General features: G+C 61.1%; 53 protein-coding genes and 1 pseudogene (2 of these 54 running past the window's edge). 23 read left to right on the forward strand and 31 right to left on the reverse strand.

What is annotated here, in order from left to right; translation table 11 throughout:
* On the reverse strand, positions 1 to 73 hold the start of the coding sequence (locus G9X68_RS09625; RefSeq protein ID WP_168310159.1) for a bifunctional 2',3'-cyclic-nucleotide 2'-phosphodiesterase/3'-nucleotidase. The gene continues 1,916 nt to the left of window position 1, outside the view; the window shows 73 of its 1,989 coding nt (coding positions 1-73); it begins with the start codon at positions 71 to 73; its stop codon lies beyond the left edge, outside the window.
* 178 nt (positions 74 to 251) lie between these two features.
* Here G9X68_RS09625 and G9X68_RS09630 point away from each other — a divergent pair, with 178 nt between their 5' ends.
* Entirely contained in the window at positions 252 to 974 is a 723-nt protein-coding gene (locus tag G9X68_RS09630; RefSeq protein WP_171602226.1) for a hypothetical protein, read from the forward strand.
* Here G9X68_RS09630 and G9X68_RS09635 read toward each other — a convergent pair.
* The 3 genes from G9X68_RS09635 to G9X68_RS09645 all read right to left on the reverse strand — a co-directional run bounded on the left by G9X68_RS09635 (position 944) and on the right by G9X68_RS09645 (position 2,849).
* Positions 944 to 1,348: a PilZ domain-containing protein gene (locus G9X68_RS09635; RefSeq protein ID WP_168310161.1), complete on the reverse strand. Its 405-nt coding sequence runs from the start codon at positions 1,346 to 1,348 to the stop codon at positions 944 to 946. The genes G9X68_RS09630 and G9X68_RS09635 overlap by 31 nt on opposite strands.
* A gap of 84 nt (positions 1,349 to 1,432) precedes the next feature.
* Positions 1,433 to 2,314 carry a DMT family transporter gene (locus G9X68_RS09640; protein ID WP_168310162.1) on the reverse strand — a complete coding sequence of 294 codons (882 nt, stop codon included), beginning with the start codon at positions 2,312 to 2,314 and terminating at the stop codon, positions 1,433 to 1,435.
* A 73-nt stretch (positions 2,315 to 2,387) separates the two neighbouring features.
* Positions 2,388 to 2,849 (reverse strand): Lrp/AsnC family transcriptional regulator, encoded by a 462-nt coding sequence (locus G9X68_RS09645; protein WP_003538804.1) that lies wholly within the window; start codon positions 2,847 to 2,849, stop codon positions 2,388 to 2,390.
* 155 nt (positions 2,850 to 3,004) lie between these two features.
* Here G9X68_RS09645 and ald point away from each other — a divergent pair, with 155 nt between their 5' ends.
* From ald to G9X68_RS09670, 5 genes and pseudogenes are all read left to right on the forward strand, one after another.
* Positions 3,005 to 4,123: an alanine dehydrogenase gene (ald, locus tag G9X68_RS09650; protein ID WP_168316675.1), complete on the forward strand. Its 1,119-nt coding sequence runs from the start codon at positions 3,005 to 3,007 to the stop codon at positions 4,121 to 4,123.
* Positions 4,124 to 4,341: 218 nt separating this feature from the next.
* A complete protein-coding gene (locus tag G9X68_RS09655) occupies positions 4,342 to 5,271 on the forward strand; it encodes a helix-turn-helix domain-containing protein (RefSeq protein WP_244956144.1) in 930 nt (309 codons plus the stop codon).
* 240 nt (positions 5,272 to 5,511) lie between these two features.
* Positions 5,512 to 6,259: pseudogene (locus G9X68_RS09660) on the forward strand (SDR family oxidoreductase).
* A gap of 67 nt (positions 6,260 to 6,326) precedes the next feature.
* Positions 6,327 to 6,875, forward strand: a complete 549-nt coding sequence (locus G9X68_RS09665; RefSeq protein WP_168310165.1) for a flavin reductase family protein — start codon at positions 6,327 to 6,329, stop codon at positions 6,873 to 6,875.
* 61 nt (positions 6,876 to 6,936) lie between these two features.
* Complete coding sequence (locus G9X68_RS09670) at positions 6,937 to 7,221, forward strand: DUF1330 domain-containing protein (RefSeq protein ID WP_028757378.1); 285 nt, start codon at positions 6,937 to 6,939, stop codon at positions 7,219 to 7,221.
* 126 nt (positions 7,222 to 7,347) lie between these two features.
* On the opposite strand, the gene G9X68_RS09675 is transcribed toward G9X68_RS09670, so the two are convergent.
* Positions 7,348 to 7,851, reverse strand: coding sequence for a DUF1203 domain-containing protein (locus G9X68_RS09675; RefSeq protein WP_115156898.1), 504 nt, complete (start codon positions 7,849 to 7,851; stop codon positions 7,348 to 7,350).
* A gap of 78 nt (positions 7,852 to 7,929) precedes the next feature.
* Between G9X68_RS09675 and G9X68_RS09680 the strand changes: the two genes are divergently transcribed.
* A complete protein-coding gene (locus G9X68_RS09680; RefSeq protein ID WP_050565063.1) occupies positions 7,930 to 8,166 on the forward strand; it encodes a hypothetical protein in 237 nt (78 codons plus the stop codon).
* A gap of 30 nt (positions 8,167 to 8,196) precedes the next feature.
* Here the strand turns inward: G9X68_RS09680 and G9X68_RS09685 are convergent, their stop codons facing one another.
* The 4 genes from G9X68_RS09685 to G9X68_RS09700 are packed head-to-tail and all read right to left on the reverse strand — an operon-like array spanning position 8,197 to position 11,432.
* Positions 8,197 to 8,757: a GNAT family N-acetyltransferase gene (locus tag G9X68_RS09685; protein WP_168310167.1), complete on the reverse strand. Its 561-nt coding sequence runs from the start codon at positions 8,755 to 8,757 to the stop codon at positions 8,197 to 8,199.
* Between the two features lie 5 nt (positions 8,758 to 8,762).
* A complete protein-coding gene (gene sseA / locus G9X68_RS09690; RefSeq protein WP_171602227.1) occupies positions 8,763 to 9,632 on the reverse strand; it encodes a 3-mercaptopyruvate sulfurtransferase in 870 nt (289 codons plus the stop codon).
* Between the two features lie 18 nt (positions 9,633 to 9,650).
* Entirely contained in the window at positions 9,651 to 10,388 is a 738-nt protein-coding gene (locus tag G9X68_RS09695; RefSeq protein WP_168310169.1) for an alanyl-tRNA editing protein, read from the reverse strand.
* Positions 10,389 to 10,394: 6 nt separating this feature from the next.
* Entirely contained in the window at positions 10,395 to 11,432 is a 1,038-nt protein-coding gene (locus G9X68_RS09700) for a cysteine synthase A (RefSeq protein WP_168310170.1), read from the reverse strand.
* A 226-nt stretch (positions 11,433 to 11,658) separates the two neighbouring features.
* On the opposite strand from G9X68_RS09700, the gene G9X68_RS09705 reads away from it, so the two are divergent.
* Both G9X68_RS09705 and G9X68_RS09710 read left to right on the forward strand, forming a co-directional pair.
* Positions 11,659 to 12,318 carry a ChrR family anti-sigma-E factor gene (locus G9X68_RS09705; protein WP_171602228.1) on the forward strand — a complete coding sequence of 220 codons (660 nt, stop codon included), beginning with the start codon at positions 11,659 to 11,661 and terminating at the stop codon, positions 12,316 to 12,318.
* 98 nt (positions 12,319 to 12,416) lie between these two features.
* Positions 12,417 to 13,250: an SDR family NAD(P)-dependent oxidoreductase gene (locus tag G9X68_RS09710; RefSeq protein ID WP_168316572.1), complete on the forward strand. Its 834-nt coding sequence runs from the start codon at positions 12,417 to 12,419 to the stop codon at positions 13,248 to 13,250.
* Here G9X68_RS09710 and G9X68_RS09715 read toward each other — a convergent pair whose 3' ends face one another.
* The 5 genes from G9X68_RS09715 to G9X68_RS09735 form a co-directional block, all read right to left on the reverse strand.
* On the reverse strand, positions 13,251 to 14,510 hold the full coding sequence (locus tag G9X68_RS09715; protein ID WP_168310172.1) for an SAM-dependent methyltransferase: 1,260 nt from the start codon (positions 14,508 to 14,510) through the stop codon (positions 13,251 to 13,253).
* 199 nt (positions 14,511 to 14,709) lie between these two features.
* Entirely contained in the window at positions 14,710 to 15,561 is an 852-nt protein-coding gene (locus G9X68_RS09720) for a DUF1365 domain-containing protein (RefSeq protein ID WP_171602229.1), read from the reverse strand.
* Positions 15,558 to 16,892 carry an NAD(P)/FAD-dependent oxidoreductase gene (locus tag G9X68_RS09725; RefSeq protein ID WP_168316574.1) on the reverse strand — a complete coding sequence of 445 codons (1,335 nt, stop codon included), beginning with the start codon at positions 16,890 to 16,892 and terminating at the stop codon, positions 15,558 to 15,560. The genes G9X68_RS09720 and G9X68_RS09725 overlap by 4 nt, the downstream gene beginning before the upstream one ends.
* On the reverse strand, positions 16,889 to 18,334 hold the full coding sequence (locus tag G9X68_RS09730; protein ID WP_168316575.1) for a cryptochrome/photolyase family protein: 1,446 nt from the start codon (positions 18,332 to 18,334) through the stop codon (positions 16,889 to 16,891). The genes G9X68_RS09725 and G9X68_RS09730 overlap by 4 nt, the downstream gene beginning before the upstream one ends.
* A 156-nt stretch (positions 18,335 to 18,490) precedes the next feature.
* Positions 18,491 to 18,817, reverse strand: a complete 327-nt coding sequence (locus G9X68_RS09735) for a hypothetical protein (RefSeq protein WP_171602230.1) — start codon at positions 18,815 to 18,817, stop codon at positions 18,491 to 18,493.
* Between the two features lie 213 nt (positions 18,818 to 19,030).
* Between G9X68_RS09735 and G9X68_RS09740 the strand changes: the two genes are divergently transcribed.
* Both G9X68_RS09740 and G9X68_RS09745 read left to right on the forward strand, forming a co-directional pair.
* Positions 19,031 to 19,348: a hypothetical protein gene (locus tag G9X68_RS09740; RefSeq protein WP_171602231.1), complete on the forward strand. Its 318-nt coding sequence runs from the start codon at positions 19,031 to 19,033 to the stop codon at positions 19,346 to 19,348.
* A 115-nt stretch (positions 19,349 to 19,463) separates the two neighbouring features.
* Positions 19,464 to 20,141 (forward strand): HAD family hydrolase, encoded by a 678-nt coding sequence (locus G9X68_RS09745; protein WP_171602232.1) that lies wholly within the window; start codon positions 19,464 to 19,466, stop codon positions 20,139 to 20,141.
* A gap of 37 nt (positions 20,142 to 20,178) precedes the next feature.
* Here the strand turns inward: G9X68_RS09745 and G9X68_RS09750 are convergent, their stop codons facing one another.
* The 7 genes from G9X68_RS09750 to G9X68_RS09780 all read right to left on the reverse strand — a co-directional run bounded on the left by G9X68_RS09750 (position 20,179) and on the right by G9X68_RS09780 (position 30,402).
* Positions 20,179 to 22,836 (reverse strand): nitrate reductase, encoded by a 2,658-nt coding sequence (locus G9X68_RS09750; protein WP_171602233.1) that lies wholly within the window; start codon positions 22,834 to 22,836, stop codon positions 20,179 to 20,181.
* Entirely contained in the window at positions 22,837 to 23,187 is a 351-nt protein-coding gene (gene nirD / locus G9X68_RS09755; protein ID WP_171602234.1) for a nitrite reductase small subunit NirD, read from the reverse strand.
* 4 nt (positions 23,188 to 23,191) lie between these two features.
* The gene (gene nirB, locus G9X68_RS09760) at positions 23,192 to 25,642 is read right to left on the reverse strand and encodes a nitrite reductase large subunit NirB (protein ID WP_011651608.1); all 2,451 of its coding nucleotides are present in this window, start codon (positions 25,640 to 25,642) and stop codon (positions 23,192 to 23,194) included.
* Between the two features lie 17 nt (positions 25,643 to 25,659).
* Positions 25,660 to 26,928, reverse strand: coding sequence for an MFS transporter (locus G9X68_RS09765; protein WP_171602235.1), 1,269 nt, complete (start codon positions 26,926 to 26,928; stop codon positions 25,660 to 25,662).
* Between the two features lie 481 nt (positions 26,929 to 27,409).
* Entirely contained in the window at positions 27,410 to 28,690 is a 1,281-nt protein-coding gene (locus tag G9X68_RS09770) for an ABC transporter substrate-binding protein (protein ID WP_171602236.1), read from the reverse strand.
* A 34-nt stretch (positions 28,691 to 28,724) separates the two neighbouring features.
* Entirely contained in the window at positions 28,725 to 29,312 is a 588-nt protein-coding gene (locus G9X68_RS09775) for an ANTAR domain-containing response regulator (RefSeq protein ID WP_168310182.1), read from the reverse strand.
* Between the two features lie 85 nt (positions 29,313 to 29,397).
* Positions 29,398 to 30,402, reverse strand: coding sequence for a LacI family DNA-binding transcriptional regulator (locus G9X68_RS09780; RefSeq protein WP_171602237.1), 1,005 nt, complete (start codon positions 30,400 to 30,402; stop codon positions 29,398 to 29,400).
* A gap of 228 nt (positions 30,403 to 30,630) precedes the next feature.
* Here G9X68_RS09780 and G9X68_RS09785 point away from each other — a divergent pair, with 228 nt between their 5' ends.
* The 7 genes from G9X68_RS09785 (at position 30,631) to G9X68_RS09815 (ending at position 39,271) form a co-directional block, all read left to right on the forward strand.
* The gene (locus G9X68_RS09785) at positions 30,631 to 31,770 is read left to right on the forward strand and encodes a sugar ABC transporter substrate-binding protein (protein WP_003538869.1); all 1,140 of its coding nucleotides are present in this window, start codon (positions 30,631 to 30,633) and stop codon (positions 31,768 to 31,770) included.
* Between the two features lie 77 nt (positions 31,771 to 31,847).
* Positions 31,848 to 33,386 carry a sugar ABC transporter ATP-binding protein gene (locus tag G9X68_RS09790; protein WP_171602238.1) on the forward strand — a complete coding sequence of 513 codons (1,539 nt, stop codon included), beginning with the start codon at positions 31,848 to 31,850 and terminating at the stop codon, positions 33,384 to 33,386.
* Positions 33,383 to 34,378, forward strand: coding sequence for an ABC transporter permease (locus tag G9X68_RS09795; RefSeq protein ID WP_017991160.1), 996 nt, complete (start codon positions 33,383 to 33,385; stop codon positions 34,376 to 34,378). The genes G9X68_RS09790 and G9X68_RS09795 overlap by 4 nt, the downstream gene beginning before the upstream one ends.
* A complete protein-coding gene (locus G9X68_RS09800) occupies positions 34,375 to 35,358 on the forward strand; it encodes an ABC transporter permease (protein WP_072638700.1) in 984 nt (327 codons plus the stop codon). Before G9X68_RS09795 ends, G9X68_RS09800 begins: the two co-directional genes overlap by 4 nt.
* A gap of 117 nt (positions 35,359 to 35,475) precedes the next feature.
* Entirely contained in the window at positions 35,476 to 37,308 is a 1,833-nt protein-coding gene (locus tag G9X68_RS09805; RefSeq protein WP_171602239.1) for a TRAP transporter large permease subunit, read from the forward strand.
* A gap of 13 nt (positions 37,309 to 37,321) precedes the next feature.
* Positions 37,322 to 38,320 carry a TRAP transporter substrate-binding protein gene (locus tag G9X68_RS09810; protein ID WP_171602240.1) on the forward strand — a complete coding sequence of 333 codons (999 nt, stop codon included), beginning with the start codon at positions 37,322 to 37,324 and terminating at the stop codon, positions 38,318 to 38,320.
* Between the two features lie 291 nt (positions 38,321 to 38,611).
* Positions 38,612 to 39,271: a peroxiredoxin gene (locus G9X68_RS09815; protein ID WP_138329881.1), complete on the forward strand. Its 660-nt coding sequence runs from the start codon at positions 38,612 to 38,614 to the stop codon at positions 39,269 to 39,271.
* 155 nt (positions 39,272 to 39,426) lie between these two features.
* Here the strand turns inward: G9X68_RS09815 and G9X68_RS09820 are convergent, their stop codons facing one another.
* Positions 39,427 to 40,149, reverse strand: coding sequence for a glutathione binding-like protein (locus tag G9X68_RS09820; RefSeq protein WP_168310189.1), 723 nt, complete (start codon positions 40,147 to 40,149; stop codon positions 39,427 to 39,429).
* 221 nt (positions 40,150 to 40,370) lie between these two features.
* On the opposite strand from G9X68_RS09820, the gene G9X68_RS09825 reads away from it, so the two are divergent.
* Positions 40,371 to 41,327 (forward strand): lytic transglycosylase domain-containing protein, encoded by a 957-nt coding sequence (locus G9X68_RS09825; RefSeq protein ID WP_168310190.1) that lies wholly within the window; start codon positions 40,371 to 40,373, stop codon positions 41,325 to 41,327.
* A 93-nt stretch (positions 41,328 to 41,420) separates the two neighbouring features.
* Positions 41,421 to 42,377, forward strand: a complete 957-nt coding sequence (locus G9X68_RS09830) for an NAD-dependent epimerase/dehydratase family protein (protein ID WP_171602241.1) — start codon at positions 41,421 to 41,423, stop codon at positions 42,375 to 42,377.
* A gap of 20 nt (positions 42,378 to 42,397) precedes the next feature.
* On the opposite strand, the gene G9X68_RS09835 is transcribed toward G9X68_RS09830, so the two are convergent.
* From G9X68_RS09835 to G9X68_RS09860, 6 genes are all read right to left on the reverse strand, one after another.
* Positions 42,398 to 43,663: a glycerate kinase type-2 family protein gene (locus tag G9X68_RS09835; RefSeq protein ID WP_171602242.1), complete on the reverse strand. Its 1,266-nt coding sequence runs from the start codon at positions 43,661 to 43,663 to the stop codon at positions 42,398 to 42,400.
* Between the two features lie 165 nt (positions 43,664 to 43,828).
* Entirely contained in the window at positions 43,829 to 45,226 is a 1,398-nt protein-coding gene (locus G9X68_RS09840) for a dipeptidase (protein ID WP_171602243.1), read from the reverse strand.
* Positions 45,227 to 45,243: 17 nt separating this feature from the next.
* Entirely contained in the window at positions 45,244 to 46,302 is a 1,059-nt protein-coding gene (locus tag G9X68_RS09845) for an ABC transporter ATP-binding protein (RefSeq protein ID WP_171602244.1), read from the reverse strand.
* 7 nt (positions 46,303 to 46,309) lie between these two features.
* Entirely contained in the window at positions 46,310 to 47,098 is a 789-nt protein-coding gene (locus G9X68_RS09850; RefSeq protein WP_168724914.1) for an ABC transporter permease, read from the reverse strand.
* Complete coding sequence (locus tag G9X68_RS09855; protein ID WP_171602245.1) at positions 47,098 to 47,922, reverse strand: ABC transporter permease; 825 nt, start codon at positions 47,920 to 47,922, stop codon at positions 47,098 to 47,100. Before G9X68_RS09855 ends, G9X68_RS09850 begins: the two co-directional genes overlap by 1 nt.
* Before the next feature lie 103 nt (positions 47,923 to 48,025).
* Positions 48,026 to 49,066: an ABC transporter substrate-binding protein gene (locus G9X68_RS09860; protein WP_171602246.1), complete on the reverse strand. Its 1,041-nt coding sequence runs from the start codon at positions 49,064 to 49,066 to the stop codon at positions 48,026 to 48,028.
* Positions 49,067 to 49,290: 224 nt separating this feature from the next.
* Between G9X68_RS09860 and G9X68_RS09865 the strand changes: the two genes are divergently transcribed.
* A complete protein-coding gene (locus tag G9X68_RS09865; RefSeq protein WP_171602247.1) occupies positions 49,291 to 51,216 on the forward strand; it encodes an adenine deaminase in 1,926 nt (641 codons plus the stop codon).
* Positions 51,217 to 51,325: 109 nt separating this feature from the next.
* Positions 51,326 to 51,625 carry a DUF6074 family protein gene (locus G9X68_RS09870; protein ID WP_024320638.1) on the forward strand — a complete coding sequence of 100 codons (300 nt, stop codon included), beginning with the start codon at positions 51,326 to 51,328 and terminating at the stop codon, positions 51,623 to 51,625.
* 46 nt (positions 51,626 to 51,671) lie between these two features.
* Here G9X68_RS09870 and G9X68_RS09875 read toward each other — a convergent pair whose 3' ends face one another.
* On the reverse strand, positions 51,672 to 52,763 hold the full coding sequence (locus tag G9X68_RS09875) for an extracellular catalytic domain type 1 short-chain-length polyhydroxyalkanoate depolymerase (protein ID WP_171602248.1): 1,092 nt from the start codon (positions 52,761 to 52,763) through the stop codon (positions 51,672 to 51,674).
* 213 nt (positions 52,764 to 52,976) lie between these two features.
* Here G9X68_RS09875 and G9X68_RS09880 point away from each other — a divergent pair, with 213 nt between their 5' ends.
* The gene (locus G9X68_RS09880; RefSeq protein WP_018241771.1) at positions 52,977 to 53,384 is read left to right on the forward strand and encodes a low affinity iron permease family protein; all 408 of its coding nucleotides are present in this window, start codon (positions 52,977 to 52,979) and stop codon (positions 53,382 to 53,384) included.
* On the opposite strand, the gene G9X68_RS09885 is transcribed toward G9X68_RS09880, so the two are convergent.
* Positions 53,381 to 53,740 carry a low affinity iron permease family protein gene (locus G9X68_RS09885; RefSeq protein WP_171602249.1) on the reverse strand — a complete coding sequence of 120 codons (360 nt, stop codon included), beginning with the start codon at positions 53,738 to 53,740 and terminating at the stop codon, positions 53,381 to 53,383. The two genes, G9X68_RS09880 and G9X68_RS09885, sit on opposite strands and share 4 nt — an antisense overlap.
* 151 nt (positions 53,741 to 53,891) lie before the next feature.
* On the reverse strand, positions 53,892 to 56,002 hold the 3' portion of the coding sequence (gene katE, locus G9X68_RS09890) for a catalase (RefSeq protein ID WP_171602250.1). Its footprint extends 7 nt past the window's final position; only the last 2,111 of its 2,118 coding nucleotides appear in the window; its start codon lies off the right edge, out of view; the stop codon is at positions 53,892 to 53,894.

The raw sequence follows: 56,002 nt of genomic DNA on the forward strand, positions 1-56,002 counted from the left end.
GGGCGGAAGTGGCGGCAAGGCCGCCGAGCAGGGAACGGCGGCTCATCGCGCCAACATCGAAAATGGAAGACATGGAAATTCTCCTAATAGGGATCATGCATCGTCCGGCCCGTCAGAATTAGGACGATTTGCCGAGGAGTACACCGTGAAAATGACAGAACGGCAAAACAATCCAGCGGGAAAGCGGCATGGTCGTGAAATGCAATTTATGGTACAGTGGCAACAGCTGGAACCATTGGGGAGATGGCATTATGAACAAGGTCGTTATCGCTTTGGTCGGAGGTTTCGGAGGCATCGCACCCAGTCTGGTCGACAAGGCGCAGGCGCTCTACAGCGGCGATGTGGAGAAATGGCTGACGACGACGGCAAACCCTTGGATCTCCGTTGCCTGCGCGCTTGCCGCCATCGTCGTCTTCTTCATTATCGGCGGCGCGATCGCCCTGATCTATCGCGAACAGCAGTTGCAGAAGGCGCTTCTTCTTGGCATCGGCGCACCGGCCCTCATCATGGCCGCCGCACAGGGTAGTGCAGCCAACCCGAGGCCGATCGAAGTCAGTCCGGCCGCCAGCCTGTTCGGCATCGTCGGCGTCGCTTATGCTCAGGATGGCACTCGCTCGCTGCCGCCGCGGGTCGAGTTGAAAGTCAATCCCGGCTGGACGCAGGGCGAATGCCAGACCTGCGATATCAAGTTCCTCGGTGGAGACGGCCAGATCATATCAAGCGAGCCGCTCCCCAGCAGCCAGGCGCCCGGCGCAGTCAACGTGCCGCTCGGCACGGAAACGATCCTGCTGTCTGGCGCCAACGCCAATACCGCCACTGTCGACGTCAGGGACCTCGGCGCCAGGCTGCCGCAGACGCAAGGCCCGGTCACCCTCGACGTCAACGTTAATCGCAGCTACTGGAACGATCTCAGCCGCTCATTCGGCGCCAAGGCCGTGCAGCCTTACGATTTCAGTGTCGACGTTGCCAAATGAGGCATCCGGTCGCTATTGGCGCCGGCTTTGGCCAGTTGGCGTATCGCCAGCACCGGTCGCATCTCCTTATGGAAAAAGCGGAAATAGGACGAAATCTGCGCTCGCGCATTCGAATTCACATCGAACTGGATGCCGACGCGGCCATTATGCTTCCAGCGGATGATGCCTTCGAGCAGCCCGAGGTTTTCGGCCTCGATGCGCACCTTGCTGCCGGAAGCGGCATGGAGCGGCCCCTTCATCTCCAGGGCGGCACCGGTCAGCGATAGGTCGAGGATGCGGGCATCCACCTGGCTGTTCAGGTATTTGACATGGCCGAAAACGCGGCAGTTTTTCCGATCAGTCTTCCGGGCCGTGATTTTCAAGTTGCGGGTCATACTGTCTCCCTTGGTATAGCGAGGGAGCATAGCGCCGGAAAATTGAAATGGTTTTAGGGGCTTGGCTAAAATTGCAGTGAAACATCAATTGGCGGCAGTGGCCCTGCTTCCGACCACATGCTCGCGCCAGACCGTGAAAATGCCGGCGGCAACCACGATGATCGAGCCGATGATCGTGTTGAGACTGAGCGTTTCGTCATAGACCGCCATGCCGATGACCGAGGCGTAGACAAGTGACAGATAGGTCAGCGGCTGGACGGCGGCGGCATCGAGAACATCATAGGCGCGGATTAGGAAATAATGGCTGGAAATGCTGGTGATGCAGACGAGCGCCATCCAGCCCCAGTCACCCGGCGACATCCAGCTCCAGTAGAACGGTCCGATGAGCGTCATCGTGACGCCGCCGACGACGCCTGTATAGAAGAAGCTGGTCATCGACGAATCGTCGCGGCTGACCAGACGGGTGGCGATGACGTAGAAGGCGAAGTTGAAGCAGGAAATGACGGCGAGAAGCAGCTTCACGTCGAAAAGTTCGCCTTCCGGCTTCAGGATCAGCAGCACCCCGAAAAGTCCGGCGCCGATCGCCGCCCACCGCCGCCAGCCGACCCGCTCGCCGAGGATCGGCATCGCCAGCAGCGCGATCAGGATCGGCGTCGCGGAAAAGATCGCCTGTGAACGGGCAAGGCCGATCATCGCAAAGCAGGTGATGGCCAGAACCACCTGGACGGCAAGCAGCACGCCGCGGGTCACCTGCAGGAGAGGGCGTTTGGTGCGGGCCGTCGCCTTGATGCCGCCGCGCATCTTCGAAGCGAGGATGATCGTGAAAAGCGCGAAGGCCCAGTAGCGGATCATCGTCACGAAGATTGGCGGATAGGCCGTCGCCAGATGTTTCGAGATGGCATCCTGCAGGGAGAAAATGGTGATCGCCAGCAGCGCGAAAATATAGCCTTGGGTCTTCGATGTCATGATTTGCCATTGGGTGGGGAAGCGCTTGCGCGCATCGAAAGTCTGGGCAGGCTTTCGGCAAAGATGCAAGGCCTCAAAGGCCGACATTCGGCTTGTCGATGATCTCTCTGAGCGCGAAGCTCGAATTGATCTTGACGACGTGGGGCAGGGCCGACAGCCAGTCGCGGTGGATGCGCTCATAGTCCTCGAGGTCGCGGGCGGCGACCCTGAGGATATAGTCGTATTCGCCCGACATCAGGTAACAGACGAGCACGTTCGGGCAGAGCTTCACCGCTGCCTCGAATTCCGCCAGCGTCTTGGCGAACTGGCCGGAGAGCGAGATATGCACGATGGCGATCATCTTGTAGTCGAGCGCCTTGTGTGAAAGCCGCGCATGATAGCCGCCGATGACGCCGCTTCTTTCCAGGATATCGAGCCGGCGCGAACATGCCGAAGGCGACAATCCGATCCTTTCGGCAAGCTCGGCATTGGTGATGCGGGCGTTTGCCTGCAATGCCCGAAGAATCGCAAGATCGATGGTGTCGAGATCGGCCATTCGAAGAACCTTCGAAGAAAGATAGAGGAAACGCAATAATCGCCGAAAAATCGCGTCTTCGCAAATCGTCTTTGCAAGGACATTTCACTGCCTTGATGGTTGGATTCCTCATCTGAAAAAATCCGCGACGCGGAGATAAAATGAGAGGAACGCGCATGCGTGTCGGTTGCCCGAAGGAAATCAAGAATCATGAATATCGCGTCGGCCTGACGCCGGCTTCGGTGCGCGAATATGTTGCCCACGGCCACGAGGTCTGGGTGGAGACCAAGGCGGGCGTCGGTATCGGCGCTGATGATGCTGCCTATGCGGCGGCCGGTGCCAAGATCGCCGCCTCCGCCAAGGATATCTTCGAAAAGTGCGACATGATCGTCAAGGTGAAGGAGCCGCAGCCCGCCGAATGGGCGCAGCTCCGTGACGGCCAGCTTCTCTATACCTATCTGCATCTGGCGCCGGATCCCGAACAGACCAAGGGTCTCATCGCCTCCGGCGTCACTGCGATCGCCTATGAGACGGTGACCGACGAGCGCGGTGGCCTGCCGTTGCTGGCGCCGATGTCGGAGGTTGCTGGCCGCCTGTCGATCCAGGCAGGAGCGACCGCGCTACAGAAGGCCAATGGTGGCCTCGGCGTCCTGCTCGGCGGTGTGCCCGGCGTGCTGCCCGCCAAGGTCGCGGTCATCGGCGGCGGCGTCGTTGGCATGCATGCGGCCAGGATGGCCGCCGGCCTAGGCGCCGATGTCAGCATCCTCGACAAGTCGCTGCCGCGCCTGCGCCAGCTCGACGATATCTTCGCAGGCCGCATCCATACGCGTTATTCCAGCATCCAGGCGCTGGAGGAGGAAGTCTTCTCGGCCGATCTCATTATCGGCGCCGTGCTGATCCCGGGCGCTGCCGCTCCGAAGCTCGTTACCCGCGAGATGCTGTCCGGCATGAAGAAGGGCTCCGTCATCGTCGACGTCGCCATCGACCAGGGCGGCTGCTTCGAGACCTCGCACGCGACGACCCATTCCGATCCGACCTATGAAGTCGACGGCGTCGTGCATTATTGCGTTGCCAACATGCCGGGCGCCGTGCCGGTCACCTCGGCGCACGCGCTGAACAATGCCACATTGGTTCATGGCCTGGCGCTTGCCGATCGCGGCCTGCGCGCCATCGCCGAAGATAAGCATCTGAGGAACGGCCTCAACGTCCACAAGGGCCGCATCACCAGCAAGCCGGTCGCCGACGCACTGGGTTACGAGGCTTTCGCGCCGGAAAGCGTGCTGAACGTTGCGTAAGCCAGCTTACTCTAGGTGATGCAGCGCTATTTTTGGGCCGGGAGGGCGGTATCCGAGGGGATGCCGCCTTCTTTGTATGACGGCGTAGCTGTAATCGAACCGCGACCGTCGGCGGCGTTGGGGGTATGCTTTTCCTTGTCGCGCAGCGCGACGAGTTGTGTCCTACCGATCAATGTCTATCGCATGCTGATGGGCAGTCGCCTCTAAACGGAGCAGCAATGACGGTTGATAGTCGAGAGGAAATATCGCCGGTCCCGCTTCGAACGTCACCTGCCGGCCTCGAAACATATATTTCTGGCAGAACACTCGTTAGCGGGGATGGACCGGCCTGGACGGATATATTCGTTCAGGTGTTTTCCCGCCTGACGGTGCAACACCCCTTTCTTGTTCCGGCGGTCGCCGAGCCTCTCGTTGTTTGGGTGATCTCAGGTCAGGCATGCGTGGAAGAACGCGATCTGGGTGGGGAGTGGGAGGCCAACACAGTCAGAGTCGGAGACTTTTTTCTGACGCGGTCGCCCACGCCATATGAAATGCGCTGGCGTGCCGAGGGAGACGAACCTTTCCAGGTGATGCATCTCTATCTCTCCGTTCCGTTGTTTGAGCGGGTGGCGGAAGCGGTTCTCGGCAAAGCTGCCAGCGCCATGCGCCTGCGCGACATATCGGGCGGCCGCGACCAACCTCTTTCCAGCATGCTGGAGCTGATCCATGCTGAACTGACGGCCGAGGGGCAGGGAAGTCGGCTCTTTGTGCAGGGATTGGCACAGGCGCTCGCCGTTCATCTTATCCGGCAATACGCAACATTTGATGCGGAGGCACGGCGGTCAAATGCCCTCCCGGGCGCAAAGCTACGGCGGGCCATCGCATTCATGGAAGCCAACCTTCAGGAGCCGTTTGATCTCGCACGTCTGGCGCAAACGGCCGGCATGAGTGCTTTTCACTTCAGCCGCCTCTTCAAGAAGGCCACCGGCCTTTCTCCATCCCATTATTTCATTCGTCAACGCATAGCCAAAGCCCAGCAACTTCTGCAGGAAACCAGTGCCAGTATCATCGAGATCGGCATGTCCGTGGGGTATTCGAGCCCCAGCCATTTTGCTCAGATTTTTCGCCGGGAGGCTGGGGTCTCCCCCAGCGACTATCGTCGCAGCTAAGGCGCGTCGCAATCTTTCAGATTTGCTGCTCGCGCTTTAGGTCTTTGTTTTGCGCATGTCGTTATCGCAAAACCGCTGCACACTTTTGCGCGACATGCATTAAAGTTGCTGATTTGAGCAAGATCCCGACAGGTCTCGCAAGCTCCCGAGAGAGGGATCAGGCCCTCCTCCTTATCTTCCTCCTTGTCGAACACGACCGCCCTTTCAGTTGGAAGGGCGCCAAGGACAAGGAGATAAACCATGACGAATATCAATGGAAAAGTCGCGCTGGTCACCGGCGCCTCGAGTGGCATCGGCGCGGCAACCGCATTGAAGCTCGCCGAGGCCGGCGCAAAGGTGGGTATCGCCGCCCGTCGCACCGACAAGCTTGAAAACCTCAAAAAGGAGATCGTCTCGAAGGGTGGTGAAGCCCTCGTGATCGAAATGGACGTGGTCGATCCAGCCTCCGTCGACGCCGGCGTCAAAAGGCTGGTGGGTGCCTATGGTTCGATCGACATTCTCGTCAACAATGCTGGCCTGATGCCGCTTTCGGATGTCGATCATTTCAAAGTCGACGAATGGCACCGGATGGTCGACGTCAATGTGAAAGGCCTGCTGAACACCACGGCTGCCGTTCTGCCGCAGATGATCAACCAGCATTCGGGCCACATCTTCAACATGTCGTCGATTGCTGGCCGCAAGGTCTTCAAGGGCCTGTCGGTCTATTGCGCCACCAAGCATGCCGTCGCCGCATTCTCCGACGGCCTGCGCATGGAAGTGGGCCAGAAGCACAATATTCGGGTGACCTGCATCCCCGGGCGCCGTGGCAACCGAGCTCTACGATCACATCACGGAGCCTGGCTATATCAAGCAGATGGACGACCTTGCCAAGCAGATGACATTCCTGCAGGGCGCGGACATCGGCGACACCATCGTCTTCGCGGCGCAGGCGCCCGCGCATGTGAATGTCGCGGAACTCTTCGTTCTGCCGGTCGAACAGGGCTGGTAACCACGCCAGAACGTCTTTCAGCTTCCCCGCATACATGCGGGGAAGAGACTCGCGAAGGAGCCGCACGATGAAAGAGATTTCCGCTTCCCAGGCCTATCGCCTGCTCGAACCCGGCCCGATCGTTCTTGTGACGACGAGCCTTGAGGGCACGCAAAATGTGATGACGATGGGTTTTCACATGATGATCCAGCATGCGCCGCCGCTGATCGGTTGCGTCATCGGCCCCTGGGACTTCAGCCACCACACCCTGAAAAAGACCGGCGAATGCGTGATTGCGATTCCAGCTGTCGACCTTGCCGAAACCGTGGTGGACATCGGCAACTGCTCCGGTGAGGCGGTGGATAAGTTCGAGCGGTTCAGCTTGAGGACTCGTCCAGCAAAGGATGTCGCAGCACCCTTGCTGGTGGACTGCCTTGCCAATATCGAATGCCGTGTTGCCGATCCGAGCTTCGTCGATCGATACAATCTCTTCATCCTCGAAGCACAGAGGATCTGGATTGACGAGAGCCGCAAGGAACGACGGACCATGCATCATCGCGGTGACGGCAGCTTCACCGTGGATGGCGGCACACTCGATCTCCGGAAGCGCATGGTCAAGTGGCGGCACTTGCCATAAAGCGCGCCGCTGCACGCAAAAAAACATCCCTAAACTTCACATTGATTGAAAGGATATGAACATGTCCGCCTATCTCGTTGTCGATCTCGATATCCACGACCCCGAAGCCATTGCCGATTACCGCTCCAAGGCCCTGCCTCTGGTAGCAAAGGCCGGCGGCCGCCTCATTGCTCTCGATGACGCGCCGCTCGAACTCGAAGGCTGGCAGGCGACGAATATGCTGATCATCGAGTTTCTCGATATGGATGCCATCCGTGGTCTCTTTGCATCGCCCGAATATGCGCCGCTCGCACACCAACGGCAGGCTGCCGCAGGTTCGCGGATCATTGCCTTGCGTGGCGTTTAATAGGATTCGAGGGCGCGCGATCCCGACAGCATTGGTCAGGGGGAAACCGAAACCGCCTCGCCGATCACTGCAGAAGGAGCGTGCGGGCGAGTTGACGGCTTCCTGTCGCGCTTCGCCCTCCGCCTATCAGGCGCCGGTCTCCGCCAGGGCCGGCGCCTTTACCTTATCGATCCGGCATTGGAAGCAGTTGTTGCGCGCGGAACGCACATGCACATAGGCGATATCAGATCGTCCCAGCAGCTCTTTGCCATAGGCCGGAATATCGCCGATCTCAGTCACCGCGCCGGTACCGTAGACGATGCGGTCGTTCTCGCTGTAGCCGCGGACGATGAAGTCACGGCTCGTCGTCAGCATCGGCGGCATGATCTCTTCGGCGGCATAGCGTGCGCAAGGCTGCTTGTGCAGGAAGACAGGGCCGGTTTCGGCATAGGGCTGCAGCTCGGGGAAGGGCCGGTAGGCAAAGACCAGCAACGCCTGGCCCGCATCGATATTCTGAAGGCAATGGCGGCAGGGATGGCCGGGACCATCGGAGACGATCGTCTCGGGCAGCCTGTCATAGGCGTCGCGGCCGCCGTTCCAGAGGCGTTCGGCGTCGGTCGTCGGCATGGCAACAAAACGAATGGCGGTCATGGCAGATCTCCTTTGTGATTGCCATGAAATGCACCTGGACGAGCGGGCAAGCCACCCGATTCTTGCCTGCGTCTGCATATGAGATCGCCGGAGAGTGAAAAGCGGAGTATCTTCTGGGCGTACGTTGTAAGGCGAAAGGAGAAGGCCTTGGCCGACATCGATCTGGCGCTGCTGGCGCAACAGAATGCAGAAATACTGGAAGAGCTCAGGGCTCTGCGGCGGGAAGTGGCGGAACTGAAGGAACAGTCGGGCCGCACGCTCGATTTCGAACGCCGAAACGACCCGCGCCGCCCGAACAGCCTGACGCAGCGTTAGCCACCTCCGCTCACGTCGGGAAAGAAGCCGTCAGCTTTTCCGCGCAATCTCCAGAAGCTCCTTGTCGCTGAGCGGCCGGACGATGCCGGTGCCGGTCGAAACGGGGGAGAAGCCGTACATCTGGTAGAGCTGCAGCGCACGCGGATGGTCGAGATTGTTGGTGGTGGTGGTGACCCGCTTCGGATTGAGCGACCAGATGGCATAGAGCGCTTGCAGCAGGAACCATTTGCCGATGCCGAGACCGAGCGCATGTTCGATCAGGCCAAAATGGCTGAGCTCGATCATATCCTCGTCTTGGCAGAAATATTCGTAGAAGCCGGCGGGCGCGCCGTTCACGTAGAGAACGCTGATATTGTTGCGCTTGTCGTTTAGCGTCTCGGCAAGCTGCTCGTCACTCATGCGCAACCGATCCACCCATTGCCAGCGCGCACCCACCTGCCGGTAGAGATAGCGGTAGAAGGGCAATGGGATCTCGGGAGCGCGCATGATCGCCGTCTGGATATTGACAGGCACCGGCATGCTTGCCTTTGGCGGCGCCGTCATTTCGAGCCGAGTGATGTGAGCTTTCAGCGAAGCGGGTGCCTTTCCCATGGCGATCAGACTTTGACCGGCGTCGGCGGACCGGTGACGATGGGTGTATCGTCACGGCTGCCCCATTCGCTCCAAGAGCCGTCATAAAGCTTGTTGTCGTGATGACCGAGCGATTCCAGCGCCAGCGTGATGATCGCGGCGGTGATTCCCGAGCCGCAGGAGGTGACGACAGGCTTTGAAAGATCAATGCCGGCATCCACGATCGTCTGCCTGAGTTCGGGCAGCGACTTGAAACGGCCCTGGCTGGCAAAGACGCCGGAAGGCAGGCTGCGGGCGCCCGGCATATGGCCGGAACGCATGCCGGCGCGCGGCTCGGGCTCGACGGCGGCAAAGCGGCCGGCGCTGCGGGCATCGGCAATCTGCATCGCACTGCTGGAGACGATGTCGCGCATCGTCTCGAGCGTCACCACGCGGCTGTCGTCGAAATTCGGCGTGAAGGTCGCCGGCGCAGGATTGGGCGCTTCGGTTTCAAGCGGACGGCCCTCGGCCTTCCAGCCGTCGAGACCGCCATCGAGCACGAAGACATTTTTCGCGCCCATCACCCGGAACAGCCACCAGACGCGCGGCGAGGCGAACAGGCCGATGCCGTCATAGACGACGATCCGATCATTCTCGCTGATGCCGAGCCGGCCGACTTCGGCGGCGAAATAATCGGGCGATGGAATCGTGTGCGGCAGCGATGTCGAATGGTCGGCGATCTTGTCCTGGTCGAAACGGATGGCGTCTGGAATATGGCCGGCCGCATATTCGGCATCAGCATCGCGCTTCTGCGCCGGCAGATAGAAGGAGGCGTCCAGCACCCGCAGGTCAGCTTTCCCGAGCTCGGACTGCAGCCAGTCGGCCGAAACGACGAAACGGCTCTTGGTCTCACTCATGATGGTCTCCCTTGATGGTCAGGCTTCGTCGCCGGGCGTGCCGAAGCGGATGCGGAAGCGCCGGTTCTCTTTGCCCTTCTTCTCGATTTTGGCGATATGGATCCGGCCGACTTCCTGAGTCTCGGAGACATGTGTGCCGCCGCAGGGTTGGCTGTCAATCGAGGAGTTCTCGCCGATGCAGACGAGGCTGACGCGCCCGAGCCCCATCGGCGGGCGGACGTTCTTCGATTTGACGATATCGGGATTGGCCGTAAGCTCCTCGTCGGTGATCCATTGCAGAGTGACAGGATGGTTCTGCTCGACCAGTTCCATCAGCTTGGCCGTCACCTCGTCCTTGTCGATCGTCTCGATCATGTCGAAGTCGACGCGGCTTTCTTCCTCGCCGACGGCAGCCCCGGTGATCGGATAGGAGCAGACGACGGAAAGCAGGTGGCAGGCCGTGTGCATGCGCATCAACCTGTAGCGGCGCGGCCAGTCGACATGCAGCACCAGCGTCTCGCCGACCACGGGCCGCGGCGCACCTTCGAGCGGCACGTGGATGATGACATCCTTGCTCGGACCATGTTTCGTCTGGCCGAGCGCGATCTTGCTGCCGTCAGCGCGCTCGAACTCTCCGGTGTCGCCGGGCTGGCCGCCTGATGTCGCGTAGAAGCAGGTCTGGTCAAGTTCGATGCCCCCGTCTTCGTGAACGGCGGTGACGACCGCCTCGCACGTCGAGAGATAGAAGTCGTCACGATAAAGGGCATTGACAGGCATGGCGTCTCACACCGGCTCGTAGGGAACGTGGATATCGGGCGACTTGGCCATCCAGCCCGGAACGGGCAGTCCCTTCGACGTCAGGAAATCCGGGTTGAAAAGTTTTGACTGATAGCGGTTGCCGTAATCGCAGAGGATCGTCACCACCGTGTGACCAGGTCCGAGATCCCGGGCGAGGTTGACCGCGCCGGCAATGTTGATCGCTGTCGAGCCGCCGAGGCAGAGGCCCTCGTTCTCGACGAGGTCGAAGAGATAGGGAAGCGCTTCGGCATCGGGGATCCGATAGGCATAGTCAGGCGTGAAGCCCTCGAGATTGGCGGTGATGCGGCCCTGGCCGATGCCCTCGGTGATCGAGGATCCCTCGGATTTCAGCGCGCCGTTCTGGTAGAATTCATAGAGTGCGGCGCCATCGGGATCGGCGATGCCGATCTTGACGTCTGGCTTGAAAGCCTTGAGGCCGGCGGCGACACCTGCCAGCGTGCCGCCGGAGCCGACGGAGCAGATAAAGCCGTCGACCTTGCCGTCGGTGTCTTTCCAGATTTCTTTTGCCGTCGTTTCGACATGCGCCTGGCGGTTGGCGACGTTGTCGAACTGGTTTGCCCAGATCGCCCCGTTCGGCTCGGTCTTCGCCAGCTGCTCTGCCAGCCGCCCTGATACCTTCACGTAGTTGTTCGGGTTCTTGTAGGGAACGGCGGGAACTTCGACGAGTTCGGCGCCGAGCAGCTTCAGGGCGTCCTTCTTTTCCTGGCTCTGCGTTTCCGGGATGACGATGACGGTGCGATAACCGAGCGCCTTGGCGACCAGCGTCAGCCCGATGCCGGTATTGCCGGCCGTTCCCTCGACGATGACGCCGCCCGGACGAAGCAATCCCTTCCGCTCTGCGTCGCGGATGATGTAGAGCGCGGCGCGATCCTTGACCGACTGGCCGGGGTTCAGGAACTCCGCCTTGCCGAGAATGGTGCAGCCGGTCGCCTCTGAGGCACCCTTGAGTTTGATCAGGGGCGTGTTGCCGATGGCTTCAAGGACGGAGGGGTGGAAGGTCATGGAATCTGCCTCTATTCGAACTCTTACTTTAGGAACGGTCTTTTCCCTTCACAAGGCTGAGTTGGCAAGAAAAGCTATTCCACACCTCTGTCGGCCGCGATAAAATTTGGCTTTCCTCCTCCGAAATGACGCATGGCCCGCAATCCCGCCGTGAGAGGGGTGATCCGAAGATTGACTTTCCCCGTACGGATGACGACAAAGCGAAAACGGAGCGCGGCAACAGGGCGTGACCGAAACCGACATGGTTCACGAGCAGATCGACACGATCGATGCATTGATGGCGCATTATGTTGCCGGCTCCTTGCCCGAGCCGGCGCGTGTGCTGGTGCAGTCTCATCTTGAAATGAAACCGGATAATCGCAGCCTGGTGAACAGCCTCGAGCTGCTGGCAGGCGAAGCTCTGGAAAACGCGCCCGAAGCCGCCGTTGCCGATCGCGACGGGCGGCTTGCGGCGATCTTTTCCTCTGCGTCTCCCGTCACCGCGCCGCGGACGGTCGCGCGCCCGGAAAACGCGCTGTTTCCGCAAGCGTTGCGCGCCCTCTTGGGCTTCGAGGCCGAGGATGTGCCCTGGCGCCGGCGGTTGCCCGGTTTCAAGGAATATTCGCTCGACATGGACGGCTGCGAGGTCAGCCTGATGTGGATCCGGCCTGGCCGCGCCTTGCCGGCGCACACCCATAAAGGCATGGAACTGATCCTCATTCTCGACGGCGCCTTCAATGATGAACGCGGCCGTTTCGGCCCCGGCGACATCTCCATTGCCGACGAGACGGTCGACCACCGGCCGGTCGCCGAAAAGGACAGGCCTTGCATCGCCTTTGCCGTCTCGGACGGACCGGTCAAGCTCACCGGATCCTTCCGCCAGATGATCGGCGACCTGATCGGCTGAAAGCAGCCACAATAGTGTGATAGAGCCGTAAATCCGGAGGGGTTGAGAAACTTCCGGACCTGTTTTCGCATTGATCAGGCAGCCCGGAGGAACATGTCATGCGTGATTTCATTGCCCATCCCGAACATGGAATCGTCTGGATTTCGGGTGCGAGCTCAGGCATCGGCCGGGCGCTTGCACTGAGGCTCGCCGGCGAAGGATACAAGGTCGCCGTCACGGCCAGAAGCCACGAAAAGCTGGTCGAACTGCAAGCCGAAGCCAATGGCCTCTCCGGCAGTATCATTGTGCTCGACGGCGACGTCACCGATGCCGAGGACATGGAACATGTCATGGCCTCCATCGAATATGAGCACGGCACACTCGCCATGGCGATCCTCAATGCCGGCGTCTACTTGCCCGTCCATGCCGAGGATCTGAACCGCACCGATTTCGAGAAGAGCTTTGCCGTCAATCTTTCCGGCGTCGTCAACTGTCTGCTGCCGGCGATCGGCCATATGAAGGCGAAGGGGCAGGGACAGATCGCCATCGTTTCCTCCGTCACCGGCTATGGCGGCCTGCCGACGGGGGCTGCCTATGGCGCCACCAAGGCGGCACTGATCAATATGGCCGAAAGCCTGAAATTCGATCTCGACAAGATGGGCATCCGCATCCAGCTCGTCTGCCCGGGCTTTGTCGATACGCCGGCAACGAGGAAGAATGCCTTTCCGATGCCATCTCTGGTATCGGTCGAGGAGGCCGCCCGGGAGATTGCCGCCGGGTTGAAATCGCAGGCCTTCGAGATCACGTTTCCGAAGCGCTTCACCACCCTCCTGAAGCTCGCGCGCCTGCTCCCCTACAGCGTTTATTTCACGTTGGTGAACCGCGTGACCGGCTGGCGGGAGCGGCCGCCATCGACCGGTCGCCACCCGGTGACACCGCATGCGGCGGAATGATCAACGGCGCGAGAACACGACCTGGCGCACATCGATATTGCGGGCGCGGAAGCCGGCCTCGCAATAGAACAGATAGAATTCCCAGAGCCGCTTGAAACGCTCGTCGAAGCCCATCGGGCGGATGCGTTCCCAGACCGACCAGAAACGCTCGCGCCATTCGGCGAGCGTACGGGCGTAGTCGAGCCCGAAGCCGAAATCCTTGACCAGCGACAGATCGACCTTGCCGGCAAGTTCGGCCAGATGGTTGCGCGTCGGCAGCATGCCGCCGGGAAAGACATATTTCTGGATGAAGTCAGGGTTGCTGCGATACTGGTCGAAGGACTCGTCCTTGATCGTGATGATCTGCAGGCCGGCCTTGCCGCCCGGCTTCAGACATTGCCTGAGCTTGGAGAAATAGGACGGCCAGTATTTCTCGCCGACCGCTTCGAACATCTCGATCGAGACGATCCGGTCGTAGAGCCCTGCTTCATCGCGGTAATCCTGGAAGCGGAATTCCACGCGGTCGTCGAGGCCGGCCTTGCGGATGCGCTCCTCGGCAAAGGCAAGCTGCTCACGGCTGATCGTCAGCCCCGTCACCTTGCAGTTCAGCTCACTTGCGGCAAATTCGGCAAAACCGCCCCAGCCGCAGCCGATCTCCAGCACATGATCGCCAGGCCCGATGCCGGTCGCCTCGGCAAGCGCCCGGTATTTGGCGTTCTGGGCCGATTGCAGATCGTTGGCGCCGGTCGAATAGAGTGCTGAGGAATAGGTCATGCTCGGATCGAGCCATTCCCTGTAGAAATCGTTGCCGAGATCGTAATGCGCGGAAATGTTGCGCTTCGAGCCCGTTTTGGTATTGGCGTTCATCCAATGGCGGACGCGCTCGAAGAGGCGGCCGACGCCGCCTTTGCCATGCGCATAGCTGTGCGCGGCCTCGCCGTTGACGAGGAAGAGTTCAAGAAAGGCGGTGATGTCGGGGCTGTCCCAATCGCCGTCCATATAGGTTTCGGCGACCCCGATCGTGCCGCTCGTCAGCGCCCGATAGGCAAGGTTCCAATTGTTGAGGCTGAGCGCCGCCTTCGGCCCGGGCTGCTTGCCCTCGATCAGCAGCCTGCGACCGTCGGGGAGGGTGACGGCAAGCGAACCGTGCTGCATGCGCAGAAGTCCGCGCAGCGCCAGTTTCGCCTTGAAGGGCAGCCCCTTTACCAGACGAGATATGTTCTCCCCCGTCAGCGTCACCGCGTCACGGGCCAGCAGATTCCAGTCCTGCGCCTTGCTCATCTCTCCTCCTCCAGCATTTTTTTGCCGGTTAGGGACGGCGATACATCCGTGACGATACGCTCGACCGGCCCCCGGCCATTGCATTGAAGGCTACTGCATAATTCCGCAAATCGGAACTGATTTGCGGATAAAATTATGCAGCAGTTCAAAGCGTTACAGCGTCCTTTGCGCGTCTGAAAAGACGCGCGGCGCGGTAATGTCATTCCGCCGCGTCCGCAAGCGGGCGGGGCGGTCGGATGCTGACTTCAGGCGAAGGCGCCGGACGCCTGACGTAGCGCGCGCCCTTCAGCCACAATTTCAGCGCTTCCCAATGGATGCCGGCGATGATCTTCAAGGTGAGGAAGGGGATGCGCGCCGTCAACCCCAGCAGCGAGGCGCTCGTCAACGGCACCTGCCGTCCGGAAAATGTCGCCGAGAGAAGCGGGCCTTCGCTGTCGTTTTCCAGGATGCGCCAGCGGATTTCGGCACCGGGCGGGAGCATGCGGAAATAATAACGCGCCGCCATACCGATGAAGGGCGAAACATGGAAGAGCTTGTCGCAGCTCTGGCGAAGCCCGCTTTCCGACATCTCCCCATGGCCGACCGGACAGATATAGCTGTGCCGTTCGCCGAAAGTATTGCGCACTTCGTAGATCATCGCGACGACTGCGCCACCGGCATTATAGGCGTGATAGACGGAAAGCGGATTGAAGACATAGCCGAGAATTCGGGGATAGCAGACGAGCAGGATCCTCTCCGCGCGCTCGAGCCCCGCCTCGGCGAGCAGCCGGTCGGCAGAGGCGCGCAGCGACGTGTCCCCGGGTTTTGCATGGTCCTTCTCGTGAAACGAGACGAGATTGCGTCTGTTGACGGAAAACAGCATCGATAGCCCGCCGGCCTCGTCCAGCCTGTCGAGATCGACAAGCATCGAGAAGACACGGTAGCGGAAGCGATGGCCGAACGGTTTTATCCGTTGATGCATGATCTCGCCGACATAGAGCGCGGCTGCCGTATTCGGTGGGGCACCGTTGGCTACCGCGTTCATCCCACGTTTTTCGCCGCGCCCTGTCATGCCGCCGCATCCGGTTGGGGTTCCCACGAGGTTCGGACAGTCCGCCAGGGTATCATCCCGCCCAGGGCCTCCGCCGCCGCCAAACCGGAAACGAGACCATCCTCGTGGAATCCGTAGCCCGTCCAGGCACCCGCGAAATGGCAATTATTCTGTCCTTGAATGGTCGTGAGCGCTTGTTGCGCGCTCGTGGCTTCCGCCGAAAATTGCGGATGTTCATAGGTGAATTCGGCAAACACTTTACGGGGGTCCGGCTCGCGGTCGGGATTGAGGGTCACGAATAGCGGGAGTTTCTCATCGATACCCTGCAGCCGGTTCATCCAGTAAGTCACGGCGACGTCCGCGTTTCCGTCTTCACGGCTGGAGCGCAGATAATTCCATGAGGCCCAAACCTTGCGCCGCTTCGGCATCAGCGATTGGTCGCGATGCAGGACGACGCGGTTCGGCTGGTAGGGAATGGCAGCAAACAGCCTGCTTTCCCGATCGGTGGCATTGACGAGCAGGCGGGCTGTCTGATCGCTGTGGCAGGCGAAGATTACCTTGTCGAACGGGTGTTCGCTGCCCGATTCGTCGATGATCGTGACGCCGCGCTCGGAGCGGATGACGTTGCGCACGCCGCAGGAGAGTTTCAGGCGTTCGCCGAGCGGCCGAAGCAACCGGTCGAGATAGGTGCGGCTGCCTCCGGTCACCGTGCGCCACTGGTGCTGGCGGCGATAGATCAGCCGGTGATTGTCGAAGAAATTGACGAACTGCTCAGCGGGAAACTGCAGCATGCGGGCTGATGGTGTCGACCAGATCGCCGCCGCCATCGGCACGAGATAGTTATTGGTGAAACCGGGCGAGAAGCCGCGCCAGTCGAGATAATCGCCGATCGAGCGCGAGGCGAGATGACCGGCGGTGCGATCTTCGAGGCAGGTGCGGTTGAAGCGGAGAATCTCGCGGATCATCCACAAGAACGAGGGCCGCAGCAGGTTGCGCTTCTGCGCGAAGATCGAGGACAGTCCGCCGCCGCCCCATTCCAGTCTGCCGCGATCGAGCGAGAGCGAAAAGCTCATATCGCTTGCATGCGTCGCGATGCCGAGCTCGGCAAACAGCGCCGTCAGATTGGGATAATTCTGCTCGTTATAGACGATGAAGCCGGTATCGACCGCAATTTGAACCCCGTCGTAATCTACGTCGACCGTCGCCGTATGGCCTCCGGCCCGCGCTTGGTTTTCATAGAGCGTAACGTCGTGCACCTGACACAGCGCCCAGGCTGCGGAAGCGCCCGAGATGCCGGAGCCGATGACGGCGATCTTCAGCCGGCGTGGAGCGGGACGGAAGTGCGCGTTCATGCGGCATCCCTTGTTGCGTGGTAAGCGGCGAGCGCGCGATTGCGAGCGCTTGCGTGATCGACGATCGGTTTCGGATAGGTTTGGCCAAGCGTGATGCCAGCCTCGTCGAGAATGCTCTTCGGCGCCTCGAACGGCCGGTGGATGTATTTTGCCCCGAGCTCTCGAAGCTCCGGCACATAGGTCCTGACATAGTCGCCGTCGGGATCGAATTTTTCGCCCTGCAGCGCCGGATTGAATATGCGGAAAAATGGCGATGCATCGGCTCCCGAGCCCGCCACCCATTGCCAGCTTGCGGCATTGTTGGCGGGATCGGCATCGACAAGTGTATCCCGGAACCAGGCTTCGCCCCGGCGCCAATCCACCATCAGATCCTTGATGAGGAAGGAGGCAACGATCATGCGCACGCGATTGTGCATCCAGCCATGGCGCCAAAGCTGGCGCATGCCGGCATCGACGATCGGATATCCGGTCATGCCGCGGCGCCACGCCTCGAAATCTCCGCTATCGTTGCGCCATTCGAAGCCGTCGAAACGATCGTTCCAGTTGGCCGAGGCAAGACCCGGAAAATGGAAAAGCAGGTGATAGGAGAATTCGCGCCAGGCGATCTCCTTGCGAAAATGCACGATGTCGGCCGCCGGCACGCGTTGCGACAGGCCGCGTGTGGCATCCCAGATGCGGGCAGGGGATATCTCGCCCAGCGCCAGATGCGGCGACAGCATCGACGTCGCCGGCCTTGCTGGATAGTCTCGGTTTTCCTTGTAGCCGTCGAGCGCATCTTCGACGAAGGCACGTAGCTTTTCGTGCGCGCCATCTTCGCCGGGTGTCCACAGATCGGTGAAATCGCCGGCCCAGTCCGGTTTCGTCGGGAGCAGCTTCCAGCTCTCCAACGTTTCCGGAAGTTGCGATGTCAGCCGCAGTTTCGCCGGCGCGTCCAGTGGTGGCTCCGGTTCGCCGGCGCCCTCCACTGCGCGCCAGAATGGCGTGTAGACGCGATAGGGCGTGCCATTGCCGGTCATCAGACGGGAAGGTTCGTGCAGCAACTGGCCGCCGAAGCTTCTCACCTCGATCGCCTGCTTTTCCAATTGGTGCTTGATAGAGATGTCGACCGACGTTCCTGATGGATCGTAGCGCCGGTTCCAGAAGACGGCTTCGGCACCGCTTTCCTTGATAAAGGCGCAGAGCACTTCGAGCGCCTCGCCGCTTGCAAGCACAAGCCGTCCCTGCCGCTTGCGCAGCGACCTGTCCAGCGCTTCGAGTGAGTGATGCAGCCACCAGGCCTGCGCAGCACCCAGCGGACCCGTGCCTGCTGCCTCCGGTTCTCTAATATAAAGCGGGATAATCGGCCGCCCGGAGCGATGGGCGGCGGTGAGTGCCTGATTGTCGTCAAGGCGCAGATCCTTGCGAAACCAGAGGATGACCGGTTTTGCCGCGTCCTTTGCCAATAAAGCCGTTCCCCACCTGTGTTGTTTTCAACCCGCTACGGATGTACGGAACGCCCGGATCAAAAGTTTCATCCGGCGGAAAAAGTTTTCACGGCTGTCGGCGACATGAAAAAGGCCGGCGTGAACCGGCCTTTTCTGAGAGCGGCAGTCTGTCGCTTAGTTGTCGTATTCGCGGCAGGCTTCGCTGATCGATGCGCCACTCTGGCCGCCGCGCGTGTCGACGCCGGACATCTGTTGCGGCAAGCCGGGGCATTCCATCGTCTGCGGTCGGCCGATGCTCTGTGTCGTCGTCGGATCGACCGGCGAGACGGGTACCGGACGAATGCCGTTGTCATCATTGGTGTAATCGGATGAATAGGTGCCGGAACCGGGGTCGGTCGAGCCGCCATTCGTTGGCCCGATCGGACTCGGGTTAGACTGGGCAAAAGCCGACGACGCCATGCCGATCGCGAGCAGCGAAGCGGCAATAAGGGATCTAGGCATGGGATATCCTCCTTGGATTTTCATCTTGGATGACCCTGAGGTAACTGCCTGCTGGAATCATTGTTCCGAAATTTGCCGAAAACCTGCATTCAAGCCTCGCGGCATACCCGGCATGGTTATGCGTAAACCTTAACGGGCGATGTCGCTGGATCGGCGCCGGCGCATGTCCTACTTGCATGCGGAGATACTAAAAAACCGTGGCATGAGGCCGCTATGTTCATCTCCTTTCGCGAAGCCGCAGATCTCGGTCTCCAGATCGCACTTGCACTCACCTTGACGCTGAGTGGCATGACGGTCGCGTCCTACGCCGTCAAGAATGACAAGGCTAAAATTTCCGCAATCGACGTCAGCCGTCCCTCACTCTGGACCGCCGCTCCGATGCGCGTCGATCCGACTACGCAAGCCTACCTGCGCGCCAATGCTTCGGCCGCACTGGAACTCGCCGATGGTGCCGACGACCTCTGCCACGACCCGATCGGCCTCCGGCTTTCCTGCGACTTGATCGTCACCTCCGGTAGGGCGGCTTTTTAGGTGAAGGCGGTCGGGAGGCGTCACCGCCATTCCCGAAAGCTTGCAAAACCCAATGATTTGCCGTTTCATCGCGATAGCGACCACCGTTCGACTCTTTCCCTGAAGGATCAGCCTTTTGTCTATGCCGATGCCCCGCGGCTTCGAGAAGCCCTATGCCGCCTTTCTGTTCGATATGGACGGCACCATCCTCAATTCGATCCGTGCGGCCGAGCGTGTATGGAGCGACTGGGCAAGGCGTCATGGGCTCGATGTCGCTACCTTTTTGCCGAAGATGCATGGATCGCGCGGCATTGACACGATCACCCGGCTGAACCTGCCGGGAGTCGATCCGGAACATGAATCGAGACTGGTGACCGAGGCCGAAATCGCCGATGTCAGCGACGTCGTTGCGATTCCCGGCGCCGCGACCTTTCTGAGTTCACTGCCTCCGGATCGCTGGGCGATCGTCACCTCCTCGCCGTTGCGCCTTGCTCACCGGCGGTTGGAGGCGGCAGGCTTGCCGGTGCCGAAATTCATGGTGACGGCGGAGGACGTGAAGGTCGGAAAACCCGACCCGCAATGTTATATTCTGGGCGCCGAGCGCCTCGGCGTCAGCACGCAGGATTGCCTGGTGTTCGAGGATGTCGCAGCCGGCATTACCGCCGGCGAGGCGGCGGGTGCCGATGTCATGGTCATCACGGCAACACATCACCAGAAGATGGAGACGCCGCATCCGACGCTTTCATCCTATGACGAGATTTCGGTCCGCATCTCCTCCGATCACAGGATGCTTATCGTCCCGAACGCGGCCTGACAGTGCTCCGGCTGCGTCCTGCTTGCTTTTGCGCGGTTCACTCCGCGGCTGCGGCAAGACAGCGATCGATGATCCTGCCGATTTCGCTACGGCAGGAGCCGCAATTGGTTCCTGCACTGGTTTCCTTGCCGACCGCCTCGACGCTGTGACATCCGCCGCGCACGGCAGCCGCGATCTGGTTGACCCCGACACTGAAGCAGGAGCAGACGGTGGCGCCCGGATCCGGCCTGCCGGCGCCGGGACGGCCTGCGACCAGCGCAAAGCGCTTCCTGAGGTCGCCATGCGAGGCGGAGAGTTGTGAGATCGCCCAGTTGCGCGCGACAGCGACGGGCTCGCGGGCGAGAAACAGCGCCGCAAGCAGGACCTCGCCGTCGAAGAAGGCGAGCCTGAGGTCGCCGGATTGCCGGTCGGCATAACCAAGCGGTTCGATCTCGGCCGGAATGGCGAAAACCGCCCGGCACCAGGCCGTCCAGTCTTCGACGGGTTCGCCGAAGGCAAGCTCCAGCCGCCAGCCGCCGGCGGCTTTTGCCAGCGCCCAATAGGCCGCGTCAGGCGTGGCGGGTTTTGTCGCCGAGACGGCGAAACCGTAATGGGTGGCGCTAAAGGGCCGGACGGCGACGGCAACGTTCTTCGATGCCGGCTGACCGGAAATGGGATCGGTTATCGGCGCGACCACGGCGTCGATTCGCGCTCTTGCGGCGAACTGGTCGTTCCAGTGCATCGGCGCAAAGATGCCGCCGCGCGCCTGGCGATCGGTCACCAGTGCCCTGACGATTGCCTTGCCGTGCGGGCTGTCGATCTCGACGAGGCCCGCGCTTGATATACCGGTCTCGATCGCGTCGCGTGGATGGATCTCGGCAAAGGGTTCGGCTATATGGGCGGAAAGCCGCGCGCTCTTTCCGGTTCGCGTCATCGTGTGCCACTGGTCGCGGATGCGCCCGGTATTCAGCGTGAACGGGTACTCGGCATTGGTGCGATCGGTTGCGGGCGGTTTGACCGCGACGAAGCGCGCCTTGCGATCGGGATGGAAGAAACCGCCCTCGGCGAAGAAGCGGGTGGTGTTTGGTTCTGTCCCTGCCGCCTGCGGCCACTGGAAGGGCGACAGTTCGTCATAGGCCCCGCCGCTCATGCCGGCGCGCGCCCCGATGTCGAAATCGCGGCTGCCGTTATTTTCGAAGGCGGAAAGCGCGGCGTGCTCGGCGAAGATTGCCGCCGGCGCATCAAAATCGAAGGCGGCGGCAAATCCCATGCGGCGTCCGACCTCCGCAAGCTGCCACCAGTCGGCCCTTGCATCGCCAGGGATGTCGAGAAACGGCCGTTGCCTTGAAATGCGCCGTTCGGAGTTGGTGACGGTGCCATCCTTCTCGCCCCAGCCGAGCGAGGGCAGAAGCACATCTGCGTGCCGGGTCGTATCCGTCTCTTTGAGGATGTCCGAGACGACGACGAAGGTACAGGCGGCGATCGCGTTTTCGACACTGTCGGCATCCGGCATCGAGACGACAGGATTGGTCGCCATGATCCACAGCGCCTTGATGCGCCCGTCGGCCACGGCTTGGAACATGTCGACCGCCTTCAGGCCGGGTTTCGCGGCGATGACCGGCGAGTTCCAGAAGCGTTGTACACGGTCTCGGTCCTCGGCATTCTCGATCGCCATATGGGCGGCAAGCATATTGGCGAGACCGCCAACCTCGCGTCCGCCCATGGCGTTCGGCTGGCCGGTCAGCGAAAACGGTCCCATGCCGGGGCGGCCGATGCGGCCGGTCGCCAGGTGACAGTTGAGGATGGCATTGACCTTGTCGGTGCCGGAGGAGGATTGGTTGACGCCCTGGCTGTAGCAGGTCACGACCTTCGGCGTCGTCTCGAACAGGCGGAAGAACTCCCTGATCTGCATGGCCGGCAGGCCGGTTCGTTCCAGGAGATCGGTGATGTCGAGCGCGGCGGCAGTCGCAAAAGCGTCGCCGAAACCTTCGGTATGGGCGCCGATATAATTCTGGTCGATTGCCGGACTGGTCGCGAGATGGGCAAGCAGTCCCATGAACAGCGCAACGTCGCCATCAGGACGGATGGCGAGATGCAGGTCGGCGATGTCGCAGGTCATCGTCCGGCGCGGATCGATGACGACGATCCGCATGTTTGGCCGTGCCGTCTTTGCGGCGGCAAGCCGCTGGTAGATGACGGGATGACACCAGGCAAGGTTGGAGCCGGTCAGGATCACCAGATCCGCAAGTTCGATATCCTCATAGTTCCCGGGCACCGTATCGGCGCCGAAGGCGCGGCGATGCCCCGCCACGGAAGAGGACATGCAAAGCCTTGAATTGGTGTCGATATTGCCTGAGCCGACGAAGCCCTTCATCAGCTTGTTGGCGACATAGTAATCCTCGGTCAGCAACTGGCCCGAGACGTAGAAGGCAACGGCGTCAGGCCCGTGTTCGGCGATCGTTTCAGAAAAACGGCGGGCGACCAGATCGAGCGCCTCGTCCCAGCCGCTCTGTTTGCCTTCGATCTCGGGATGGAGAAGCCGGCCATCGAGATCGATGGTTTCGGCAAGGGCTGAACCCTTCGAGCAGAGCCGGCCGAAATTCGACGGATGCTCGGGATCTCCTTTGACGCTGACTGCGCCGGCCTCGTCGACCGTGGCGATTACGCCGCAGCCGACACCGCAATAGGGACAGGTGGTCTTGACCTCCGCCGCCATCTATTCCGCCGCCATCATCAGGCTTTCCAGAGCGATGAACAGCCTGCCGTCTTCGTTCAGCACCTGGATCGTCCGGACCTCGCCTTCATCGGCGCCGAGCGCCTTGCCTGTTTCCAGCGAGATCACCCAGTTGTGCAGCGGGCAGGTGACCGCTTTGGCATGCACGATGCCCTGGGAGAGCGGGCCGCCCTTGTGCGGGCAGTGGTCCTCGATGGCGAAGACCTCGTTTTCGGCCGTGCGGAAGACGGCGATCTTGCCCTGCGGCGTCTTCACGCAACGCGCACCGCGCAACGGGATGTCGGAGATGTCACCGATTGGATGCCAGTTTTCATTGGGCCAGTTCATGTCCATCTCCTTATTCTGCAGCCTGCGGATAGCCGATCGTCGCCATCGGCTTGAACTCGTGCTTGTCCTTGCCGGAAACACGCTCCGACCAGGGGTCGACCTGGGCAAATTTCTGGGAGAAGACGAAGCGCTCGTAATAGGCTTTGCGCTTTTCGGCATCGCCCATGATCTGGCGGCGGATTTCCTCCAGGCCGATGCGCTTGGCCCATTTGTAGATGCGCTCGAGATAGCGGGCTTGCTCGCGGTACATCTGCGTCAGGGCCACGATATACTCCAGCGCCTCGTCCTCGGTCCGGACAAGACCAAGGACCTCCGTGCCCTTGATGTCGAGACCGGCCGCACCGGCGAAATGGATCTCGAAACCGGAATCCACGCAGATCACGCCGATATCCTTGCAGGTTGCTTCCGCGCAGTTGCGCGGGCAGCCGGAGACGGCCATCTTCAGCTTGGCCGGCGTCCAGGAGCCCCACATGAACCTTTCGATGCGGATACCGAGGCCGGTGGAATCCTGCGTGCCGAAGCGACACCAGTCCGAACCCACACAGGTCTTCACGGTGCGCAGGCCCTTGGCATAAGCCTGGCCGGAGACGAAGCCGGCCTTGCCGAGATCGGCCCAGACGGCGGGCAGGTCTTCCTTCTCGATGCCGAGCAGGTCGATGCGCTGACCGCCCGTCACCTTCACCATCGGGATCTCGAACTTGTCGACGACATCGGCGATGGCGCGCAGCTCGTTCGAATTGGTGACGCCGCCCCACATGCGCGGAACGACGGAGTAGGTGCCGTCCTTCTGGATGTTGGCATGCACGCGTTCATTGATGAAACGCGACTGGTAGTCGTCGGCATATTCGTCCGGCCAGTCGCAGACCAGGTAATAGTTGAGCGCCGGCCGACATTTGGCGCAGCCGCAGGAGGTCTTCCATTCGAGCTCCTGCATGACGGCAGGGATGCTCTTCAGACCCTTGGCCTTGATCAGCCGGCGAACGTCGTCATGGCCGAGTTCGGTGCAGGTGCACATCGGCTGTACGGCAGTCGGATTGTAGCTGTCGCCGAGCGTCAGCGCCATGAGTTGTTCGACGAGGCCGGTGCAGGAGCCGCACGAGGCGGATGCCTTCGTGTGGGCGCGTACATCGTCGAGCGACGTCAGCCCCTTGCCTGAAATCGTCGAAGTGATCTTGCCCTTGCATACGCCGTTGCAGCCACAAATCTCCGCGTCATCCGGCAAGGCTGCAACGGCCGCCATAGGGTCCAGCGGCGACCCTCCCTGATAGGCCTGTCCGAAGATCAGCGTCTCGCGCATCTCCGAAATATCGGTTGCCTTCTTCTTCAGGTCATTGAACCAGGCACCATCGGCGGTTTCGCCGTAAAGCACGGTGCCGATGATCTTATTGTCCTTCAGCACCAGGCGCTTGTAGACGCCGGCGCTGGCATCGCGCAGCACGATCTCCTCGCGGTCGTCGCCGTCCGCGAAATCGCCGAGTGAATAAAGCTCGATGCCGGTGACCTTGAGCTTGGTCGGCGTATCCGCATGAACGAAGGCCGGCGAGCGATCGCCGGAGAGATGCGAGGCGGCGATACGGGCCATTTCATAGAGCGGCGCAACGAGGCCATAGACCATGCCGCCCACCTCGGCGCATTCGCCGAGCGCGAGAATATCGCCGTCCGAGGTCTGCATGCCGGCATCGACGACGATGCCGCGATTGACCGCAATGCCGGCGTCCTTCGCCAGGCCGACACTCGGACGAATGCCGACGGCCATCACAACCAGCGTTGCCGGGATGATGCGGCCGTCGTCAAGCTCGATGCCCTCGACCTTACCATTGCCAACGATCGCCTTGGTATTGGCCTTGCAGATGACCTTGATGCCGCGTTCTTCTACCGCCTTCTGCAGCAGATAGCCGGCGGCCGGGTCGAGCTGGCGCTCCATCAGCGTCGGCATAACATGCAGCACGGTGACGTCCATGCCGCGCTGGGCAAGACCGGCCGCTGCTTCGAGGCCAAGCAGGCCACCGCCGATGACGACCGCCTTTTCGCGCGACTGGGCGGCAAGCAGCATTGCCTGCACGTCGTCGAGATCGCGATAGGTGATGACGCCGGGCAGATCCTTGCCGGGAACAGGGATGATGAAGGGCACCGACCCGGTTGCGATCACCAGCTTATCGTAGCTTTCGGTGACGCCGTGGTCGGAGGTGACGGTCTTGGCGGCGCGATCGATATTGACGATCTTGTGGCCCTTGTAGAGCATGATGCCGTGCTTGATATACCAGCCGTCACCGTGAATGATGATCTGCTCGTAGTCCTTTTCTCCTGAGAGAACCGGCGACAGCATGATGCGGTCGTAATTGACGCGCGGCTCGGCATTGAAGATCGTAACTTCATAGCGACCCGGCGCCTGCTCGAAGAGGTGCTCCAGCATGCGCCCGGGCGCCATGCCATTGCCGATGATGACAAGTTTTTCGGTCATATTTCCAGGTCCTTAGATCAGGTTGCAGCCACGGGCGCCGAGTGCCCTTGGCGCGACAGTTGCTTGACGGACAGGTGCATCCAGATGAGAGAGATGACGACGATCGCAAAAAGCAGCAGGAAACAGCTGGACCAAAGGCCGGTCATGTCCTTGAGGAGGCCAAAGGCAATCGGAAGGATGAAGCCGCCAAGGCCGCCCATCATCCCGACGACGCCGCCGACTGCGCCGACGTTTTCCGGATAATAGGCCGGAATGTGCTTGTAGACGGCGGCCTTGCCGAGGCTCATGAAGAAGCCGAGCACGAAGATGACGACGATGAAGATGACGGGGGTGAGGCCGAACGCCGGACCCGTCCCGCCACTGGAAGCAGCCGGCAGCGAAAGGATGAGGGTGGCGACGGCCGACACGGCAAGCATCGTATACATCACGCTACGCGCGCCCTTCTTGTCCGACAGCACGCCGCCGAAGGCGCGGAAAATGCTGCCCGGGATGGAATAGGCGGCCGCGACCATGCCGGCGGTTTCCAGGTTGAAGCCATAGACGCCGACCAGATAGCGCGGCAGCCACAGCGACAGGGCGACGAAGCCTCCGAAGGCGAAGAAATAATAGAGCGAGAAGCGCCAGACCTGAACGTTCTGCAGCGGCGCGAATTCCTGGGCAAAACTCTTGGAGGTAGCGCCGCGTTCGCGGCGGAGACGGAAGGCCGGATCATCGGTCGTGGTGAACCAGAAGACGATTGCCATCAGTGCCAGGCAGACGGCCCAGATCTCCGCAACCGCCTGCCAGCCCCATGCGAGCAGCACGAAAGGGGCGGCGAATTTGGTCACAGCCGCGCCAACATTGCCGGCGCCGAAGATGCCGAGCGCGGTTCCCTGCTTCTCCGCCGGGAAGAAAGGCGAGACATAGGCGACACCGACTGCGAAGGAGCCGCCAGCGAGGCCGACGCCGAGGCCGGCGATCAGCATCTGTGTATAGGTCTGGGCGTAAGAGAGCAGAAAGGTCGCCAGTGCGGCGGCCAGCATGGTGAGCGTGTAAACGAGACGGCCGCCGTAACGCCCCGTCCAGATGCCAAGGACGATGCGCACCAGCGAACCGGTGAGCACGGGGGTGCCGACCAGCAATCCGAACTCGGCCTCGTTCAGGCCAAGATCCTGCTTGATGCGAATGCCGATGATCGCGAAGATCGTCCAGACGGCAAAACAGAGCGTGAAGGCTATAGTGGAGATCCACAATGCCTTGGCTGGTTCGCCGGCGGACATGGACTGTGATTTCTCGATGACAGACATAACTTCTCCGAGGCCCGACAAGGTCGTGCCGATCCATCGCTGAGGGTTAAAACAAAAAGCCGCTGGTCAGGACGCGCATACCCGAGGCGCGCAAAATATCCTGATCAGCGGCTTTGCTGGTGGCGCCCGCCGTTGGACGCCGAATTCTTGGGCCTTCTGGCCCATTTGCCTGGAGGCAATCCGTTGGCCGGATTGCTCAAGCTAAAACCTGCCTCTTCGATCCGAAGAGCAATCTCTGTGTCTTCCATGAGCGTCTATCGCGCGCTCACTCTGCGCTGATCGTCATTGACCGGTGCTACAAAGACCATGCAAACTGCGTGCCAGTTTTGTGATTTATGTTCAATCCACTGAATACAAATGATATTTTACGAAACGCGCCGCCTGCTTGTTTTTCGGGCCACCACCTGCTCATGCAAATATTTTGTGCGCTTGTCGTGAGGCGGGCAGATGCTTGCTGGCGTTTTGTGCATGCCGGCATCGCTTAGACCTCGTCGTCGGAAATGAAGGGGAGGGCGCTTTTGACGGCAAAACCTGCGACATAGTCCGGCAGCCTCGCCGGGTCGAAGACGTGGCCGTCCATGAAACGGTCGCCCTCGTCGCTGCCCTCGATGCGGATATCGGCATCTTCAGGTGCGTTGCCGTCACCGAGAGCCGTGCGATAGAGATCCGGCCGGTAAGCGGATGCCGCGGCCCTCGCCATGTTGAGGCTGATCTCGGCCTGTCCCCAGCGGATCATCTGGCTGTAGATCCAAAGCGCATGGCTTGGCCGGGGATAATTGGCGAAGCCGGAATGGAACATGAAATAATCGGCAATGATGCGGCGGTTACCCTTTGCGTCGAGGCTGAATTCGCCGGCGAGCACACGGCGAATAATCTCGACGGGGGCAGCGATATAGCGCGGGTCGGCAAGAGCGGCCGCCAGCGCGTCGTGATTTTCCGGCCGGTCGCACCACTGGGCTGCCGCGTCGAGGGCCACGATCAGCCGGGAAACGGTTTCCGGATGGCTTTCCGCCCAGTCCGGCCGCATGCCGATCACCTTTTCCGGTGCCGACGGCCAGATATCCTGCTTGGCGGCAACGATGCGGCCGACGCCGCGCTCTGAAGCGACCATGTTCCACGGCGCGCCGACGCAGAAACCGTCGATCGCACCGGCTGCCAGCGCATCCGAAGTCATGGGCGGCGGCACCACGACAAGCCTGACGTCCTTGTCGGGATCGATGCCGCCGGCCGCCAGCCAGTAGCGGAATTCGTAATTGTGCGAGGAGAAGGGATAGGTGACCCCGAAAGTCGGCAGCGGCTCGCCGCGCGCCTTCATTGCCGCCAATGTTTTTGCCAGGGCGCGGGCATTGTCGAGCGCGCTTGCCGTTTCGGGCAATCCCGCGTCATTCCGCATCCTGTCGAAAAACCGCGTCGACAGCGTGATCGCGTTGCCGCCGCGCCCCAGCGAAAATGGCGTGATCGTCGGTGAGGGATTGGAGCCGAGGCCGAGCATCGAGGCGACGGGCATCGGCGACAGCATGTGGGCGATGTCGAACTGGCGGAATGCCAGGCGGTCACGCACATTCGCCCAGGAGACGTCCTTGACGAGATCGAGCGTCAGGCCTTCCTTCCGCGCGAAGCCGAATTCTGCGGCCGCAATCAGCACCGATGCATCGACGAGCGGAATGAAGCCCGCCCGCAGTACTTTCGGTCCTTCGTTGTTCACCCGCGCGGGCGAGGGCATGTCGCCGCCGGAGTTGGAGGTCTTCGTCATCATATCCACTCCGGTTTCCTCCGGAAATTCATCAGGTCGGCCATTACATCAACAGCCCCGCGGCAGTGACGACGCTCTGGGCAATGTCCGACATCTTCTTCTTTTCGTTCATCGCTGTCTGGCGCAGCAGGGCGAAAGCCTCTTCCTCGGAGAGGCCGCGCATCTTCATCAATATGCCCTTGGCGCGCTCGACCAGCTTGCGTTCCTCCAGCGCGGAGCGGGCATCGGCAAGTTCCCGCCGCAGCCGGTTGAAGGCATTGAAGCGGCTCACGGCCATGTCGAGGATCGGTTTGACGCGTTCCTTCTTCAATCCATCGACGATATAGGCCGAGACGCCGGCATCGACAGCAGCCTCGATCGAGGCCGTGTCGGACCGGTCGACGAACATGGCGATCGGGCGGCTGACGGTGCGCGTCAGCTGGAACAGATGCTCCATCATGTCGCGGTTGGGATTTTCGATATCGATGATGATCACATCGGGCATCAGCGTTTCGATGATTCGCGCGATGCCGTTGACCTCATGCACGACGGTGACGCGCGTATGCCCTGCCTCGCGCAGGCCTTCTTCGATGATGGAGGCGCGAATGGCATTTTCGTCGATCACCAGAATTGTCAGATCGAGATGCGTCATGGCTATATTCATGACGCAGTGCAGCAAATTTGGCAAGCGCGCCAGCCTGAAAAGTGTGCAAAAATTAAGTATGCACAATATATGATCAGATTGCCGTGCTTTCGCGCGGAATCAAGGCAAAGGCGAGGTCGATCTGCTCGGCCCTCGATACCACGGAGGAATTCAACGCGGCAAGCACCCTTTCGGCCGCGAGTTTTCCGGTTTCGAAACGCCGAGTCGCGATCGAGGAGAGGGAGGGTGCGGCGCAGGCGGCGAATTCCAGGTCGTGAAATCCGATGATCGAGATGTCATCGGGCACACGGATGCCGCGTTTGCGGCATTCCTGCATGGCGCCGAGCGCCAGATTGTCGTCAGTGCAAAAGATCGCCTCGGGCACGTCGCCACGTTCATGCGTCATGGTGAAGAGGTCGGAGCCGAGTGCCACGGAACTATGGCGTGGCCTCTCGGCGATGATCTCCAGATTCGGCAGCCCCGCCTCCCGCATCGCCAGCCGGTAGCCGTCGAAACGCGACTGGGCGCGGTGGTCGAGATTGCCGGTCAGGAAGGCGATCCGGCGGAAACCCCGTTCGATCAGGTGCTGCGTCGCCGTCTGCCCGGCATGCTCCTGCGACATGCCGATGTTGAGGTCGATCGGGTTTGGAGAAAGCTCGAAGGTCTCGACAACGGGCAGACGAGCCTGGGCGAGAAGCTGACGCGAGAGCGGCGTGTGATGAGTGCCGGCGATGATGATCGCCTCCACCCTTTGCCCGAGTAATGCCTTGATGGCGTTTTCCTCCTCGATCTCGGAATAGCGGCTGTTGACGACGATCACCTGGAAGCCGGCGGCGACCAGCACCTCGTGAAGCGCAAACAGATATTCCGCGAAGATAACGTTGTAGAGGGTCGGAACGATGACGCCGATCGCATGCGTGCGCGAGGAGGCGAGGCGGCTCGCGGCAATATTCGGCACATAGCCGAGTTCCTTGACGGCGGCATCGACGCGCAGCCGCAGGCCTGGCGAGACCGCATCGGGCTTGCGCAGCACCCTCGAAACCGTGATCGGGCTGACGCCGGCAAGATTTGCCACGTCATCAAGTGTTATCCGCCGCATGCAAGTCCCGCCATTCGTCCCATAATATTGATTCTCATATTCTTTAAAAATAGAGAATATTCGCTCGTTGTTGTAGTTGACAGCGCTAGCAGATACGATTTGACAGCGCTGTCAACTATGTTAACCTAAAATTGTACCGGAAAGGGACGGGGTGGAGCCTTCCGGGACCAAGTATGCAAATCAAAGCATAGGAGAGGCGGCTCGGTCCGCCTGAGGAGGAGAACATTCATGTTTAAGGTGAAAGAAGCCAAATTGGCTCGCATTGCCGCGTTTTCCGTATCCGCGCTTGCCCTGCTCTGCGGCGCGGCCAGTGCGGAACCGAAGGTCGTGTCCGGTCCGGCCGCCGAGCCCGGCTGCATGGTGCCGTGGGCAGCCGACACACAGTTCCTGCAATATCCGAAGAAGGACGGCCCCTATCGCATCGCGCTCGCCAACGGCTATATCGCCAACACCTGGCGTATCCAGATGGTGCAGACGGCCAAGGCCTACGCCGCCCAACCCGATGTCGCGGCCAAGCTGAAGGAGTTCAAGGTCGTTTCCACAGGCGAGGATGTGCCGGCGCAGATTTCCGCCATCAACAACTTCATCGATGCCGGTTATGATGCCATCGTCGTCAACGCGCAGAACCCGACCGCCTTCGGGCCGGTGATCAAGCGCGCCAAGGAGGCCGGGGTCGTCCTCGTCGCTTTCGACAATATCCTGGACACCAAGGACGCTATCAATGTCAACGTCGACCAGAAGGGGCTCGGTGTCCTCTGGGCCGACTGGCTGGTGAAGCATCTGCCGAACGGCGGCAAGGTGCTGGAAGTGCGTGGCGTCGCCGGCACCTCGGTCGATACGGATCGCCACAACGGCATCCACGAAACCCTGGACGCTTCGGGCAAGAAGTTCACGGTAACCGAGGTCGTCGGAAAATGGGATGACGGCGTTGCCCAGAAGGCAACTGCTGACGCGATCGCCACCAACGGCCCGTTCGACGGCATCACTGCCCAGGGCGGCGATACCGGCGTCGTGCAGGCGATGATCGATGCCAAACATCCCTTCGTGCCCTTCGGCGGTGAGACGGAAAATGGCTTCCGCAAATTCTGCGCTGCCCATGCCGCCGACGGCCTGAAGTGCTCGTCCGCCGGCACCGGCCCGGCCCAGGTCGCCGTCGCCATCAAGACGGCGATTGCAGCCCTTGAAGGTCAGGTCGTGCCGCAGGCCGTCAAGCTGCCGACCGCGATTGTTTCGGATCCTGATTTCAAGGAAGGCGAGGATTATTATCCCACCCAGTCCGACAACTTCTTCGTCGGCAATTCCTTCCCCACCTGCGGCATTAATTTCAGCGCTCAGGAAATCATGGGGCAGTCCAAAGAGAACCAATAGCAGCCGTCCTCCGGATCTGATTGCGGGTGTTCGCACCCGCAATCTCGAAGGTGATAGACCGAATGGAGGCTGGATGCATGACCTTGCCCGAACCGCTTTTCCGCATGGAAGGCATATCGAAACGCTATGGCGGTGCCGTCGCGCTTAAGGATGCCGATATCGCCATCCGGCCGGGCGCGATCCATGCCGTCCTCGGCGAGAACGGCGCCGGCAAATCAACGCTGATCAAGATCATGGCGGGCGTCGTGGCGCCTGATGAAGGACGCATGCTGCTCGACGGTAAGGAGATCGCCTTCGCCTCGCCGGCCGCCGCCAATGCGGCGGGCATCGTCTGCGTTTTCCAGGAGCTTTCGCTGATCCCCGACCTCTCGGTCGCCGACAACATCGTCATCAGCAATCCACCGCTGAAATTCGGCATGATAGACCGGCGCAGGCAGCGGCGGATCGCCGAGGAAGCGTTGGCGCGCGCCGGCGCCTCCGACATTCATCCGTCCGCCTTGGTCAAGGACCTCCCTCTGTCCCGGCGGCAAATGGTCGAGATCGCCAAGGCGCTTGCCCGCAAGCCGCGGCTGATGATCCTCGACGAGGCGACCTCGGCGCTGACGCAGTCGGATGTCGAAAAGGTCTTTGCCGTGCTGAAGCGCCTGCGCGCCGAGGGAATGGCGCTAATCTATATCTCCCACCGCATGAACGAGATCGCCCAGCTGGCGGATGAGTGCACGGTCTTCCGCAACGGCCGCAGCATCGAATCCTATCCGGCCGGCACGAAGACCGACCAGCAGGTGGTGGAGCTGATGATTGGCCGCGAATACAGCAATGTCTTTCCGCCGAAACCGGCGCATCGCGGAGAGGTAAAGCCGGTCCTTTCCTGCCGCGACCTTTCCTGGGGCGATAGGCTTTCCGGCATCACCTTCGATATCAAGCCCGGCGAGATCATCGGCGTCGGCGGCCTGGACGGGCAGGGACAGCGCGAATTGCTGCTGGCCCTCTTCGGCGTGCTGCGCGATGTGAAGGGTGAAGTCGTAATCGACGGCAGGCCGGTGACGCTGAAAAGCCCGCGTGATGCCAAGTCCGGCGGCATCTCCATGGCGCTGATCCCCGAGGATCGGAAGACCGAAGGGCTGATGCTGCCGATGACCGTGCGCGAGAACCTGTCGATTGCAGCCCTCGACCGCGTCTCGCGCAACGGCGTCATCGATCGGGCGGCCGAACGACGCGAGATCGACGATCTGTTCAAGCTGTTGGCGATCAAGGCCGCGACGATCGACATGCCCGTTGCCGCGCTATCCGGCGGTAACCAGCAGAAGGTGGTTATCGCCAAATGGCTGATGAACAGGCCGCGTATCATCCTGCTCAACGATCCGACGCGCGGCATCGACGTCGGCACCAAGCAGGAAATCTATCTGCTGCTGCACAAGCTTGCCGATGCGGGCGCGGCGATCATCTTCTACTCCACCGACTACGATGAACTGATCGGCTGCTGCGACCGCGTGCTCGTCATGTATGACGGCCGCATCATCCGCGAGCTCGAAGGCGCCGAGATCAACGAGCACGAACTGATCGGCGCAGCTCTCAACATCGCCGGCGACCACGTAGCGCAAAGGATTGCCCCATGAACAAGCATGCTTCCGGCGACCGGCGGTTCTGGTATGCGCAGCAGAAGGGAACGCTGTTTGCCGCACTCCTCTTCGTCGCCATGTTCGCCCTCTACGTCTCGAACCACCCGGCGGGCTTCACGCCCAACGTCGTGCAGACGGCTTCGAACAAGGCGACGCTGCTCGCCTTCGTCGCCATGGCGCAATGCCTGGTCGTCATCACCGCCGGCATCGATCTCTCGGCCGGCATGGTTCTGGTCCTCTGCAATTGCCTCGCCTCCTGGCTGGTCGTCGGCACGCCGCTGCAGACGGGAACTGGCATCGTCGTGGTGCTGCTCGCCGGGCTGGGCTGCGGCATGCTGAACGGGCTCATCATCATCTTCGGCCGGCTGCAGCCGATCGTGGCGACGATCGCGACCAGCGCGATCTTCTATGGGCTGGCGCTGTTGCTGCGACCGACGCCCGGCGGCTCGGTCAACGAGGATTTGGCCGATGCCTTCACCTCGAAGCTCTTTGGGATCGTTCCGGCAAGCCTAGTGGTTCTCCTCGCTGTCATTGTCGTCATCTGGGTTCCGTTCAGCCGCTCGGCGATCGGCAGGGCGGCCTATGCGGTGGGTTCGGCCGAGAACGCCGCCTATATGTCGGCAATGCCGGTCAAGCGGGCGAAATTCACCGCCTATGCATTGGCGGGACTGCTTTCGGCGATCGGCGGGCTCTATCTCACCTTTTTCTCCTATACCGGCGAAGCGGCGTTTGCGAGCGGCAACGCCTACACGCTCTATTCAATCGCGGCGGTGGTGCTCGGCGGCGTTTCCCTTGCGGGAGGCAAGGGAAGCGCCGTCGGCGCTGTCTTCGGAGCCCTGGCCTTTCGCACGATCGGCGACCTGCTCTTCGTCTTCGATTTCGATCCGCTTTGGCAGCCGCTGTTCCAGGGCGTGGTGTTGATGCTGGCGATCAGTATCGGCTGCATCGGGCTTGCCAGGGTCCGCAATCGGCTGGAGTGGTTTCAATGAGCGAGGAAGCGTCCCTCATGCGGCAGCTTCGAGTGCCCACACGCCTGCGCGGTATCGATCCGGCGGTGGCAACCGCCTTCGGATGCATCATCCTGCTTCTGCTCGCCGGATCGATCTATTCGCCGAATTTCTTGTCGCCGGATTATCTACTGCAGCAGCTGAAGGTAGCCTCGTTCCTCGGCGTCATCGCCACCGGCATGATGGCGGTCATCCTGCTCGGCCAGATCGACCTTTCGGTGCCATGGGTCGTGACGACAGGTGCGATGATGGCCTGCGCCGCGACGGCTTATGGTACGACCGGCTCGGTTCTGGCGATCCCCTTCGGCATTTTCTGCGGCGCTGCGATCGGTCTCGTCAACGGCCTGGCGGTCGCCTATCTCCGCATTCCCTCGATGATCATCACGCTGGCGACCAATGCCGTCGCGCAAGGGCTGATGGTCGTCTACACCGGCGGCTTCTCCCCGCAGGATTCGGCCACGCCGGCCATGCGGTTCCTGGCAACCGGCTACACAATCCCGGGACTCCCTAACGGGGTTCTCGTCTGGCTATGCGTGGGTTTGGCCGCCGTTTTCATGCTGACGCGGACGACCTTCGGCCGGTCGCTCTACGCCATCGGAAACCGGGAGCGCGCCGCCTACATGTCCGGCATCAATACTCGTCGCATTACGCTTCTGGCTTTTGTTATTTCGGGAGGGCTCAGCGCGCTCGGCGGCGTTCTGCTGGCGGGTTACGCGTCAAAGGCGTCGCAATCCATGGGCGACGCCTATCTGCTGCCGTCGATCGCGGCCGTCGTTCTCGGCGGCACGCATGTGCTCGGCGGCAAAGGTTCCTACCTCGGAACGGTGGCGGGCGTAATCCTGATCACCCTGCTGCAATCCATCCTCTCGGTGATGCAGATCGAGGAAGCCGGCCGCCAGCTCATCTACGGCGCCGTCATCATCGGCATGCTCCTGCTCTACGGCCGCCAGAAGCCGGCCTGATCGGCGCTGTCGATACTTTCATCTTTTCCAGCATCCGCTGCTTGAGGAAACCTATCGTTTCGGCGAAAAGAAGCTGCCGCGGTTCGATGTCAGCAGGGAAGTCAGAAGGTACGTTTTGTGGCCACCAGCGAATTTCATTCGATCGAACGGACCGCTCTGGATGATGGACTTGTTGCGCGCGCCTTGAAGGCGATCGAAGCGGTTCTCGGCATTGCCGCGGCACTCGTTCTCGCCGTGCTGCTCTTGATGGTGCTCGTCACAGTGTGCCTCCGCTATTTCTTCAGCGCCGGCTTCATCGGCGCCGAGGATCTCGGTATCTGGCTGCATGTGGGTCTGATCGCGCTCGGCGCGCCGCTCAGCCTCAACAGTGCGCTCGCCATGCGCCTCGACGTCTTCGTCAAGATGCTGCCGGAAAGCCTGCAGAAGGTCACGCCGATCGGCGCCGATGTCTTCACCGTGCTTTCGGCGCTGATACTCAGCTTCGGTGGCAGCGAGATCATGACGATGCTCGGCGGCGTCTCGCCGACGCTCGGCGTGCCGGAATGGATCCGCTTCGGCTTCCTCGGCACCAGTGGCGCGCTGATCCTCGTCGTGCTGCTTCTGCAGCGCATCGCCGAAGGCAAGATCCTGCCGGTCTTGATCTCGCTAGCCGTCGGTGTCGGGCTCTATGCCGGCATTCCGCATGTCTCGCTCGATCTCGACTGGCCGCCGAGCATTTTTCTCGGACTGATCGCCGCGGTCGGCCTCGTGCTTGCTGCGCCGCTGCCGCACGCCTTTCTTGCCGCAGCCTATGTCGTCATCGCCTTCGGCAGCAGCCTGCCCGAGCCGGCGATCGTTTCCGCCACCGTCACCGGCGTCTCGAAATTCCTGCTGCTCGCCATTCCCTTCTTCCTGCTCGCCGGCGGCCTGCTGACGGCCTCAGGCGTCGCCAACCAGCTCGTGCGCTTTGCCGCCGCCATGGTCGGTCATCGCCGGGCCGGGCTGGCGCAGACGACGCTGTTGACCAGCGTCCTCTTTTCCGGCGCCTCCGGCTCGTCGGTCGCAAATGCCGCTTTCGGCGCATCGACCTTCCAGCCCGAGCTGGTCAAACACGGCTATCGGCCAGCGCAGGCGGCGGCGATCATCGCCTCGACATCGGTTCTCGATAATGTCATCCCGCCGTCGATCGCCTTCCTGATCCTTGCGACCGCGACCAATCTTTCCGTCGGCTCGCTGCTCGTCGGCGGCTTCTTCGCCGGTGGCCTGATGGCCATATGCCTGGCGGTCGCAATCCATCTGACGGTCAGCGAACAGGTGCCGTTGCCACGCGCAAATGCGAAACAGCGCTGGCAATCGGCGGTCCAGGCAATCCCGGCTTTCGGGCTCGGCGTCATCGTTGTCGTCGGCATCCGCATCGGTATCGTCACCACCACGGAAGCCGCCGCTCTTGCTGCTTTCTACACGCTGCTGCTCGGCATCGGCGCGCGCCTCGGCATTCTCTCGCTCTATGCCGCTTTTCGCCAGGCAGCAGTCGAAGCGGCGGCGATCGGCCTTCTCATCGGCACGGCCGGCCCCTTTGCCTTTTTGCTGGCGGTCGACGACGTGTCGGGACTGATCTCGCATCTGACGACGGTGCTCGGCGGCAGCGCGCTTGCGGTCATCCTGCTGTCGAACGTCATCCTGCTGGTGGTCGGCCTCGTTCTCGATATCGGCGCCGCGATCCTGCTCTTCGGCCCGATCCTGCTGCCGGCAGCGGTCGCCGCCGGCATCGATCCCATTCAGTTCGGGGTGATCATCGTCGTCAACCTGATGATCCACGGACTGACGCCGCCGCTCGGCATGCTGATCTTCGTTGTCAGCGGCGTTACGCGCATTCCAGCCTCAGAGCTCTTTCGGGCGGTCGTTCCCTATCTGCTCGCTCTCCTGGTCTCGCTCGCAATCCTCTGCGCCTGGGCCATCATCTTCTCGTAAACAGGACAACCCCATGGACAATTTCAACCGCCGCAATTTCCTGAAGACCGCAGCGCTCACTGGTGCGGCGCTGGCGGCGCCCGCCTTCGTCCGCACCGCCGCCGCCCGCACGACGACGATCACGATCGCTTCGCTGCTCGGCGACGACATGCCGGAAACGAAGATCTGGGTGAAGATCGGCGAACTGGTCGAAGCGAAGCTTCCCGGCCAGTTCAAGTTCAATATCGTCAGAAACGGTGCGCTCGGCGGCGAGAAGGAAGTGGCCGAAGGCGTGCGCCTCGGCTCCATCCAGGCCAGCCTGTCGACGGTCTCGTCGCTCTCCGGCTGGGCGCCGGAACTGCAGATCCTCGATCTGCCCTTCCTTTTCCGCGATGCCGACCATGTTCGCAGGACCGTCGCCGGCGATGTCGGCGCCGACCTCAAGCAAAAACTGCAGGCGCAGAATTTCGTCGTCGGCGATTTCATCAATTACGGCGCCCGCCATCTCCTTACCAAGGAACCGGTGACGCGGCCCGAGCAGCTAAAGGGCAAGCGCATCCGTGTCATCCAGAGCCCGCTGCATACCAAGCTCTGGAGCGCATTCGGCACCACGCCGATCGGCATTCCGATCACCGAGACCTATAATGCGCTCGCAACCGGCGTCGCCGACGCGATGGATCTGACCAAATCGGCCTATGCCGGCTTCAAGCTCTATGAGGTCGTGCCCGATATGACCGAGACCGGCCACATCTGGGCATCCGGCGTCGTCTATTATGCCTCGACCTTCTGGGCCGGCCTCAACGACGAGCAGAAGGCGGTGTTCCAGCAGGCTTCCAGCGAAGGGGCTGCCTATTTCAACCAGTTGATCGTCGACGACGAATCCAAATCCGTCGAGACTGCACTTGCCAACGGCGGAAAGCTCTTGAAGCCGGAAGCCTTCGACGAATGGCAGAAAGGCGCCCAGGGTGTGTGGGACGATTTCGCACCTGTTGTCGGCGGCATCGACAGGATCAAGTCGGTCCAGGCAGCCTGAGCGAGGGGCAGGGCGGTTATCCTGCAGCTTTTGACGGGACCGACGGAAAAACCATCGGTCTCTTCATCGCGCGCACTTACCGGAAAAATAATGCCGGAGCAGGCCGGAAATCGAAAGAGCATGCCTTCGGCGATCGTGGTATATGACTTACCTAAAATCCTGGAATGGGAAGTTTTTACCTTCGGCCGGTGCGATCCTGTTGACCGCAATCTCGCGACCGCTTCCGGCGGACGGATCCCATGGCCGATTTGAGATAAACAACATTGAACACAAGGCTTTGGAGGGCCGACCATGAGCTTACGTATCAACGATATTGCCCCCGATTTTACCGCCGACACCACCCAGGGACCGATCAGCTTCCATGAGTGGATCGGCAGCGGCTGGGCTGTCCTGTTCTCGCATCCGAAGAATTTCACGCCGGTTTGCACGACCGAGCTCGGCGCCATGGCCGGCCTCGCAGGGGAGTTTACCAAGCGTGGCGCCAAGATCATCGGCATCTCCGTCGATCCGGTCGAAAGCCATGCCAAGTGGAAGAACGACATCAAGACCGCCACCGGCTTCGACGTCGAATATCCGCTGATCGGTGACAAGGACCTCAAGGTCGCCAAGCTCTACGACATGCTGCCGGCCGGCGCCGGCGAGAGCTCGGAAGGCCGCACGCCTGCCGACAATGCGACGGTGCGTTCGGTCTTCATCATCGGTCCGGATAAGAAGATCAAGCTGATCCTGACCTATCCGATGACGACGGGCCGCAATTTCAATGAGATCCTGCGCGCCATTGATTCCATCCAGCTGACCGCCAAGCACCAGGTGGCGACACCGGCGAACTGGAACCAGGGCGAGGATGTCATCATCACCGCCGCGGTTTCCAACGAAGACGCGATCACGCGTTTCGGCTCCTTCGATACGGTTCTGCCCTATCTCAGGAAGACCAAGCAGCCGACGGCCTGATTGCTGCTTTCAAACCATTCTCCAGACCGCCGCGGCCATATGGCCCGGCGGCTTTTTTGTGCAGGCATTCTGGAAGAATCTCGCTCCGTTGCGCCTTGTTGTTGGGCAATTTCGGACGCAAAACCGCTACGCCCTTTTGCTGCAATTGCTTGGGCTCAATCCGGAACGGGAAGGGCGCGCTGGTTGTAGAGGATCTTGCGGATGCGTGCCTGTTCCTCTTCGGAGAGCTTGCTGTTGTCGGTGCTAAGATCGGCCCCGACCGCAAGGCCGCGCTGAACGCCGGGCCGTGCGCCGACCTCCTCGAACCATCGTTTGAAATGCGTGAATTCGTTGATGTCCTGACCCTGGGCCTGCCAGTTGACGGTCCAGGGATAGCTGACGATGTCGGCGATGGTGAATTCGTCGCCGGCGAGATAACGCCGGTCGCGAAGCCGCATGTTGAGAACGCCGTAGAGGCGGTTGGCTTCGTCGGTGAAGCGCCGCACCGCATAGGACTGATCTCCTTCGCGATCGCCGAGGCGACGGAAGTGACCGGCTTCGCCGAGCTTCGGCCCCTGGTTCGCCATCTGCCAGATCACCCATTGCGTGACCTCGTATTTGCCGCGCAGATCCTGCGGCCAGAATTTGCCGGTCTTCTCGGCGAGGTAGAAGAGGATCGCGCCGGATTCGAACACGCTCAACGGACTGCCGCCATCGGCAGGCTCGTGATCGACTATGGCAGGCATGCGGTGATTGGGGTTGAGTTTAAGATAATCAGGTTTGAATTGGTCGCCCCGCCCGATATTGACCGGCACCAGCCGATAGGGAGTGCCGGTTTCCTCCAGGAAGATCGAAACCTTCTTGCCGTTCGGCGTCGGCCAGTAGTGGAGATCAATCATCTGCGCATCCTCGTTTGCTCGATTTCCTGGTAAACAGGATGACGCGACGACCATGGCAGGTCGAATATGTTTGTTCCAAAATCGATGGCGAAATTAGAAACCTGTGACCAGTCCGTGCCAGCAACTCAGGTGCAGATATGGAAATGGGGGAAGCGTCGGGCCTCGATCGATGATATCTAGAATCCAGCGTCGTGATGGAAGTTCAAACCTCATGAGATCCGATGACACGCCGAAAACGTCAGTCCGACATTGGGAAGAGATCGGCCAAGGCCATGCTTTCGCTCTGTCTTCTGTTTTCCCCAGCGGACACTATGATGGCCCAGCCGGAAGGAAGCACTGGGGCGCCGGCATGTCTCTACTCAGGTCCTTCGGCGTCGGGTTCGGGTGAGACGCTCTGCATCCGGAAAGATAGTTTCAACCGCGACCTTTGCGTCGCGATCGAGCATTTCGCCAGCGCCAATCAATTGCCGCCGGATTATTTCGCCCGTCTCATCTGGCGGGAAAGCACCTTTCGCCCCGATGCGGTCAGCTTCAAGGGAGCGCAGGGGATCGCGCAATTCATGCCCGGAACGGCGAAACTGCGCGGTCTTGAAGACAGCTACCAGGTGTTGGAAGCCCTGCGGAAATCGGCGCAATATCTCGACGAATTGCGCAATCGTTTCGGCAATCTCGGCCTTGCCGCCGCCGCCTACAATGCCGGCGAAAACGGACTTTCCTCTTACCTTGCGTCAGGGAGATTACCTTACGAGACACGCGGCTACGTCCTGGCAATCACCGCGCATACGATCGAGGAATGGAAGGATAATCCGCCGGAAGATGCGGCCGCCCCGCTCGACAAGGACAAGTCCTTCCTCGATGCCTGCGTGGCGCTCGCGGAAAGACGGACGTTGAAGGACACGCCCTGGCGTCAAGAGGGTGAATGGGCGCCTTGGGGCGTCCAGCTTGCGGCGAATGCGAATGTCACGGTGGCCCGGCGCATGTTTCTCGATGCCGTGCAGGATCTGCCCGCTCCCCTGAATGCGGAACAGCCGCTGATCCTGCGCCAGCGCGATCGCAGCTTCGGTTTTCGCCCGCGTTATGCTGCCCGCATCGGCCGGCAGACACGCTTGGAAGCCAACGACCTCTGCAACCAGATCCGCAAGCATGGCGGCACCTGTCTTGTTTTCAAGAATCGATAGTGGGCCTGGTCCGGCCCCTGGATCACGAAAAGTCTGCTTGCAGGATCACCTAAGCGCAGCATATTCGACACGGGAAATGCAAAAGGAGGAACGATGATGCGGGTTTTGGTAATCGGGGCAACGGGCCATGTCGGAACCTATCTCGTTCCCCGTCTGGTGGACGCAGGTCACGACGTCGTCACGATCAGCCGAGGCACGGCGAAGCCCTATACGGCAAACCACGCCTGGGCTTCCGTCGATCAGCGTCAGATGGACCGGGCAGCCATGGAGCGGACGGGTGAGTTCGGCCCGGCCGTGCGTGGAGTGAAAGCCGATATCGTCATCGACATGATCTGCTTCACGCTGGAAAGTGCCGAGCACCTGGTGACGGCGCTGTCGGGGCATGTCGGTCACTTCCTGCATACCGGCACGATCTGGACGCATGGCTACCCCACTGCCGTGCCGACGCTGGAAGAGGCACCGAAATCTCCCTTCGGCGATTACGGCACGCAGAAGGCTGATATCGAAACCTATCTGCTGCAGCAGGCAAGGCTTCGCGGATTTCCGGCAACCATCATCCATCCCGGGCACATTGTCGGTCCCGGCTGGACGCCGCTCAATCCGGCCGGCAATTTCAACCTGCAGGTCTTTTCAACCCTTGCCCGCGGAGAGACCCTGGCGCTGCCCCATTTCGGCTTGGAGACCGTTCATCACGTCCATGCCGATGATGTGGCAGCGATGTTCATAGGCGCGATTGCCAACCGGAATGCCTCGACCGGCGAAAGTTTTCACGCGGTCTCGGAGCAGGCATTGACCCTTCGCGGTTATGCCGAATCCATGTCTCGCTGGTTCGGGCACGAGCCGAAGCTCAGCTTCGCCCCATTCGACGCCTGGGCCGAAAGTCAGACGGCCGAAGATGCGAAGGCGACCTGGGAACATATCGCCCGCAGCCCGAATTGCTCGATCGCCAAGGCCAAACGCCTGTTGGGATACACCCCGAGATACACCTCCCTGCAGGCGGTGCAGGAATCGGTCGGCTGGCTGGTCGGGCAGGGGCGGATCAAGACCTGATCCGCCATCACCGCCGGATCCTAACTGATTAGGATGGCCCTGAAATCATTGACATTGGTTCCGGTCGGGCCGGTTTCGAAGAGATCACCGGTGGCCGCAAAGCCTGAATAGCTGTCATGACCGTCGAGCAGCCGGCGCGGATCGAGCCCGGCGGCGCGAAGGCGCCTTGCCGTGCCGCCATCAGCAAAGGCGCCGGCATTATCCTGCGAGCCGTCGATCCCGTCGGTGTCGGCCGCCAGGACATGAATGTCCTCCTGTCCGTCGATCGCAAGCGCCATGGCGAGCGCGAATTCGCCGTTGCGTCCGCCCTTGCCACCCTTGGTTCTCAGCGTCACCGTCGTCTCGCCGCCGGAAAGGATGACGACCGGCTTCGGAAACGGCCTGTTCCGGCCCGACACTTCGCGGGCGATCGCCGCATGCACCAGCGCCACGTCGCGCGATTCCCCCTCGATCGCATCCGAAAGAATGGCCGGCCCGATCCCCTGCGATTTTGCCAGGGCGGCAGCCGCCTCCAGCGAAACGCCGGCGGAGGCGATGATGTGATGCGCGTGCCGTGAGAAGACCGGATCGTCCGGGCGCGGCGCGTCGGCCTTCGGCGACTTCAGATGGTCGAGTGCTGCCTGCGGCAGCTGCAATCCGTATTGCCTGACAATCTCGAGCGCATCGTGTCGCGTCGAACCATCAGCCACTGACGGCCCGGAGGCGACATGGGCCGGGTTGTCGCCGGGAATGTCGGAGACGATCAGACTGACGACCCTCGCTTTGGTCGCTGCCGCAAGTCTTCCGCCCTTGATAGTGGAGAGATGCTTTCGCACCACATTCATCGCCGAGATCGGCGCGCCCGAGGCAAGCAGCATTTCGTTGAGCGCGATCTCGTCTTCCAGGGTCAGCCCCTCCGGTGGGGCGGGCAGCAGCGCCGAGCCGCCACCGCAGATCAGCGCGATCACCAGATCGTCTTCCGTCAGCCCGTTCACCGTCTCCATCAGCCGCTTTGCGGCGGTAAGCCCAGCGGCATCAGGTACCGGATGGGCGGCCTCGATGATCTCGATGGCGCGTGTCTCGCAGCCATAGCCGTAGCGGGTGACCACCAGACCTTCGAGCGGTCCGTCCCAGACGCTTTCGAGCGCCCGCGCCATCTGCGCCGCGCCCTTGCCGGCGCCGATCACCACGGTCCTTCCCTTCGGCCTTTCAGGCAGATGCGCCTTGATGCCGGTCAGCGGATCGGCGGCGCGAACCGCCGCGTCGAACAGGCTTTTCAGGAAGTCGCGGGGAGCGGTTATCGTCATCGGTGGTCTCTGCTGCCTCGGTGTCGATGGTGATGTGGGATTGTCCGTTATTCTCGGCCTGCTGGATCAGCAGGGTGGGCTGGCCGCACCATAGCCTACGGCATAATTCCTTAAATCGGAATCGATTGAAGGATAAATTATGCAGCAATTCAAAGTGCTACAGCGTCAGTCGGCGAGGGCCGCCAGGATCCGGACCCACGATCGTATGCCTTTATGGAAGCTGGAGAGATCGTATTTTTCGTTCGGGCTGTGGACGCGGTTGTCGAAGCGGGCGAAGCCGACCAGGAGGGCATCGCATCCGAGTCGGCGTTTGAATTCGCCGATGATGGGGATCGAGCCTCCGGTGCCGGCAAGCGCCGCTTCGCATTGCCATTCCGTCGAAAGCGCCTGAAGCGTTCTGGTGAGAAACGGACTATCAATCGGCATCACGGTTGCCGGCGAAAGCCCGTAATCCCTGAAGCTGACCGAACAATCCCTGGGGATACGTGCGCGCACGTGCCGCTGGAAGGCATCGCGGATCGTCTGGGGATCCTGTCCTTCCACCAGGCGAAACGAAATCTTGGCGCTTGCCTTCGCCGGAATGACCGTCTTGAAGCCTTCGCCGGTATAGCCGCCGCTCATGCCATTGATCTCGCAGCTCGGCCGCGCCCAGATCTGTTCGAGGACGGAACGGCCTGCCTCGCCGGCCGGATCTCTGAGGCCAATATCACCGAGAAAGGCCTCCTCGTCGAAGGGCAGTCTTTTCCACAGCGCCTTGATGGCGTCGGGGAGCTCTTTCACGCCATCATAAAAACCCTCGACCGCGACGCCGCCATCGGCTCGCCGCAGGCTCGAAACAACGTCTGACAGTACTTGCAGCGGATTGCGCGCGGCATTTCCGAACATGCCGGAATGCAGGTCTTGATCGGCGCAGGTGACCTCGATTTCCGTACTGAAGATACCGCGCAGCATCGTCGTGACCGCAGGCGTTTCGCGATCCCACATATCCGTGTCGCAGACGAAAACCGCATCGGCCTTCAACTCGTCCGCCGTGGCATCCAGAAAGGGTGCGAGGCTCGGGCTGCCGGCCTCTTCCTCGCCTTCGAGCAGCACGCTCACCTGCACCGGCAGTTTCCCGGTGACGCTCTTCCAGGCGCGGCAGGCTTCGACGAAGGTCATCAACTGCCCCTTGTCGTCGGACGCGCCGCGGGCGACGATCGCGGTATCGCCGTTCGGCAAGGCTTCCATGCGCGGCTCGAACGGATCGCTCGTCCACAGCGCCAGCGGATCGACCGGCTGGACATCGTAATGGCCGTAAAACAGCAGATGCGGTCCGGACGCCGCCTTTTCATGGGCGACGACCATCGGATGGCCGGTCGTTTTGCGCACCGATGCTTCGAAGCCGATGGCAGCCAGGTCCCGGCTCAGCCATTCTGCGGCGGCGCGGCAGTGATCGCGATAGGCGGGGTCGGTCGAGACGCTCGGAATGCGGATCAGCTCGAAAAGCCGCGCCAGGCTGCCATCGAGGCTTTGGTCCACATGGGCAAGAACGGCATCGATATCTTGGTCCATGGCACTAGTCATCGTCTCTCCTCAGCGTTTCAATCTTTCGGATCGAGAATGCAGCATTGCTCTGCTACAGGCGTCAGCACGGCGGACGCCCCTGTTTCCAGTGGATCAGACAGCGCCCCATTGGCGATGATCTCTCCCGCGGCGGTCGTGCATTTGTACTGATAGGCCCGGCCGAGATAGGTGCGCGTGCCGAGCACGGCCGCGATGCCATCACCGTCACGGCTGACGGCAAGACCGTCTGCACGGCAGGCCAGGACGAAGTCGTTCTTGATCGGTCCGAATGTTTCCTGGGACAGCTGCAGCCGCGCTCCACCCGTTGTTTCGGTGGTCACAAGCGCGCCGTTGCGCGCGGTCACCTTCATGCGGATCAGGTTCTCGAATCCGACGAAGCGGGCGACGAAAGCGTTGGCCGGCTGGCGATACAGCACCTCCGGCGCGTCGAGCTGCATGATGCGCCCGGCATTCATGATCGCCACCCTGTCGGAGATCGAGAATGCCTCTTCCTGGTCGTGGGTGACGTAAAGCGAGGTCGTGCCGTTGGCGCGCTGGAGCTGCCTGATTTCGACGCGCATGTCGATCCTGAGCTTTGCATCCAGATTGGAAAGCGGCTCGTCGAACATCAGAAGCGGCGGCTCGATGACCAGCGCCCGGGCGAGAGCCACGCGCTGTTTCTGGCCGCCTGACAGGGCCGACGGCAGGCGGTCGGCGAAGGCCGAAAGGCCGACACGGTCCAGCATGGCCATCGTTCTTTTCGCCCGTTCCGGCTGGGGAATGCGACGCTGCCTCAGGCCGAAGGCAACATTATCCTGGACGCTCAGATGAGGAAAAAGCGCGTAGTTCTGAAAGACCAGGCCGATGTCGCGCGCATGCGCGGGAAGGCCGGTCAGGTTGCGCTCGCCGAGCTTGATGCTGCCGCTGCTTGGCTGCAGAAAGCCGGCTACGAGGCGCAATGTCGTCGTCTTTCCGCAGCCGCTGGAGCCGAGCAGGGAGACCAGCTCCCCGGCCATGACTGAGATCGACAGGTCCTTGAGCACCTGTGTGCTGCCGTAATGGGCGGAGATGGAATCGATGGTGAGGGATACGGTCAAGAGCGTTCTACTTTGTCAGGAAGGTGAGGCCGAGCGTGGCCTCGACGACGGCCATGACGCCGACTGTCACGAACATCAGCAGCACCGAGACCGATGCGATCGTCGGATCGAAGAACTGTTCCATATGCGCAAGGATCTGGATCGGCAGCGTCGAGATGCCCGGCCCGGTCAGGAAGACCGAAACCGACACATCGTTGATCGAGGTGATGAAGGCGAGGATGAAGGCGGCAATGACCCCGGCGCGGATATTCGGCAGGACCACGGTCAGGAAGGTTTTCAGCGGCGGGCAACCCAGGCTGATCGCCGCCTCCTCGACGGAAAAATCGAAGGCCGCCAGGCTGGCGCCGACGACACGCACCGAATAGGGCAGGATCAGCAGGGCGTGGCCGACCAGCAGGCTGATGAAGATCGGCAGCCCGAGGCCGATCGTGACCGATTTCATCAGCGAAAATCCGAAGACGATCTCCGGCACCAGGATCGGCAGGACGAAAATGGTGGAAAGCCAGCGCGGCAATTCCACCCGGTAGCGGTTGATCGCATAGGCCGCCGGGACGCCGATCAGCAAGGAGAGCGCCGTGCCGAGAAAGGCGACTTGCAGGCTGGTGATCGCGGTCGTGCGGAAGGCCTCGATCTGGAAGATATTGACGAACCACCGCAATGTCAGGCCCTGCGGCGGGAAGGTCAGATAGGTCGTGTCGCTGACAGCCGCACCGATGATGATGACGAGCGGCGCCAGCAGGAAGAAGAAAACGCAGGCCGCGAAGGCGGCGAGGATCGGGTGAACGCGCCTGTCCATTACACCGCCATCGGATTGAGCCCGCGTGCTATGCGGCTCATGATGAGAACGACGCCGAGCGTCAACACCACCATGATGGCGGCAATCGTCGATGCGCCGACCCAGTCGAAGGTCACCATGGCGCGCTGGTAGAGGAAGGTCCCCATCATCATCTGCTTTTCTCCGCCGAGCAGTTGCGGTGTCGCATAGGAGGTGAAGCTGCCGGTGAAGACCAGGACCGCGCCGACGATGAGGCCGGGTGTCGCGAGCGGCAGGATCACCTGAAGGAATGTCATCAGCGGTCTCGCGCCGAGCGAGGCGGAGGCGTCGATCAGATCGCGCGGGATGCCTTCAAGCACGCCGACGAGTGTCAGGATCATCAGGGGAACGAAGAGATAGACCATGGCGACGATCACCGCGCCTTCGGTATAGAGCATCGAAAGCGGCTCGCTGAGGACGCCGGTCGAGATCAGCATGGCGTTCAGGATGCCGTTCTTTCCGAGAATGATCAGCCATGCGAAGGATCGGACGACGACACCGGTCAGCAGCGGAAAAACCGCTGCGACGATCATGATGCTCTTTGCGCGACCCGGCATCTGCGCGATCACATAGGCGGTGATGAAACCCACAGTGAGCGAAATCGCCGTCGTGATCAGGGCGATCTCGAGCGTCCGATAAAGAACCGCCCGGCGAAAGCCGCTGCTGAAGAATGTTACATAGGGCGCAAACACGCCCTTCGGCTCCGCAAACGTCGCCGCGATGGTGATGGCCACCGGAACGATCAGAAGCACAACGACGGCAATCGTCGCCGGCATCGTCAACACCCATCTGGCAAAAGGCTTCATCTCGAAACTCGTCGCATGTCCGATTGTTCAGAGCGCCGCATCTTGGGTCCGGATGTGCGGCGCTTCAATGTCTGGCGGCGTATCGGCCGGGATATCGCGTAGCTTACTGACCGAAGACTTCGTTCCAGCGATCGATCCAGTCGGCCTTGGCAGCGTTCATCTTGGGATAGTCGATGCGGGTGAGGCCTGCCACCATATCCGGGCCATAGGTCCAGATCTTCGCCTGGTCCGGCGTCAGGCTGACCTTGGTCGAGATCGGTGCATCGACGCCTTGTTCGGCTTCAGCCTGCTGGACGTCTTTGGACAGGATGAAGTTGATGAACTGATGGGCGAGTTCGACATTTTCCGAACCCTTCGGGATGTTCACGGTATTCAGCGTGGCGATGTCGCCGTCCTTGAGCTTGGCCCATGTCATCGTCGGAACGGCCGCCTGCATCGATGCCAGGGTGAAGTCCTGGGCCAGCGCAACGCGCACTTCGCCTGTTGATATCAGGTTCACCAGCTCCGAGCCGGTGTTGTAGTTCTTGACGACATTGGGCTTCAGCGCCTCGATTTCCGAAAAGGCCTTGTCGGTGTCTTCATAGGCATCTGCGCCGCCATGTTTGCCGGCTTCCAGAACGACCAGCGGGCCGGCCGTGGTGGTAATGCCGGGCAGGGAGACGGAGCTTTTCAGGTCCTCGCGCCACAGGTCGCCCCAGGCAGTGATCGGCGGGTTGACCTTGGCGGAATCATAGACGATGCCGACGCGACCGATCGTGTAGGCGGGGCCGTATTTGCCCTGAGGCGCCTTGCCCAGCTCGTAAATGTCAGCAAGGTTGGGGATCTTCGACGGATCGATCTCCTGGAACAATCCCTGTTCAATGCCGAGCTGCGAGAAGCTGTCGGTGAGATAGATTACATCGACGCCCTTGCCATCGCGCAGTTTCAGCTTGTTGAGCCGGTCGGCATTGTTGCCGGTCTCGAACACGATCTCGCAGCCGCAGATCTTCTTGAACGGCGTAATGATGTTCGCATTCATCTTCTCGCCGTTATAGCCCCACCAGGAGATGGTCAGCGTCTTCGATTGCGCATGGGCCGCAGCGGTGCTGCCGACGGCGGCAAGCAGCGCAAGAGACAGGATTCGGGCAAAACGTCTGACCTTCATGAGCAATGTCCTTCTGTGAAAAGCGGCGTTGGCAATCGGGATTATACCTCCAGGATTTGAGGGATACTATTTTTTGATCTGTCAGGCCGCAAGCTCAATAATTGGGCAAATGCGCTCTTGTGTCGGGAATTTTCCGGGGTCGGCCGATCAGCTAACTCTCGGTTGATGACGCCTGGTCATCGCTCACAAAACGTGTGGTTCATCAGCGCTTTACACATCCGGGCATGGTCTCTACGGTCCGGCGGTTCCAGCTTCTCACGGGCATTCCATTCATGGCCACTTCGCGCACTGTTCTTCCTGATGATCTGCTGATCAACGCGTCCGACGAGGTTCTGACACGGCAGGATCTCGTGCTGACGGCGCTCGGACGCCGGCCGGCCGACAGGTTGCTGCGAGTCGGCCGGTTGCTTGATGTCCATACGAGGACGTGGCTTGACGATCAGGAGATCGTCATCAAGGGCCGCCGTATCGCCTATGTCGGCCCCGCCGGCAGTTACGCAGGCGAAGTGAGCGAGCGGTTCTCGGAGCCGGATCTTGCGGCCGTGCCGGGCTTCGGCGAGGCACACAAACATATCGAAAGCTCCCATCTGACGCCGGAATGGGAGGCGGCTTTGGTGATGCCGCATGGCGTGACCTGGACATGCGAGGCGAGCCACGAATTTTCCAACGTCAACGGCCCCCGCAATCTGGAATTCTGGCTGGAGGCGCGCCGGCGCGGATCGCCGATGAAGATCTTTCCCCTGCCTGGCTCCGCCGTGCCGCCGACCGCCTATGAATGGGGTGGCGGCTGGTTCGGCTACGATGAGCAGAAGGCCTTCCTTTCCGAAAGCCTGATGGTCGCCGGGCTCGACGAGGTCATGGACTGGCCGTCCATATCCGATCCCGGCAATCCTTCCTACGATCGGCTGTGGGGCATGATCGGCGCGACCTTCGAGCAGCGCGGCGTGGTCGAAGGCCACGGTGCCGGACTGCGCGACATGGCCTCGATCAATGCCTTTGCCGCGGCGGGTCTCGCCTCCGATCACGAAGGCTGGTTTCTCGATGAAATCTGGCAGAAGCTTCTTCACGGCCTTTTCATCGAGCTCAGGCCGCATTCCCTGCCGGAGGTCATCCGCGGTCTGATCGACAAGGGACTGACGGACTGGTCGCAGATTGCCCTGGTGACCGACGATCGCAGCGCCTCGGAAACACTGAAAATCGGTGCGACCGACCACAATGTTAGGCTCGCCATCGAAAACGGCCTTGCGCCGGAGATCGCCATCCAGTGCGTCACTCTCAATCCGGCACGCCATATGCGGCTGACGCCTTGGGTCGGATCGATCGCGCCGGGCCGTTTCGCCGATTTCGTTCTTCTCCGCGACGTCGCCAGACTGTCGATCGAAAAAGTATGGGCGGACGGGCGTCCTGTGTCCGAGGGTGCGACATTCATTGGCGCGCGTCCTGAAATCGACTGGCCGCAATGGGCGACGCGCACCGTGAAAATAGACAGGACGGTCACGGCTGACGATTTCCGCATAGAGGCGCCGCCGAACCGGACCGCGGTCAATGCAGCACTTTTGCGGCCGTTTCACTGGCACGACGATTTCATCACCATGGAATTGCCGGTGGAGGATGGCGCCGTACAGAGGGATCCCGCGCGCAATGTCACCAAATTCTCGATTGTCGACCGGTTTTCCGGGGAGGCCAAGGTCTCCAGGATGTTCTGGCTGGGTACCGGACCACGCACGCCGGACACGGCGCTCGCCTCCACACTCGGGCACGACAAGCACAATATCTGGACGGTCGGCTCATCGGATGAGGCGATGGCGATATCAGTCAATGCCCTGAACGAGCAGCAGGGTGGCTGGGTGCTGGTATCCGGCGGCAAGATTCTCGCCCGCGTCCGCTATGAGGTCGGCGGCCTGATGACGGCGCGTTCGGCCGAAGCGCTGGATGCGGAGATGCAGGCTCTTTATGCCGCCGGCGCCGGGATCGACTGGATGTACGAGCCGACCTTCTCGCCCCGATGGTGGCCGGGCTTTCCCGAACGCCTGTCGTTTGCGACGCTGACCTGCTCGCCCTGGCGCTGGGTCCTGGTCGCGCCGTCGGAGCTGGCGCCGGAGGGGTTCGTGAACGTGCTCACCGGCAAAACCCATCCGATTGTCTGGTGACATTGCGGCCCGCTAAATTTCCACCTGATTGATCTTCTTACTGCAACAAATAGAAAGCGTTAACCATAGTCCCGTAGACAACGAACAGGATCAAAGGAACCTGTGTTCGATGGCTACTGAAATGACCCGCCGGCCTGCCGGCGCCAATGAAGGCAGAATTATTGCCTTTCCCGCTGGAACCGGAACTGCCAATATTGAGCGTTGCGCTCGCGAACTCGGCCGGCGGCATGGCGCAGATGCGATAGAATTCTGGAAGGCCGAATGCCGCAGGCTTGCCGATCAGCTTCTGGCGGCCGGGATGCCGGAGAGCGATGTCGGTCAGCGGGTGCTGCAGTTTCAGCAAGATGTCCAGAGCGAACTGGTCTTCAGCCACCAAAACGGACCACTGCCCAAGTCTCAAAACCGATAGCGGCGATCTCGCGGCATCCAGCGGGATAGCCATAATGTCCTCGGAACTACCGCATCAGCCCAGCGGACCGGAGCGCATCTTCAATGACCTTCTGAATGCCGCCTCGGTCGCTGCCCGCGCCGAATGGATCTGCGGCGTTTTCCGGTTGTGCGACAGAGGGTTTTGCGTCGCGCCGTTTTTCAAACGAGGGGAGCAAACCCCAGGACCTGGCAATTTCGACGGTCGATGAAATTCCGACGTCAAGCATGAAGGGGCCGCTTGCCCCGTAGCCGGTGCTCACGTCAAGCGGTGTGCCGTGATCCATCCCGGCAATTGCATAGAGCTCGATCACGTCGACATCGTGAGCGTCGGTCCAGACCTTTCGCTGGTGTCGTCCGATATCTTCGACGCGGCCCGGCGATGCGTCGACGCCGTGGATATTTCTCCATTGCTCCACGATCGCATTCGCATTGGATGGCACGACGGTTCTGTCTGCGGTTCCCTGCCAGAGTGACAATGTCGGCCACGGGCCTTTGTGCCGTGAAGCGTTTCTCAATCGCAGTTCAGGCTCTTTGCCGGTCGGGCCGCCGTGACCGCGCATTCGGTCGAACGCCTCGGGAATGGTCGCAGCACTTGCATATGGCAGGCCCGCGATGATCGCGCCGCCTGCAAAAACCTCGGGATAGGTGGCGAGCATGGCGGCGGCCATGGCGCCGCCCGCCGAAAGCCCGGTCACGAACACGCGCCTACCGTCGATATCGTGTTCCGCAACGACCTTTGCAATCATCTGGCGAATAGAAAAGACCTCGCCGTGATCCCGGCTTATGTCTTCCGGGTTAAACCAATTGAAGCAGAGGTTTGGATTGTTTGCCCGTCGTTGTTCGGGAAACAGCAGTGCGAAGCCGTAGTCCTCGGCCAATCGCGACCACCCGGATCCGATATCATACCCGGCGGCGGTCTGGGTGCAGCCGTGCAGGACGACGACCAGGGCCATGTTTTTCCCGCGCTTTGACGGCAAATAGGTGTAGCCCCCCAAAGCGCCCGGGTTTGAGCCGAACGCGTCCAATGCGACGAGATCGGGGTTGTCCTGCCTGGGTTGGGGGCGAAGCGTTCCTCGCAGCGCAGCAAGGCGTGCAAGGGTGTCTGACATAGATCTCATGAAAAGTCTCCGCCAATCAGCAGCCGGGATGGCGATGATGCTTAACCAAACGTCTCAGCCTACGAAAAGTTGCTGCACTGCACAATATTTTTTTAGCGCCGCGAACGCGCGCGCGATCCTTCTCGTGACCTTGGCGCGAGGAACTTCGGCCCGGATCTGGAGTTGACGTTGTCGATAGACAGCATTGGCGCTGCGACCCAACGAGGCATTCAGATGTCGAACAAATCCAACTTCTTCTCTTCCTTTGCAACCGCCGTCGCCGACCTCTCTGGAAAGCCGTTCACCTTCGTGGCGGCCTTGGCGCTCGTGCTTGTCTGGGCGGTTTCCGGCCCGTTTTTCGGCTATTCTGAAACCTGGCAGCTCGTGATCAATACCACTACGACCATCATCACCTTTCTGATGGTGTTTGTGTTGCAGAACAGCCAGAACCGTGACGGAAAGGCTCTGCAAGCCAAGCTTGACGAACTCATCCTTACGAGCCAGGCAGCCAACAAATTTGTTGGTATCGAAAAGCTGGAGGAGGGCGAACTCAGGGAAATGAGCAAAACCCTTGCCGAAAAGGCTGAATGCGTCGAGGAAAAAGCGGACGAGAAATCCGCCGCAGAGGCAGCATCCGCCTAATTCGCACTCTCCGAGATTTGGCCGTGGTGTTGCTGGCGCATTCCCTCGATTGCGTCGGCGTCTTTCTTCTCGGCCGCAATCCAGTGGTTTCCTGCCTTGCTTGATCGGATCAATTCATCGAGCTTGGTATGGAGTGCCAGCATGTCCCGATTTTGGGAGTGCTGCACCAGCAGCAAAATAAAAAATATAATAAGTGTCCCGACCATATTGGTCAGCAGAAACCACTGCCGTGGGAAGGAAAAGCTAAGACCCACTACCGCCCAAATGGCTGCGAACGCGATCAGCGTGACAGGGACCACACGATGGCCTGCCCATAAGACGGCCAAGTCAGAGATCTGTCGAAAGCGCCAGCGCATACGGCTCTCCACAGCGCGTAAAAACGAAGATGGAGCGGCTTCCATCACCTGGGCTTAATAAATAGGGCGCCGCAAACGACATAAAACCCGCGCTTCCGCGGGTTTTATTCTGACGACTAGCCATTCTCGTGCGGAGATGACGACGAGACGGTCAATTCAATTTGACCGATGGCTCCCGACCCCAGACCCGCAGTTTGCCAAGCGCTTTGATGAAGGCGCTGACATCTTTCGCCGCTCCGAGCGCAATCACGCCCTCATCCAGGGAATCGGCAATTCCGGCCTTCTGCATCAGCGGCAGCGCTGTTTCCACATAGCCGATGAACTTGCAGTGCACGAAGGCATCCGCCACGAAATCGCGGGCCGTTGCCTCCTTCAGCAGATCGCCGGTTCCCTCGGCCGAGGGGAGGAGGGCGACGGCGTCGTAAAGCACCGAAGGCCCGCCGTCGATCATCTGATGCGCCTCGATCCAATTGCCGTCCGAGAGCGTCACACCGCCGATCTTTGGCGCGATCACTTCGAACGCTGCCTTCTGCTCGGTGATCTCGGCAAGCAGCGCCTTGAAGATCGCGGCATCGGTGCCGTCGCTGACAAGAATGCCGAGTTTGCGTCCTTCGAACCGTTTCGGACCGCGCTCTATGATGCTGAGCGCCGGCGACGGCTCGAGATCCTGCCGCGTCGGCATAGCGGCATCGGCAGGCTTCGGCATCGATTTAAAGCCGAGGGCGTGGCCAACCTTGCTGGCCAGCGTCTCATCGATGTTCATCAGATGCGAGACCATCCGCTCGCGAATGACCGGCGTTTCGACCTTACTCAGTTCGAAGATCAGCGCCGCGGCGATATGGCGTTGCTCCGGCGGAGTCTGGCTGATGTAGAATTGCCGAGCCTGGCTGTAATGATCGGCAAAGCTCTCCGGCCGCAGCCGGACCTTCGGCCCCTGCTCCTCGGCCGGGAAGTGGCGATAGCCCTGAACCGGCGATTCCCGTGGCCCTTGATTCCAGGAGTTCGGCTGGTAATTGACGCGCCCGACGGGATTGCGCATCGCCATATGGCCATCCTGCTGGAAATTGTGGAAGGGACACTTCGGCGCGTTGATCGGCAGATGGGTGAAATTCGGGCCGCCCAGACGTTTCAACTGCGTGTCGAGATAGGAGAAGTTCCGTCCCTGCAGCAGCGGGTCGTTGCTGAAGTCGATGCCGGGTGGAACGTTCTGCGTCATGAAGGCGACCTGCTCGGTCTCTGCGAAAAAGTTTTCCGGCATTCGGTCCAGCACGAGACGGCCGATCGGTTTGACCGGAAGGATCTCCTCTGGAATGATCTTCGTCGGATCGAGGATGTCGAAGTCGAACGTGTCGGCGAAGTCCTGATCGAAAAGCTGCACGCAGAGTTCCCATTCCGGAAAGTTACCCGACTGGATCGCCTGCCAGAGGTCGCGGCGATGGAAGTCCGGATCCGCACCGTTGATCTTGACCGCCTCGTTCCAGGCGACGGATTGCAGGCCGAGCTTCGGTTTCCAGTGGAACTTGACGAAGGTCGATTCATCCGCTGCGTTGACGAAGCGGAAGGTGTGAACGCCGAAACCCTCCATGAACCGGAACGATCGCGGAATGGCGCGGTCCGACATCACCCACATGATCATGTGCATGCTTTCGGGCGTCAGAGTGATGAAATCCCAGAAATTGTCATGCGCCGACTGGGCCTGCGGAAATTCCTTGTCGGGCTCCGGCTTGACGGAATGGATGACGTCGGGAAACTTGATCGCGTCCTGAATGAAGAAGACCGGGATGTTATTGCCGACCAGATCCCAATTGCCCTGCTGGGTGTAAATCTTCACGGCGAAACCGCGCACGTCGCGCGCCAGATCGAAGGAACCCTTGCTGCCGGCAACGGTCGAAAACCGCACGAAGGCCGGCGTCTTTTCGCCGGGCCGCTGGAAAAGATCGGCCCGGGTATAGGCGGCCATCGATTCATATGTTTCGAAGTAGCCATGGGCTCCATAGCCACGCGCATGCACGACCCGCTCGGGAATGCGCTCGTGGTCGAAATGAAAGATTTTCTCACGGAAGTGGAAGTCGTCGATGAGGGCAGGGCCACGGGCGCCAACGCGAAGCGTATTCTGATCGTCGGAAACGGGGCCGCCTTGCGCTGTAGTCAGCACCGGCATCCCGTCTTCGGCGAACTGATGAAGCTCACCACCTGCACCGCGGTGCAGCTTCTGATCATGGATCGTTGCATTGTCGGAGGGCGAGGTTTTGGATGTGTTCT

It is taken from the genome of Rhizobium changzhiense (assembly GCF_013087625.1).
In the GTDB taxonomy this organism is placed as follows: domain Bacteria; phylum Pseudomonadota; class Alphaproteobacteria; order Rhizobiales; family Rhizobiaceae; genus Rhizobium; species Rhizobium sophorae.

What these genes read in the sequence shown, in the direction of transcription:
- G9X68_RS09835 (WP_171602242.1), bottom strand. Translation starts at nt 43,663, where the DNA reads ATGACGATAACCGCTCCCCGCGACTTCCTGAAAAGCCTGTTCGACGCG.
- G9X68_RS09710 (WP_168316572.1), top strand. Translation starts at nt 12,417, where the DNA reads ATGCGTGATTTCATTGCCCATCCCGAACATGGAATCGTCTGGATTTCG.
- G9X68_RS09740 (WP_171602231.1), top strand. Translation starts at nt 19,031, where the DNA reads ATGTTCATCTCCTTTCGCGAAGCCGCAGATCTCGGTCTCCAGATCGCA.
- nirD (WP_171602234.1), bottom strand. Translation starts at nt 23,187, where the DNA reads ATGGACATGAACTGGCCCAATGAAAACTGGCATCCAATCGGTGACATC.
- G9X68_RS09630 (WP_171602226.1), top strand. Translation starts at nt 252, where the DNA reads ATGAACAAGGTCGTTATCGCTTTGGTCGGAGGTTTCGGAGGCATCGCA.
- G9X68_RS09840 (WP_171602243.1), bottom strand. Translation starts at nt 45,226, where the DNA reads ATGACTAGTGCCATGGACCAAGATATCGATGCCGTTCTTGCCCATGTG.
- G9X68_RS09855 (WP_171602245.1), bottom strand. Translation starts at nt 47,922, where the DNA reads ATGAAGCCTTTTGCCAGATGGGTGTTGACGATGCCGGCGACGATTGCC.
- G9X68_RS09685 (WP_168310167.1), bottom strand. Translation starts at nt 8,757, where the DNA reads ATGGGAAAGGCACCCGCTTCGCTGAAAGCTCACATCACTCGGCTCGAA.
- G9X68_RS09780 (WP_171602237.1), bottom strand. Translation starts at nt 30,402, where the DNA reads ATGCGGCGGATAACACTTGATGACGTGGCAAATCTTGCCGGCGTCAGC.
- G9X68_RS09635 (WP_168310161.1), bottom strand. Translation starts at nt 1,348, where the DNA reads ATGACCCGCAACTTGAAAATCACGGCCCGGAAGACTGATCGGAAAAAC.
- G9X68_RS09865 (WP_171602247.1), top strand. Translation starts at nt 49,291, where the DNA reads ATGGTCTCTACGGTCCGGCGGTTCCAGCTTCTCACGGGCATTCCATTC.
- G9X68_RS09670 (WP_028757378.1), top strand. Translation starts at nt 6,937, where the DNA reads ATGTCCGCCTATCTCGTTGTCGATCTCGATATCCACGACCCCGAAGCC.
- G9X68_RS09675 (WP_115156898.1), bottom strand. Translation starts at nt 7,851, where the DNA reads ATGACCGCCATTCGTTTTGTTGCCATGCCGACGACCGACGCCGAACGC.
- G9X68_RS09830 (WP_171602241.1), top strand. Translation starts at nt 41,421, where the DNA reads ATGATGCGGGTTTTGGTAATCGGGGCAACGGGCCATGTCGGAACCTAT.
- G9X68_RS09825 (WP_168310190.1), top strand. Translation starts at nt 40,371, where the DNA reads ATGACACGCCGAAAACGTCAGTCCGACATTGGGAAGAGATCGGCCAAG.
- G9X68_RS09815 (WP_138329881.1), top strand. Translation starts at nt 38,612, where the DNA reads ATGAGCTTACGTATCAACGATATTGCCCCCGATTTTACCGCCGACACC.
- G9X68_RS09775 (WP_168310182.1), bottom strand. Translation starts at nt 29,312, where the DNA reads ATGACGCATCTCGATCTGACAATTCTGGTGATCGACGAAAATGCCATT.
- G9X68_RS09655 (WP_244956144.1), top strand. Translation starts at nt 4,342, where the DNA reads ATGACGGTTGATAGTCGAGAGGAAATATCGCCGGTCCCGCTTCGAACG.
- G9X68_RS09795 (WP_017991160.1), top strand. Translation starts at nt 33,383, where the DNA reads ATGAACAAGCATGCTTCCGGCGACCGGCGGTTCTGGTATGCGCAGCAG.
- G9X68_RS09700 (WP_168310170.1), bottom strand. Translation starts at nt 11,432, where the DNA reads ATGACCTTCCACCCCTCCGTCCTTGAAGCCATCGGCAACACGCCCCTG.
- G9X68_RS09885 (WP_171602249.1), bottom strand. Translation starts at nt 53,740, where the DNA reads ATGCGCTGGCGCTTTCGACAGATCTCTGACTTGGCCGTCTTATGGGCA.
- G9X68_RS09785 (WP_003538869.1), top strand. Translation starts at nt 30,631, where the DNA reads ATGTTTAAGGTGAAAGAAGCCAAATTGGCTCGCATTGCCGCGTTTTCC.
- G9X68_RS09765 (WP_171602235.1), bottom strand. Translation starts at nt 26,928, where the DNA reads ATGTCTGTCATCGAGAAATCACAGTCCATGTCCGCCGGCGAACCAGCC.
- G9X68_RS09820 (WP_168310189.1), bottom strand. Translation starts at nt 40,149, where the DNA reads ATGATTGATCTCCACTACTGGCCGACGCCGAACGGCAAGAAGGTTTCG.
- ald (WP_168316675.1), top strand. Translation starts at nt 3,005, where the DNA reads ATGCGTGTCGGTTGCCCGAAGGAAATCAAGAATCATGAATATCGCGTC.
- nirB (WP_011651608.1), bottom strand. Translation starts at nt 25,642, where the DNA reads ATGACCGAAAAACTTGTCATCATCGGCAATGGCATGGCGCCCGGGCGC.
- G9X68_RS09735 (WP_171602230.1), bottom strand. Translation starts at nt 18,817, where the DNA reads ATGCCTAGATCCCTTATTGCCGCTTCGCTGCTCGCGATCGGCATGGCG.
- G9X68_RS09850 (WP_168724914.1), bottom strand. Translation starts at nt 47,098, where the DNA reads ATGGACAGGCGCGTTCACCCGATCCTCGCCGCCTTCGCGGCCTGCGTT.
- G9X68_RS09880 (WP_018241771.1), top strand. Translation starts at nt 52,977, where the DNA reads ATGTCGAACAAATCCAACTTCTTCTCTTCCTTTGCAACCGCCGTCGCC.
- G9X68_RS09810 (WP_171602240.1), top strand. Translation starts at nt 37,322, where the DNA reads ATGGACAATTTCAACCGCCGCAATTTCCTGAAGACCGCAGCGCTCACT.
- G9X68_RS09870 (WP_024320638.1), top strand. Translation starts at nt 51,326, where the DNA reads ATGGCTACTGAAATGACCCGCCGGCCTGCCGGCGCCAATGAAGGCAGA.
- G9X68_RS09750 (WP_171602233.1), bottom strand. Translation starts at nt 22,836, where the DNA reads ATGGCGGCGGAGGTCAAGACCACCTGTCCCTATTGCGGTGTCGGCTGC.
- G9X68_RS09720 (WP_171602229.1), bottom strand. Translation starts at nt 15,561, where the DNA reads ATGACAGGGCGCGGCGAAAAACGTGGGATGAACGCGGTAGCCAACGGT.
- G9X68_RS09875 (WP_171602248.1), bottom strand. Translation starts at nt 52,763, where the DNA reads ATGAGATCTATGTCAGACACCCTTGCACGCCTTGCTGCGCTGCGAGGA.
- G9X68_RS09640 (WP_168310162.1), bottom strand. Translation starts at nt 2,314, where the DNA reads ATGACATCGAAGACCCAAGGCTATATTTTCGCGCTGCTGGCGATCACC.
- G9X68_RS09800 (WP_072638700.1), top strand. Translation starts at nt 34,375, where the DNA reads ATGAGCGAGGAAGCGTCCCTCATGCGGCAGCTTCGAGTGCCCACACGC.
- G9X68_RS09725 (WP_168316574.1), bottom strand. Translation starts at nt 16,892, where the DNA reads ATGAACGCGCACTTCCGTCCCGCTCCACGCCGGCTGAAGATCGCCGTC.
- G9X68_RS09860 (WP_171602246.1), bottom strand. Translation starts at nt 49,066, where the DNA reads ATGAAGGTCAGACGTTTTGCCCGAATCCTGTCTCTTGCGCTGCTTGCC.
- G9X68_RS09665 (WP_168310165.1), top strand. Translation starts at nt 6,327, where the DNA reads ATGAAAGAGATTTCCGCTTCCCAGGCCTATCGCCTGCTCGAACCCGGC.
- G9X68_RS09645 (WP_003538804.1), bottom strand. Translation starts at nt 2,849, where the DNA reads ATGGCCGATCTCGACACCATCGATCTTGCGATTCTTCGGGCATTGCAG.
- G9X68_RS09715 (WP_168310172.1), bottom strand. Translation starts at nt 14,510, where the DNA reads ATGAGCAAGGCGCAGGACTGGAATCTGCTGGCCCGTGACGCGGTGACG.
- sseA (WP_171602227.1), bottom strand. Translation starts at nt 9,632, where the DNA reads ATGAGTGAGACCAAGAGCCGTTTCGTCGTTTCGGCCGACTGGCTGCAG.
- G9X68_RS09680 (WP_050565063.1), top strand. Translation starts at nt 7,930, where the DNA reads ATGAGATCGCCGGAGAGTGAAAAGCGGAGTATCTTCTGGGCGTACGTT.
- G9X68_RS09790 (WP_171602238.1), top strand. Translation starts at nt 31,848, where the DNA reads ATGACCTTGCCCGAACCGCTTTTCCGCATGGAAGGCATATCGAAACGC.
- G9X68_RS09695 (WP_168310169.1), bottom strand. Translation starts at nt 10,388, where the DNA reads ATGCCTGTCAATGCCCTTTATCGTGACGACTTCTATCTCTCGACGTGC.